The organism is Bradyrhizobium sp. Ken01, from assembly GCF_055807355.1.
The window spans coordinates 57,672-114,889 of sequence record NZ_JBVVPC010000016.1; the positions used below are offsets into that span (position 1 = coordinate 57,672).

Annotated in this window: 49 protein-coding genes, 1 other RNA gene and 4 pseudogenes (2 of these 54 cut by a window edge); 28 read left to right on the plus strand and 26 right to left on the minus strand. The window is 63.5% G+C overall.

Translation table 11 applies throughout. From position 1 onward, the window contains the following. Positions 1-378: the start of an efflux RND transporter permease subunit gene (locus AC0L3S_RS17430; protein ID WP_259217619.1), read on the minus strand. 2,727 nt of this gene lie to the left of the window's left edge; the window shows 378 of its 3,105 coding nt (coding positions 1-378); it begins with the start codon at positions 376-378; its stop codon lies off the left edge, out of view. A gap of 1,476 nt (positions 379-1,854) precedes the next feature. On the opposite strand from AC0L3S_RS17430, the pseudogene AC0L3S_RS17435 reads away from it, so the two are divergent. Together AC0L3S_RS17435 and AC0L3S_RS17440 are read left to right on the plus strand one after the other, a co-directional pair. Next, positions 1,855-2,015 (plus strand): annotated as a pseudogene (locus AC0L3S_RS17435) (IS256 family transposase); the annotation flags it as partial. A gap of 739 nt (positions 2,016-2,754) precedes the next feature. Continuing rightward, positions 2,755-4,458, plus strand: a complete 1,704-nt coding sequence (locus AC0L3S_RS17440; protein WP_259217620.1) for a recombinase family protein — start codon at positions 2,755-2,757, stop codon at positions 4,456-4,458. On the opposite strand, the pseudogene AC0L3S_RS17445 reads toward AC0L3S_RS17440, so the two are convergent. The 6 genes and pseudogenes from AC0L3S_RS17445 to AC0L3S_RS17470 form a co-directional block, all read right to left on the minus strand. Next, a pseudogene (locus AC0L3S_RS17445) lies at positions 4,440-4,520 on the minus strand (acyl-CoA thioester hydrolase); the annotation flags it as partial. The gene AC0L3S_RS17440 and the pseudogene AC0L3S_RS17445 sit on opposite strands and share 19 nt — an antisense overlap. A 69-nt stretch (positions 4,521-4,589) precedes the next feature. Further along, complete coding sequence (locus AC0L3S_RS17450) at positions 4,590-5,507, minus strand: metallophosphoesterase (RefSeq protein WP_473280079.1); 918 nt, start codon at positions 5,505-5,507, stop codon at positions 4,590-4,592. Positions 5,508-5,636: 129 nt separating this feature from the next. Then, positions 5,637-6,671, minus strand: a complete 1,035-nt coding sequence (gene ruvB / locus AC0L3S_RS17455) for a Holliday junction branch migration DNA helicase RuvB (protein WP_247446360.1) — start codon at positions 6,669-6,671, stop codon at positions 5,637-5,639. 155 nt (positions 6,672-6,826) lie between these two features. Then, on the minus strand, positions 6,827-7,444 hold the full coding sequence (gene ruvA / locus AC0L3S_RS17460) for a Holliday junction branch migration protein RuvA (protein WP_027515524.1): 618 nt from the start codon (positions 7,442-7,444) through the stop codon (positions 6,827-6,829). Next, on the minus strand, positions 7,441-7,968 hold the full coding sequence (gene ruvC, locus AC0L3S_RS17465) for a crossover junction endodeoxyribonuclease RuvC (protein ID WP_007599969.1): 528 nt from the start codon (positions 7,966-7,968) through the stop codon (positions 7,441-7,443). Before ruvC ends, ruvA begins: the two co-directional genes overlap by 4 nt. Positions 7,969-8,039: 71 nt before the next feature. Then, entirely contained in the window at positions 8,040-8,786 is a 747-nt protein-coding gene (locus AC0L3S_RS17470) for a YebC/PmpR family DNA-binding transcriptional regulator (protein ID WP_027515523.1), read from the minus strand. Between the two features lie 204 nt (positions 8,787-8,990). On the opposite strand from AC0L3S_RS17470, the gene AC0L3S_RS17475 reads away from it, so the two are divergent. Beyond that, positions 8,991-10,739 (plus strand): methyl-accepting chemotaxis protein, encoded by a 1,749-nt coding sequence (locus tag AC0L3S_RS17475; RefSeq protein WP_473280081.1) that lies wholly within the window; start codon positions 8,991-8,993, stop codon positions 10,737-10,739. 109 nt (positions 10,740-10,848) lie between these two features. Beyond that, positions 10,849-12,273, plus strand: a complete 1,425-nt coding sequence (locus tag AC0L3S_RS17480) for a methyl-accepting chemotaxis protein (RefSeq protein WP_473280083.1) — start codon at positions 10,849-10,851, stop codon at positions 12,271-12,273. A gap of 1,054 nt (positions 12,274-13,327) precedes the next feature. Here AC0L3S_RS17480 and AC0L3S_RS17485 read toward each other — a convergent pair. Continuing rightward, positions 13,328-13,591, minus strand: coding sequence for a hypothetical protein (locus AC0L3S_RS17485; protein WP_456766261.1), 264 nt, complete (start codon positions 13,589-13,591; stop codon positions 13,328-13,330). 178 nt (positions 13,592-13,769) lie between these two features. On the opposite strand from AC0L3S_RS17485, the gene AC0L3S_RS17490 reads away from it, so the two are divergent. From AC0L3S_RS17490 to AC0L3S_RS17510, 5 genes are all read left to right on the plus strand, one after another. Continuing rightward, positions 13,770-14,105, plus strand: a complete 336-nt coding sequence (locus AC0L3S_RS17490) for a hypothetical protein (RefSeq protein WP_473265329.1) — start codon at positions 13,770-13,772, stop codon at positions 14,103-14,105. A 261-nt stretch (positions 14,106-14,366) separates the two neighbouring features. Further along, a complete protein-coding gene (locus tag AC0L3S_RS17495) occupies positions 14,367-16,256 on the plus strand; it encodes a sensor histidine kinase (RefSeq protein WP_473280085.1) in 1,890 nt (629 codons plus the stop codon). Positions 16,257-16,700: 444 nt separating this feature from the next. Continuing rightward, positions 16,701-17,165 carry a (2Fe-2S)-binding protein gene (locus AC0L3S_RS17500; protein ID WP_473280087.1) on the plus strand — a complete coding sequence of 155 codons (465 nt, stop codon included), beginning with the start codon at positions 16,701-16,703 and terminating at the stop codon, positions 17,163-17,165. 8 nt (positions 17,166-17,173) lie between these two features. Beyond that, the gene (locus AC0L3S_RS17505; protein WP_473280089.1) at positions 17,174-19,351 is read left to right on the plus strand and encodes a xanthine dehydrogenase family protein molybdopterin-binding subunit; all 2,178 of its coding nucleotides are present in this window, start codon (positions 17,174-17,176) and stop codon (positions 19,349-19,351) included. After that, positions 19,348-20,691, plus strand: coding sequence for a c-type cytochrome (locus AC0L3S_RS17510; RefSeq protein ID WP_473265337.1), 1,344 nt, complete (start codon positions 19,348-19,350; stop codon positions 20,689-20,691). Before AC0L3S_RS17505 ends, AC0L3S_RS17510 begins: the two co-directional genes overlap by 4 nt. 158 nt (positions 20,692-20,849) lie before the next feature. Here the strand turns inward: AC0L3S_RS17510 and AC0L3S_RS17515 are convergent, their stop codons facing one another. The 5 genes from AC0L3S_RS17515 to AC0L3S_RS17535 all read right to left on the minus strand — a co-directional run bounded on the left by AC0L3S_RS17515 (position 20,850) and on the right by AC0L3S_RS17535 (position 23,258). Further along, positions 20,850-21,674, minus strand: coding sequence for a TIGR00282 family metallophosphoesterase (locus AC0L3S_RS17515; protein WP_473265339.1), 825 nt, complete (start codon positions 21,672-21,674; stop codon positions 20,850-20,852). Beyond that, positions 21,652-22,248 carry a 5-formyltetrahydrofolate cyclo-ligase gene (locus AC0L3S_RS17520; RefSeq protein WP_473265341.1) on the minus strand — a complete coding sequence of 199 codons (597 nt, stop codon included), beginning with the start codon at positions 22,246-22,248 and terminating at the stop codon, positions 21,652-21,654. Before AC0L3S_RS17520 ends, AC0L3S_RS17515 begins: the two co-directional genes overlap by 23 nt. A gap of 99 nt (positions 22,249-22,347) precedes the next feature. Next, positions 22,348-22,509: non-coding RNA, 6S RNA (gene ssrS, locus AC0L3S_RS17525), on the minus strand. Positions 22,510-22,557: 48 nt separating this feature from the next. Continuing rightward, entirely contained in the window at positions 22,558-22,941 is a 384-nt protein-coding gene (locus tag AC0L3S_RS17530) for a cell division protein ZapA (RefSeq protein ID WP_007599950.1), read from the minus strand. Then, positions 22,938-23,258, minus strand: a complete 321-nt coding sequence (locus AC0L3S_RS17535) for a DUF4164 domain-containing protein (protein WP_026232773.1) — start codon at positions 23,256-23,258, stop codon at positions 22,938-22,940. Before AC0L3S_RS17535 ends, AC0L3S_RS17530 begins: the two co-directional genes overlap by 4 nt. On the opposite strand from AC0L3S_RS17535, the gene AC0L3S_RS17540 reads away from it, so the two are divergent. The 10 genes from AC0L3S_RS17540 to AC0L3S_RS17585 all read left to right on the plus strand — a co-directional run bounded on the left by AC0L3S_RS17540 (position 23,227) and on the right by AC0L3S_RS17585 (position 33,151). Beyond that, positions 23,227-23,373 carry a hypothetical protein gene (locus AC0L3S_RS17540; RefSeq protein ID WP_473280157.1) on the plus strand — a complete coding sequence of 49 codons (147 nt, stop codon included), beginning with the start codon at positions 23,227-23,229 and terminating at the stop codon, positions 23,371-23,373. The two genes, AC0L3S_RS17535 and AC0L3S_RS17540, sit on opposite strands and share 32 nt — an antisense overlap. A 184-nt stretch (positions 23,374-23,557) precedes the next feature. Next, complete coding sequence (tkt, locus tag AC0L3S_RS17545) at positions 23,558-25,543, plus strand: transketolase (protein ID WP_473280091.1); 1,986 nt, start codon at positions 23,558-23,560, stop codon at positions 25,541-25,543. 147 nt (positions 25,544-25,690) lie between these two features. After that, on the plus strand, positions 25,691-26,698 hold the full coding sequence (gap, locus tag AC0L3S_RS17550; protein ID WP_027515515.1) for a type I glyceraldehyde-3-phosphate dehydrogenase: 1,008 nt from the start codon (positions 25,691-25,693) through the stop codon (positions 26,696-26,698). A 33-nt stretch (positions 26,699-26,731) separates the two neighbouring features. After that, entirely contained in the window at positions 26,732-26,890 is a 159-nt protein-coding gene (locus tag AC0L3S_RS17555; protein ID WP_247406375.1) for a hypothetical protein, read from the plus strand. Continuing rightward, positions 26,887-28,083, plus strand: a complete 1,197-nt coding sequence (locus AC0L3S_RS17560) for a phosphoglycerate kinase (RefSeq protein ID WP_473280093.1) — start codon at positions 26,887-26,889, stop codon at positions 28,081-28,083. The genes AC0L3S_RS17555 and AC0L3S_RS17560 overlap by 4 nt, the downstream gene beginning before the upstream one ends. 67 nt (positions 28,084-28,150) lie before the next feature. Beyond that, the gene (gene fba, locus AC0L3S_RS17565) at positions 28,151-29,218 is read left to right on the plus strand and encodes a class II fructose-bisphosphate aldolase (protein WP_473265347.1); all 1,068 of its coding nucleotides are present in this window, start codon (positions 28,151-28,153) and stop codon (positions 29,216-29,218) included. A 246-nt stretch (positions 29,219-29,464) separates the two neighbouring features. Further along, positions 29,465-30,490, plus strand: a complete 1,026-nt coding sequence (locus AC0L3S_RS17570) for a class I fructose-bisphosphate aldolase (RefSeq protein WP_473280095.1) — start codon at positions 29,465-29,467, stop codon at positions 30,488-30,490. A 3-nt stretch (positions 30,491-30,493) separates the two neighbouring features. Then, positions 30,494-31,183 (plus strand): thiamine phosphate synthase, encoded by a 690-nt coding sequence (locus AC0L3S_RS17575; protein ID WP_473280097.1) that lies wholly within the window; start codon positions 30,494-30,496, stop codon positions 31,181-31,183. 8 nt (positions 31,184-31,191) lie between these two features. After that, on the plus strand, positions 31,192-32,280 hold the full coding sequence (locus AC0L3S_RS17580; RefSeq protein ID WP_473280099.1) for a tetratricopeptide repeat protein: 1,089 nt from the start codon (positions 31,192-31,194) through the stop codon (positions 32,278-32,280). Positions 32,281-32,365: 85 nt separating this feature from the next. Beyond that, the gene (locus AC0L3S_RS17585; RefSeq protein ID WP_473265353.1) at positions 32,366-33,151 is read left to right on the plus strand and encodes an inositol monophosphatase family protein; all 786 of its coding nucleotides are present in this window, start codon (positions 32,366-32,368) and stop codon (positions 33,149-33,151) included. A 99-nt stretch (positions 33,152-33,250) separates the two neighbouring features. On the opposite strand, the gene AC0L3S_RS17590 is transcribed toward AC0L3S_RS17585, so the two are convergent. Together AC0L3S_RS17590 and AC0L3S_RS17595 are read right to left on the minus strand one after the other, a co-directional pair. Beyond that, positions 33,251-33,526, minus strand: coding sequence for a hypothetical protein (locus AC0L3S_RS17590; protein WP_473265356.1), 276 nt, complete (start codon positions 33,524-33,526; stop codon positions 33,251-33,253). A 14-nt stretch (positions 33,527-33,540) separates the two neighbouring features. Continuing rightward, on the minus strand, positions 33,541-34,605 hold the full coding sequence (locus AC0L3S_RS17595) for a hypothetical protein (RefSeq protein WP_473280101.1): 1,065 nt from the start codon (positions 34,603-34,605) through the stop codon (positions 33,541-33,543). 115 nt (positions 34,606-34,720) lie between these two features. Between AC0L3S_RS17595 and AC0L3S_RS17600 the strand changes: the two are divergent. Then, positions 34,721-34,934 (plus strand): annotated as a pseudogene (locus tag AC0L3S_RS17600) (inositol monophosphatase family protein); the annotation flags it as partial. A gap of 33 nt (positions 34,935-34,967) precedes the next feature. Here AC0L3S_RS17600 and AC0L3S_RS17605 read toward each other — a convergent pair. From AC0L3S_RS17605 to AC0L3S_RS17620, 4 genes are all read right to left on the minus strand, one after another. Beyond that, positions 34,968-36,095, minus strand: a complete 1,128-nt coding sequence (locus AC0L3S_RS17605) for an AAA family ATPase (protein ID WP_473280103.1) — start codon at positions 36,093-36,095, stop codon at positions 34,968-34,970. A 262-nt stretch (positions 36,096-36,357) separates the two neighbouring features. After that, positions 36,358-39,510 carry a multidrug efflux RND transporter permease subunit gene (locus AC0L3S_RS17610; protein ID WP_473280105.1) on the minus strand — a complete coding sequence of 1,051 codons (3,153 nt, stop codon included), beginning with the start codon at positions 39,508-39,510 and terminating at the stop codon, positions 36,358-36,360. A 6-nt stretch (positions 39,511-39,516) separates the two neighbouring features. Then, a complete protein-coding gene (locus tag AC0L3S_RS17615; protein WP_473280107.1) occupies positions 39,517-40,707 on the minus strand; it encodes an efflux RND transporter periplasmic adaptor subunit in 1,191 nt (396 codons plus the stop codon). 212 nt (positions 40,708-40,919) lie between these two features. Continuing rightward, positions 40,920-41,939: an SAM-dependent methyltransferase gene (locus tag AC0L3S_RS17620; protein WP_473280109.1), complete on the minus strand. Its 1,020-nt coding sequence runs from the start codon at positions 41,937-41,939 to the stop codon at positions 40,920-40,922. A 233-nt stretch (positions 41,940-42,172) separates the two neighbouring features. Between AC0L3S_RS17620 and AC0L3S_RS17625 the strand changes: the two genes are divergently transcribed. The 4 genes and pseudogenes from AC0L3S_RS17625 to AC0L3S_RS17640 all read left to right on the plus strand — a co-directional run. Beyond that, a complete protein-coding gene (locus AC0L3S_RS17625) occupies positions 42,173-43,198 on the plus strand; it encodes a flagellar motor protein MotA (RefSeq protein WP_473280111.1) in 1,026 nt (341 codons plus the stop codon). Positions 43,199-43,202: 4 nt separating this feature from the next. Next, complete coding sequence (locus AC0L3S_RS17630) at positions 43,203-44,231, plus strand: peptidoglycan -binding protein (protein WP_007599914.1); 1,029 nt, start codon at positions 43,203-43,205, stop codon at positions 44,229-44,231. Between the two features lie 130 nt (positions 44,232-44,361). Then, positions 44,362-44,808, plus strand: a complete 447-nt coding sequence (locus AC0L3S_RS17635; protein ID WP_473280113.1) for a GNAT family N-acetyltransferase — start codon at positions 44,362-44,364, stop codon at positions 44,806-44,808. Between the two features lie 95 nt (positions 44,809-44,903). Beyond that, positions 44,904-45,122, plus strand: a pseudogene (locus AC0L3S_RS17640) (hypothetical protein); the annotation flags it as partial. 16 nt (positions 45,123-45,138) lie between these two features. On the opposite strand, the gene AC0L3S_RS17645 reads toward AC0L3S_RS17640, so the two are convergent. The 3 genes from AC0L3S_RS17645 to AC0L3S_RS17655 all read right to left on the minus strand — a co-directional run bounded on the left by AC0L3S_RS17645 (position 45,139) and on the right by AC0L3S_RS17655 (position 48,274). Further along, on the minus strand, positions 45,139-45,309 hold the full coding sequence (locus AC0L3S_RS17645; protein ID WP_473265377.1) for a hypothetical protein: 171 nt from the start codon (positions 45,307-45,309) through the stop codon (positions 45,139-45,141). 237 nt (positions 45,310-45,546) lie between these two features. Next, entirely contained in the window at positions 45,547-47,538 is a 1,992-nt protein-coding gene (locus AC0L3S_RS17650) for a hybrid sensor histidine kinase/response regulator (protein ID WP_473265379.1), read from the minus strand. Positions 47,539-47,704: 166 nt separating this feature from the next. Next, complete coding sequence (locus AC0L3S_RS17655) at positions 47,705-48,274, minus strand: bifunctional transcriptional activator/DNA repair enzyme AdaA (protein ID WP_473280115.1); 570 nt, start codon at positions 48,272-48,274, stop codon at positions 47,705-47,707. Positions 48,275-48,403: 129 nt separating this feature from the next. On the opposite strand from AC0L3S_RS17655, the gene AC0L3S_RS17660 reads away from it, so the two are divergent. Further along, the gene (locus AC0L3S_RS17660; RefSeq protein WP_473280117.1) at positions 48,404-48,823 is read left to right on the plus strand and encodes a nuclear transport factor 2 family protein; all 420 of its coding nucleotides are present in this window, start codon (positions 48,404-48,406) and stop codon (positions 48,821-48,823) included. Positions 48,824-49,076: 253 nt separating this feature from the next. Here AC0L3S_RS17660 and AC0L3S_RS17665 read toward each other — a convergent pair whose 3' ends face one another. Further along, positions 49,077-50,903, minus strand: a complete 1,827-nt coding sequence (locus tag AC0L3S_RS17665) for an ABC transporter ATP-binding protein/permease (protein ID WP_473280119.1) — start codon at positions 50,901-50,903, stop codon at positions 49,077-49,079. A gap of 212 nt (positions 50,904-51,115) precedes the next feature. Between AC0L3S_RS17665 and rpmE the strand changes: the two genes are divergently transcribed. Beyond that, positions 51,116-51,343, plus strand: coding sequence for a 50S ribosomal protein L31 (gene rpmE, locus AC0L3S_RS17670; RefSeq protein ID WP_007599895.1), 228 nt, complete (start codon positions 51,116-51,118; stop codon positions 51,341-51,343). A 236-nt stretch (positions 51,344-51,579) separates the two neighbouring features. On the opposite strand, the gene rcdA is transcribed toward rpmE, so the two are convergent. Both rcdA and AC0L3S_RS17680 read right to left on the minus strand, forming a co-directional pair. Next, complete coding sequence (gene rcdA / locus AC0L3S_RS17675; protein ID WP_007605503.1) at positions 51,580-52,089, minus strand: protease adaptor protein RcdA; 510 nt, start codon at positions 52,087-52,089, stop codon at positions 51,580-51,582. Positions 52,090-52,593: 504 nt separating this feature from the next. Further along, on the minus strand, positions 52,594-52,785 hold the full coding sequence (locus AC0L3S_RS17680) for a DUF1192 domain-containing protein (RefSeq protein ID WP_473280121.1): 192 nt from the start codon (positions 52,783-52,785) through the stop codon (positions 52,594-52,596). 111 nt (positions 52,786-52,896) lie between these two features. Between AC0L3S_RS17680 and AC0L3S_RS17685 the strand changes: the two genes are divergently transcribed. After that, on the plus strand, positions 52,897-53,895 hold the full coding sequence (locus tag AC0L3S_RS17685; RefSeq protein ID WP_473280123.1) for an NAD(P)H-quinone oxidoreductase: 999 nt from the start codon (positions 52,897-52,899) through the stop codon (positions 53,893-53,895). Between the two features lie 154 nt (positions 53,896-54,049). Beyond that, positions 54,050-56,926 (plus strand): EAL domain-containing protein, encoded by a 2,877-nt coding sequence (locus tag AC0L3S_RS17690; protein WP_026232774.1) that lies wholly within the window; start codon positions 54,050-54,052, stop codon positions 56,924-56,926. Between the two features lie 164 nt (positions 56,927-57,090). On the opposite strand, the gene AC0L3S_RS17695 is transcribed toward AC0L3S_RS17690, so the two are convergent. After that, positions 57,091-57,218: the end of a DUF7662 domain-containing protein gene (locus AC0L3S_RS17695; RefSeq protein WP_473265390.1), read on the minus strand. 136 nt of this gene lie beyond the right edge of the window; 128 of the gene's 264 nt are visible here — the last part of the coding sequence; its start codon lies off the right edge, out of view; it ends in the stop codon at positions 57,091-57,093.

Here is a 57,218-nt window from a genome sequence, read left to right on the forward strand (position 1 = left end):
CGGATCGTTCGATTCCTTAGGGATTAAATATTTGACCGAGTTGACCTTGGAGAGCACTTCAGTGAGCGCCTCGTTGGGCTCGAAATTGAGCTTGATATAGACCTGGATCGTCGAGGCACCGAGCACCGAGGAGGACGTAATGTAATCAACGCCTTCGGCCGAAGCGAGCGCTTGCTCAAGGGGCGTGGTGATGAACCCCTGGATCATGTCGGCGGAGGCGCCAGGATAAGAGGTTGTGATATTGACGACCGTGTTGGTCAGCTTAGGATACTGCCGGATTGGCAAAACGGTGGCCGCACCAATGCCGGTCAGCAGGATCAGGAGACTGACGACGATAGACAATATCGGACGTTTGATGAAGAGCTCGGTAAATGCCATCGCGATGCTCGCATTCAAGAGACTGACGGAAATTCGCCAGTAAGCCAGGCTACAGCAACAGTCATCAACGCGGCGACTGTGGCTAGGGGACCTTCTCAGGGTAGAGCCCCATGTTTCTCTTAAGCTAGCAACCGCCCCGGGGGATCCGGCTCGAACCAGTAGAGCTGAGCCTCTGGGCAAAGCCGCAGACAATGTAAAGAGTCAGCTCCGTCGTAGCAGCCGATGTCCAAGATCACTGGGTCCTGCTTCTGGAGGGAGCACACAATGTGCTGATGGACCTCCAACGCGGAAGTGGGCTGACGTATTTCCATTTAACCTCGTCCCACGCCTCAATGGCAGCAATGCCTTGCAGCACACTTATCAACTCAGCTTAGGATTTCGCGCCGCCCCACCCTTCGGACGATCCAGCTTCGACGCTGAAACTACAGACAAGCCGACGGGCAGCTCAACTCTACAGAGGTAAGCCGGGGATATAGAACGGGTTGCATAACCTATACCAACGTTTGTCGACGAGCGACGCCCGCATGAGCCGCGCGAGACTTGTGATGTTGCTCGAGAGCACAGGCGTTTCCCTTCGGTCTTGTGCTTCACGATGAACCGGCCATCTTGGGTCCGCCCGCAAAGTAAGTGAACCCCAGGAAGGCGAAGGTCTCGGCCACCGCTCGCTGCGCGGCTGACGCGGGACGGCCGCGAACCGCGCCCAACTCGATCAACCGGGTTTTGTCCGCATGGAGCGCCGGCCAGTCGCGCCTTGAGGGCCAAGAGCATTTCCTGGGCATCTGCCTTGCTCTCGAAGCCGATGACGAAGTCGTGCGCAAAGCGCACGGTCACAACGCGACCGCGTGCATGGCGACCGCTCCAGTGGTCGACCCAGCGATCGAGGAGGTAATGCAGGAAGATGTTGGAAAGGAGCGGACTGATCCTGCCCTTTGCGGCGTGTGTCCTGCTTCTCGCCGCTCTCACGAACGCTAGCTCGCAGCCGCATCTCGATGAGCTGCAGGATACGAGGATCGGCAATCCTGTGCGCCACCATCCGCAGCAGCCACTCGTGGTCGACCGAATCGAAGACACTGGATATGTCATGATAGCCGGATCCAGGGCATCAAGCTCCATCTGAGGATCCCGCCCCGGCCGGAGGCCGTAGGAGAACCCGAGGAATTCGGGCTCATAGGCGGCGCTCAACACCTCGGCCACCGCGCTTTGGACGATCTTGTCCTCTAGCGGCCGGCACACCGAGAGGCCGCCTACCCCCGTCGGCTTGGGGATGTAGACGCGCCGCACCGGCTGTAGCCGGTAGGGACAGTGTGGACCCGTGCGCAGAGATCGCGGATAGGTCCGTGAGCCCCTCTTCGTACTTTGCCTCCCTTATCGCATCGACCTCCGCGCCGGCCTGCGGGCTTTTGTCGTCGAAACGCCCGAAGCAGAGCGTCTTTCTCGATGTGGTGCAGCAAGGCTGTGAACCGGTTTGGACATATGGTCGGCATGTTCCCCAACGAGGAGGCCATGGTTCGCCTCATTGGAGCGGTCCTGCTCGAACAGAACGACAATGGGCCGTCCAGCGCGCCCGTTACATGACGCTAGAAACCATCGCGCCTTTGAGCGATGATTCGAGCGTCAGCCTTCCGGCCGCCAGCTGACCGGCCCGGCCCTCTTGCCGGCGAACCGGTTGCCCGAGCGCCAGTTACAGCATGCTGAGGAACACGAGTATTTCTGACAGTGCTTTTCGCGCCCTACTGCGGAGCTCACGAAGACGCGATTGCTGGCTCTTGGAGCCTCGACGCAAGAGCGATCGAACAAGCGGAATAAGAAAAGACCCAATCATCGAAGGGTCCTTGGGGTCGGACCACCGCGTCTGGGCTGAACGTTACAGTTCGCCGGGGCTCTGCGGCAGCCACTACAATCTGTGGGGAACCGAGGACGGCTCCTACGCACCGGGCACCCGCACCCGCACCCGCACCCGATAACAAACTTACGCCGCCGACAGTATTTTTACTCCGCTTTGCTTAGCATTTCTGCTCTGGACTACGCGCCTCATCGCCAGGAATGCCCTCACGCACGCTGCGGCACTTGACGAATTTCATTTTCATTCGACGCTGCCGAAGCCAGCATGAGGACGCGTTGCGAGTAATCGCTGCGGCTTGGCCGTAGCGCAGCGCGGAAATTTACGCTAGCTTCCGCTCGCGAGTTTGCAAATGCCTGCCCGCATTCGATCTTTCCGAAGACAACGAGCGACCATTCGACCGCTTGCCCCCTCCCATCCTCAGAGCTGGGATAATCCGGACAATGAGGAAATCTGGTTTGAGTTGGCGCGCGCCATCGGACGTCAGATCGCACGGGATGAAAATCATGGCTCGGGGCAGCCGATAGAGGACCGGCATGACGACACCGTCATCGAAGAAAACGGCCGTAATATACGCGCGCTATTCGAGCGACATGCAAAAGGCGAGCTCGATTGACGGTCAGCTGTTACTCTGCCGCAAGGTCGCATTGCGCAACAACCTCGATGTCGTCGGCGAGTTTGTGGATGCCGCAAAATCTGGTCTTACCGAAGGTGCGCGGGACGGCTATCAGCGCTTGCTCAACGGTGTGCGAAGCCGGCAGTTTGACGTAGTCGTCGTTGAGCATTTCGACCGCTTGTCGCGCGATCCCGCAACCATCCAGCGTCTCAAGCAGGTTTTCGAGTTCAACGGCGTTGAGCTGATGGATCAGAAAGGAGTCTACGCGACCGCCACTGACATTAGCATCGCAAGCCTGTACAACACGATTTACAAGCCGCAGCTCGCCGAAAAGGTTCGGCGCGGCCATGACAACGCTGTTGCGAACGGAAGAATTCCGGGCTCATACGCCTATGGTTATCGGCCAAGGCCGGGCGCGCCCGGCGAGCGCGTAATCGATGAGAACGAAGCAAAGATTGTGCTCCGCATCTTCAAAGAATATGCAGCGGGCCGCTCGACCCGAACTATCGCCGCTGACCTCACCCGCGAAGGCGTGCCCTCACCAGGGGCAACTCGTCACAAGAACAAGGCGGGTCGCACCACCTGGAACCATCAGTGCATCACAGGCGGTCGGCATGGTCGCGGCATTATCGGCAACGAACTATACATCGGCGAGATACATTGGAACGTTCGCTCGACAATTCTTAACCCAGAGACGCAGAAGAAACAGAAGCGCCGCAATCCGGCAGAACGCCACATTATCGTCAAAAAGCCAGAGCTGCGGATCGTTCCGCAAGGGCTCTGGGATCTAGCGCAGAAGGTTCGTAGGGTGCGCGCGGTGTCTATGTTCGGACCGACTGGCCAGCCGCGGCGTCGCGCCGTGAGTCCGCGCAACAATGAGCACCCGCTTGCCGGTGTGCTCCGGTGTGGCGTCTGCAATGGCCATATGCGAATCGCTCAATCCTCGCGTAACGGTGCGCCGCGCGCGGCATGCGCGAGCGCGCATCAGCGGGGCACCTGCGAGCACACCCGTAGCTTTGATATGGACGTTCTGCTCGAGGATGCCTCCGAAAAAATCCAGGTGAAATTGCTTTCGCCGAAAGCCATTGAAGAGGCGATGCGTACTTGGAAGGAGGAGCGCAAAAACGATCGGAACAATGGTAGCGAACACAATAAGCTAGAGCGTCGACGCCGCGTATTGACTACCGAGATCGAACGCCTCTCTTATGCCATCGCAAATAGCCGCCGCAAGCCGGACGAATTGCTCAAGCGGATCGATGAGTGCGACCTGGAGCGGGAAAGCGTTGAAGAGCGCTTGCGGCTGCTGGGCGGTGGCGGCGAAAATATAGTTGGCTTCGATCGCCCGAAATTCAGTGACCGATACTCCTCGGAGGTTAGAAGGCTTATCACCGCGCTCAAAACCAATCCGAAGGCGATCGAAACTCGCATTGCCTTCCGCAACTTGATTGAATGCATAGTAGTGCATCCGGTTCGCAAGCGGATGCCCTACGAATATACGCCCTACCTGAACAGCTCCGCGCTTTGCGGAAAGAACCTTTTTCCCGAAAACCGCAGCAAGGAGCGAGAGATCAGCACGTTTGCATACTACGACAATGGCAAGTCAGGGAAGTCCGTGTCCTCGTAGTAGACGCGGACCTGCATGTGGTGGCGGCCGTCGCGGATCTCGCCGTCGAGATGAGCTGTCACGTCACGAGCCTCTTCGCATTTCGGTAGCCAGCCCGTTTTGCGCAAAAACGGCCGGCTGCGCAAGCGTGGCTAGACGACCACCGGCCCCCGACCCAGCGTGACCTCGACGATCTCAGGCGGCACACCGACGCGGAGTGGCATGATGCTGCAACCGAGGCCGCCGGAGATGATGACGTCGCATTTCAGCCGGACATGACCATAGGCGAGCCGGAGGCCGTGCTGCGGCGGAACCGCCGGCGACCAGCCGAGCAGGCGGACCTGGCCGCCATGGGTGTGGCCGGACAGTTGCAGCGCGACGCGGGCGGGCACGCGCGGCGCGATATTAGGCTCATGCGCGAGCAGGATGATCGGTGCGTTGTCGGTGACCTTGGCAAGCGTCGCGTCGAGATCGTCGGCGCCGAAGCGTCCCGTGCTCCGGAAGCGTCGCGCCGGCAGAAAGGCGAGTTGATCGCCGAGGCCGGCGAGCCAGAATGCGCGGCCGTCCTTGGTGAGCCGCACGACCTCGTTCTCGTAGACGGGAATGCCGGCCGTCTCCAGCGCGCGATGCGCGACCGTCGGTCCGTGGCCTGCCTGCTGCACGGCCCGATCCACCCAATAGTCATGATTGCCCATGACGGCGTGAACGCCGAGCGGCGCTTTCAGGCCGGCCAGCACCTTGGCCCATTCGTTCGCCGGAATGATGCGCGTGACCTGGTGCAGGCCGGCGACATAGTCGCCGAGCAGCACGATGATATCGGCGTTCAGCGCGTTGGTGCGATCGACGATGGCTTCGATCCGCTCCAGCGACATCCAGGGGTCGCAGGCATGGATGTCGGCGATTGCGGCGATCTTCAGCGGGAAATCTGCCGGCCATTGCCACGGGATTGGATGATAGCGGGTGACGCCAAGCCGCAGCACCGGCTCGACGCCGACGCCGTAGGCCGCGGTCGAGACGGCGAGAGCGGACAGGCCGCCAAAGGAACGGATGAGGTGACGGCGCGTGATCATGGAAGCCCGATCGTGATGCAGCTTCTTGATGCGACGCTATTGGAGCAGAAATGGGGTGCGTTTGTGCAGACCGTCTGCACGAGATGACCGGAAATTCATGATAGAAGGAGCAGGCTGCACTTGCGCAGATCAGTCATCGCTCTCGTCGGTGCCGAACAGGCCGAACTGTGCCGCCGCATCGCGCGAGGGCTCGCTGATGCCGAGATGGCGGAAGGCGTGCGAGGTGAGCAGGCGACCGCGCGGGGTGCGCTGCAGATAGCCACACTGGATCAGATAGGGCTCGATGATGTCCTCGATCGCGTCGCGCGGCTCCGACAGTGCGGCGGCCATCGTCTCGACGCCGACCGGGCCGCCGCCATAGTTCTGCGCGATGGTGGTGAGGTAGCGGCGGTCCATCGCATCGAGGCCGGCGGCGTCGACCTCGAGCGCGCTCAGCGCGTGGTCGGCAATCTTGCGATCGATCCGGTCGGCATCGGCCGCCGAGGCAAAATCGCGCACGCGGCGCAGCAGCCGGCCGGCGATACGCGGCGTGCCACGGGCGCGGCGCGCGATCTCGTTGGCGCCATCTGCGCTCATGCCGACATTGAGCACGCGGGCGCCACGGGTGACGATGCTCTCAAGCTCTTCGATCGTGTAGAAATTCAACCGGATCGGAATGCCGAAGCGGTCGCGCAAGGGATTGGTGAGCAGGCCGGCGCGCGTGGTGGCGCCGACGAGGGTGAATTTCGACAGCTCGATCTTCACCGAACGCGCCGCCGGGCCTTCGCCGATGATGAGGTCGAGCTGGAAGTCCTCCATGGCGGGATAGAGCACCTCTTCCACCGCAGGGCTGAGGCGATGGATCTCGTCGATGAAGAGCACGTCGCGCTCTTCGAGATTGGTGAGGAGTGCTGCGAGATCGCCGGCCTTGGCGATCACCGGACCCGACGTGGCGCGAAAGCCGACGCCGAGCTCCTTGGCCACGATCTGCGCCAGCGTGGTCTTGCCAAGGCCCGGCGGGCCGACGAACAGCACGTGATCGAGCGCCTCGCCGCGCTTGCGCGCCGCCTCAATGAAGATGGACAGATTCTTGCGCGCCTGCTGCTGGCCGACGAAGTCGGACAACGATTGCGGGCGCAGCGCAGTGTCGCCGACATCATCGCTGCGGCGCTCGGGCGTGACCATGCGGTTGGCTTTGGGATCGCTCACTCAGCGGACTCCCGAAGATCGTAGGGTGGGCAAAGGCGCTCTTCGCGCCGTGCCCACCATGCTGCTGATCGCTCTATAGATGGTGGGCACGCTTCGCTTTGCCCACCCTACGAGATTGACCATTTCCGCACTCACTTCGACAGCTCCTTCAGGCCCAGCCGGATGAGCTGCGCGGTCTCGGCGCTCTCGCCGGCGCTGCGCGATGCCGATGCGATGGCGGCCGCAGCCTGCGGCTGGCCGTAGCCGAGATTGACCAGCGCGGAGATCGCATCGGCGACCGGTCGCGGCGCGCGCTGGTCGTCGACGGCGCCGGCGAGGTGCACGACCGCCGGGTCGACATTGGCAAAGGCCGGCGCCTTGTCCTTCAATTCGGTGACGATGCGCTCGGCGACTTTGGGGCCGACACCGGGCGTGCGCGCCACCGCGGCCTTATCGCGCAACGCGATGGCGTTGGCGAGGTCGGACGGCTGTAGCGTGCCGAGCACGGCAAGCGCGACCTTGGCGCCGACACCCTGCACGGTCTGGAGCAGGCGAAACCATTCGCGCTCCTGGTCGCTGCGGAAGCCGAACAGTTTGATCTGATCCTCGCGAACATAGGTCTCGATCGACAGCACGGCGGCCTCGCCGGGCGAGGGCAGATGCTGCAGCGTGCGCGTCGAACAATGCACCTGATAACCGACACCGCCGACATCGAGGATCACGAAATCCTCGCCGTAAGAATCGATCAGGCCCTTGAGCTTGCCGATCATAAGCCTGCCACCTTCAGCCGCAGCGCGGTGCTCTGGCGATGATGGGCATGGGTGATGGCAATGGCGAGCGCGTCGGCGGCGTCCGCGGACGGCGGATCGGCCTTCGGCAGCAAAATCTTGAGCATCATCGCGATCTGCTGCTTGTCGGCGTGGCCGGCGCCGACCACCGTCTTTTTCACCTGGTTCGGCGCGTATTCGGCAACAGAGATGCCGAACATTGCGGGCGCGAGCATGGCGACGCCGCGGGCCTGGCCGAGCTTCAGCGTCGCGACGCCGTCCTTGTTGACGAAAGTCTGCTCGACCGCGGCTTCCATCGGCTTGTGACCGGACAGGACAGCGGCGAGCCCCTCATGGATCGCGAGCAGCCGGCTCGCCAGCGGCAAATCGTCCGGCGGCTCCACCGAACCACAGGCGACGTAGATCAGGCGGTTGCCCTCGGCCTCGATCACGCCCCAGCCGGTGCGGCGCAGGCCAGGGTCGATGCCGATGATGCGAACGGGGCCACGAATCGGGAGCGTCGTCATGGCCCAGTGATAGCGGCTGGCCGCCGTGGGGGAAACAGAAACGGAACGGAAGTAACAGGGGAAGTGTCCCCTTACCCGCCCATCTTCGCCAGCAGCGCGTCCGACACCTCGAAATTGGCGTAGACGTGCTGGACGTCGTCGTGCTCGTTGAGCAGGTCCATCAGCTTCAACAGCTTCTCGCCGGTCTCGTCGTCGACCGCGACCGTGTTCTGCGGTTTCCAGATCAGCGCGGCCTTGCGCGGCTCGCCGAACTTGGCTTCCAGCGCCTTGGCGACGTCGCGATAGCCTTCGGTCGAGGCGTAGATCTCGTGGCCGCCTTCGCTCGAGATCACGTCATCGGCACCGGCCTCGATCGCCGCATCGAGCACCGCATCGTCGGAGGCGACGCTGCGGTCGTATTCGACGATGCCGGTGCGGTCGAACATGAAGGAGACCGAGCCGGTTTCACCGAGATTGCCGCCGGACTTGGTGAAGAAGGAGCGGATGTCGGAAGCCGCGCGGTTGCGATTGTCGGTCAGCGCCTCGACGATGACGGCAACGCCGCCGGGGCCGTAACCCTCGTAACGGATCTCGTCATAATTCTCGCCGTCATTGCCGAGCGCCTTCTTGACGGCGCGCTCGATATTGTCCTTCGGCATGTTCTCCTGGCGCGCCGCGGTGATGGCCGCACGCAGGCGCGGGTTCATGTTGGGGTCGGGCGTCCCCAGCTTGGCCGCGACGGTGATTTCCCGCGCCAGCTTGCCGAACAGTTTCGACTTCTGGGCATCCTGCCGCCCCTTGCGGTGCATGATGTTCTTGAATTGGGAATGTCCGGCCATGCGTGATCTTCTCTAGGGAACCGTGCGCCAAGGTGAGCGTGGGAAGCGCGGCCTTATAGGCCGCCACCCCACTGGAAAGAAAGAGGCTCTACGACTTTAAGGTAACACCGTATGGGCCCGTGCCTAGATGTCAGGCATCGTTAACCCTGATTTCATTCCAGCCTGCGAAAATTGCCTCGACCGTCCCCCGACAAGAGAGACCTGATGGCGTTCGGACTATTTCGGAAGCGTCTGCCGGACATAGCTGCAACTGCGGCTGCCCCGCAGGCTGCGCAGCCGGCGGCCCATTCCGAGCCCGCCGCGGCCGTCGAAGGTGATTCGGCCAAGGAAATCCTGGAACTGCTGGAACTCGAGCTGGGCGCCATGATTCGCCAGCTCGAGCGCGCCGCCAATTCGGTGGCCGGCGGCGCCGAGGCGACCGCCACGACGCTTGCCGCCATCCGCGACCGCACCGACGCACTGACCGGCCGGACCAATGCCGCGCAATCGAATGCCTCCACCTTCGCCCATGCCGCCGACAAATTCACCCAGTCCGCGCTGGGCATCGGGGCGCAGGTCCGCGAGGCCGGCAAGCTCGCCGACGAGGCCAGCGCCGCGGCGCAGGAAGCCCGCGCCAATGTCGATCGCTTGCGCGAATCCTCGGCCGCCATCGGCAACGTCGTCAATCTGATCGCGCAGATCGCGCGGCAGACGACGCTGCTCGCGCTCAACTCGACCATCGAGGCCGCGCGTGCGGGCGCGGCGGGAAGAGGCTTTGCGGTCGTCGCCACCGAGGTCAAGGCACTCGCGGTGCAGACCCAGGGTGCGACGGAGGAGATCACCAGGAAGATCGACGCGCTGCAGCGCGATGCCGCCGGCTCCGCGGATGCGGTGCACCGCATCTCGCAGGCGATCGAGGCCATCCGCCCGGTATTCGAGACCGTCAACGGCGCGGTCGCTGAACAGAACGCCACCACCAGCGAAGTCTCCGGCAACGCAACCAGCGCGTCGGAGTTCATCATCTCGGTCGGCGAGAGCGCAGCCGAGATCGATGCCGCGACCAAGGCGGCCGAGAGCCACGGCGAGAACGTCGCCAGCGCAGGCAAGGCCGTGACCGCCTTCGCCCAGAAACTGAAATCGCGTTGCGCCGTGCTGCTGCGCCAGAGCGAGCACGACGACCGCCGCAAGACCGAGCGGCTGCCCTGCCATCTGAAGCTCGAAACCGCCCGCGGGGTGCTGCCGGTCTACGAGATATCGATGGACGGCGTGCTGATCGGCGGCGCGGAGGCGGACCGCCTTGCATCGCAAGCCATGGTCGAAGGCAGCCTCGAGGGTGTCGGCGCCTGCCGCCTGCGCGTGGTCGAGCAATCCAAGGCCGGCGCCCGCGCGCAATTCGTCAATCCCGATGCCGCGCTCAACGAGAAGATCGAGGACCGGCTCTGGTCGATCCACGAAGAAAACACCGAGTTCGTCACCCGCGCCATGGAAGCGGGCAACGCGCTGACCGCGATCTTCGAGCAGGCGGTTGCCCGCGGCGAGGTGAAGATCGACGACCTCTTCGACACCGACTACGCCGAAATCGCCGGAACCAATCCGCAGCAGTACCGCACCCGATATCTGGACTGGGCCGACCGCGCGCTGCCGGCGTTCCAGGAAGCCTTTTTGGCAAAGGACCCGCGCTTGGCGTTCTGCGCCATGGTCGATCGCAACGGCTTCCTGCCGGTGCACAACAGGATCTACTCGCATCCGCAGCGGCCGGGCGACGCCGCCTGGAACACGGCCAACAGCCGTAACCGGCGGATGTTCAACGATCCGGCGGGGTTGGCCGCGGCGCGCAACCTGCGCTCGTATCTGGTGCAGAGCTATGCGCGCGACATGGGCAACGGCAATACCGTGATGATGCGCGAGATCGACGTTCCGATCCGCGTGCAGGGCCGGCACTGGGGCGGATTCAGGACGGCCTACAAGCTCTAGTGCGCGCTCAGGCAAGACGCCAAGGCGCGAATCACCTCTTAAGACCGGAATTGGAATGGGAATGCCGCGGAGAGCCGGCGAACGGCTCTGACTGGAGGACTCTCAAGACATGTCCGTCGTACAATTTGCAGTACTGGACACCGGCTCCAACCGAACACTTGCCGAACGGCTGATCGATCAGCTCGCCGATCGCATCGGCGGCCTCGGCGTGGAACTCGCTGACATCGCCGGCAACGTCCAGGAAGTCGCAAGCCGCGTCGCGAACCAGTCGGAGCGGTTCCACCACCTGCAGGAAACCGCCGAGACGATGGTCTCCGCCAATCACGACATTGCCAATGCGTCGCAGGCGGTGCAAACGACCACGTCGGCGGCGGTCGGCGAGATCGCGCAATCGCGCGGCGCGGTCGACGCCGCGGTCAGCCACATCTCCGAGCTTGTCGCGGCGGTGGAGCGGATCGAAGCGCGCTTGAGCGCCGTCGGTTCGGCGCTGGCACAGGTGGCAAAGGTGTCCGGGTCGATCGAGGCGATCGCGAAGCAGACCAACCTGCTCGCGCTCAACGCCACCATCGAGGCGGCACGCGCCGGCAACGCCGGCCGCGGTTTCGCGGTGGTCGCAAGCGAGGTCAAGAACCTCGCGGAAGCCACCCGCCAGGCCACACACCAGATCTCCGACACCATGCGCGATCTCGACGGCCAGATCGAAGGCCTGATCGGCGAGAGCAGCGATGCCTCGCAGCGCGCAAAGACCGCCGGCGAAGGCGCCCAGCGGATCTCCGGCATCATCTCGCGGGTCCAGCAGGGCTTCGCCTCCGTGGAGGCGGAGATCGGCAGCGTCACGCGCGCGGCGACCTCCAATCTCGGACACTGCGACACCGTCATCAGCGAGCTCAACGAGCTCGCCAAGGGCGTCGACCTCTCCTCGCGCGATCTCAAGAACGCCGATCAGCGCGTGACCAAGCTGCTCGATACGTCCGAAGGCCTGATCGCACTGATCGCCGACAGCGGCGTGGAGACATCCGATGCGCCGCTGATCCGCGTAGTCGTCGAGACCGCCAAGCGGATCTCCGACGAGTTCGAAGCCGCCATCGGCCGCGGCGAGATCACGCTCGACCAGTTCATGGACGAGAACTACCGGGAAATCCCCGGCACCGATCCCAAGCAGTACAACACTGACTACGTCGAATTCACCGACCGCGCGCTGCCCGCGATCCAGGATCCGATTCAGAAGTCCGATCCCCGCATCGTGTTCTGCGTCGCCTGGGCCAAGGGCGGCTATCTGCCGACCCACAACCCGAACTACCGCCTGCCGCAGGGCAAGGACCCGGTCTGGAATAACGCCAATTGCCGCAACCGCCGCCTGTTCACCGAACGCGCGGTGCAGAAGGTCGCGGCCAACACCAAGCCGTTCCTGCTGCAGACCTATCGCCGCGACATGGGCGGCGGTCAGTTCGTGCTGATGAAGGACCTGTCCTCACCGATCATGATCCGCGGCAAGCACTGGGGCGCCTTCCGGATGGGCTTTCGGCAGAGCTGAGGACCGCTCCAGCGGCCCTTGGAGTCGAAAACCTGAAAAACAACCCCATGCACAGTAGCCAGGGCGAGCAGAATCAATGGCTTAAGTGCCGGACGAATCCGTGGCTTAGGCGGCTCGTAAAGCGGTTGCGCCGTCGGGCAAAACAGGTGCATACTGCTATTATTCCGAAATCTTCAACCCCTCCTCTTCCCTTCTCCCCTTCCGAGAGAAGCCGATTTCGATAGGCCGCACGCTGTACGGCCTTCCGGGCCTACGCTGAGGTGGCCCGGTAGCTGTGCGTGCCAAATCAACGGACTACTTCTTTTGCTCTGTGGTCGTCGCAGTGGCCGGGGTGCCGTCGCGAGCGTCCCGTCGCTCGTCGCGTCCTGTACGCCGTGCTTGCCGCCGCTCCGTGCGGCCGGCGCGGCGCTCCTGGCGGCGCTCTGTTCGCCCGCTACGTCGCTCCTGGCGGCGTTCTGTGCCCGACTTGGGCGCGTCGGCTGGCGGCGTCGCAGGCGCGGCGGCTGGCGCAGTGGTTTGGGCCACCGCCTCTGAAGCTGCAAAAATTGAGGAGGAGGCCACAAACCCAAACACCGCTGCGCATCCAAGGAAAGTGAGTGCGTTGCGACGACAGACCTGTTTCGGCTCCGAACGTTCATTCATGTTCAGGCTCCCGGTTGCTGCCCCGTCAGAGCATGTCACCAGCGCCGGTCCCCGACTTATTGATCTGGATCAACTTCGCCGGGCGCTTCAAGCCACGTTGGGATTTCGGTCGATGGGATCGACACTCTCGGAAAGTGAGGGATGATAGTCCCTGCAGTGACGATCAGTCCGTCGTTGAATTTGGTTCGCGCAAAATCCTTAGCTGCTGCTTCGCTTTCAAACGTGTTCGTTAGACGCGGGTGTCGCCGTCTTGACAGTGTGCCGTCCGGCGGCACTTCAAAAGTGACGTACCAAGTGTGCTTCATGCCCTAATGCCGCCCCGGCGGTACTAGTGCCTATCCCCGCCAGACCAAGAAAAGCCGCCACCGGGACGAAACGATGACGGCTTCTTGCTGGCTTGCGAAACCGGCCTTTACCGCCCGGCTCCAACGCGATTGACGCCACCATTCGCATTGCCACCGGCGTTGTGGCGGACTGCGGCGCGGGCCACCGGGCGCGGCCTGAGCACGACGCCTGCCCGGGCAACGCAACCCGCCGGATATTCTACGTACTGGCAGTAAATCACCGCCTTGGCTGGGGTTGGACTAAGCGACAGGGTTGCAAGCCCAAGCAGGCCGCTGGCGGCAATGCCCGCGACCGTCACTGACTTGATCGAAAGAAGCTTCCTCGGATGCATGGCGGACCTCCCTCTTCGCACTTGCGTCACCGAAGGGTGACGGAAGCCGCCTCAGGTGCGGCTGAGCATAGCGTAGGCGTCGCAGTGCGCGGGTTCGATTGATCTACATCAACCTCACGCGCAGAGTGAGCCGCAATCTCGCGAGCGGGGCTCAATGAATTCATGGAAGGGTTCCATCATGCTCCGCTATATTCTCGCTCCTCTTGCCGCCTTCGTTTTGCTCATCGTCTGCTTGACCCCCGATGATGCCGAGGCTCGGCGCGGCGGAGGTGCCTATCGGGGTGGCGGCGGTTACCGCGGCGGTGCGGTCGCGGTTCGAGGACCGCGGGGCGGCGGCGCTGTCGCAGTGCGCGGCGCAGGCTACCGTGGCTACGGCTATCGTGGCGGTTATCGCGGCTACGGCTATCGGGGCTACGGTGTGGGAGCGGCAGCGGTAGGCGCGGCTGCCCTTGGCACTGCTGCGTACCGCCGCAGCTGCTACGATGCTTACGGGAACTATATTTGCGCCTATTAATCCGTGGCGACGCGCGATAGCGCGGGTTGCCCTCTGTGCGCGCAAACGCTGACGGTGACCGTCCGATGATGGCGACCTGCGTCATCGGTCTGCAGGTACTCTGGGCGACGCGGCCTATTGCAGGGACCGCGCGACCGCGTCGCTATGAACTCTTGCGGACCTGTTTGTGTCAGAATTGCCCCGCAGTTTCCCTTGTCTCCGCTTGTTGATAATCTGATCGAGCGGATACGGTACTCCACTTGGATCGGGGCTCGGAGTGCGATGCTTTTCTGGCTGTCTCGCTCATGGCGAACCTGTCGCGTGCGGAGCCTCACCGTTGCGTTGACCATCGCATTGTTGATCGCGACGACAAGCCAAAGTGCGGCAGTTGATCCACAGCCAAAGCGAGTACTGATGCTGCATTCATTCGGTCTTAGGTTCAGACCTTGGACTGATTATTCGGAAGCCCTTCGCGCCGAGCTGAGCCGCCGGGCATCCATTGAATTTCAAGACCAATCGCTGCTGAATGCCCGGCGAAGCAGCGACAAGTCAGACGCCCCCTTTGTCGAGTATCTTCGTTCCCTCAATATAGACCAGCCGCCCGACCTGATCGTCGCGATCGGTGCGCCTGCTGCCAATTTCGTGCAGGCTCATCGCAAAGACCTCTTTCCAACTACGCCGATGCTGTACACTCTGGTAGAGCGACGCCGCGTCGACTTCGATAAATTGACCAAGTACGACACCGTCGTGGCAATCACGAACGACGATCGTGTTTTCTTTGAAAATATCCTGCAGGTCCTACCTCAAACAACTACGATTGCCATCGTAGTCGGTGCTTCGCCGAGCGAAACCTGGTGGCGTAACGAGGTCGCCAAGTCCACCGTGCGGTTCGCGGATCGTGTCCATTTTCGATGGTACAACGAGCTCTCGTTCGAAGACATGCTCAAGGATGCCGGCAACCTTCCGCCGCACAGTGCTATTTTCTGGATTGGATTGAATGTCGATGCGGCGGGAGTGGCGCATGAGGGCAACAGTGCGTTTACCCGATTTTACACCGTAGCCAATGCGCCCATCTTTTTTCACGACGAAAGTTTTTTTGGAGAGGGCATCGTCGGTGGACCAATGCAGGTCGTTTCCAGACAAAGCAAGCAGGCGGCGGAAGTCGCGCTTCGCATCCTTAACGGCGAAAATGTCGCCGACATCAAGCCGACTTTTGTCCCGCTGGCCGCGCCTATGTTTGACTGGCGGCAACTGCAGCGGTGGGGGATTTCCCAAAGCAGACTGCCGCCTGACAGCACGGTTTACTTCCGGGAGCCCACGTTGTGGGAGCGATATCGGTGGCAAATCACGTTCACTATCGCGCTTGTCCTCGCGCAAGCGGGACTGATCGCGCTTTTGCTGTTTGAGCATCGTCGGCGTCAATTCGCCGAAGTACAGTCGCGACAGCGCATGGCTGAACTGGCCCACGTCAATCGCTTCGCGACCGCTGGCGAACTGACCGCTTCGATTGCTCACGAGATCAACCAGCCGCTCGGGTCTATTCTGACGAACGCCGAAACCGCAGCCGCGATCCTGCAATCGCAGCGTCCCGATATCGCTGCACTTTCCGATGTTGTTGAACTCAGGGAAATCGTGAACGATATTTTACAGGATGACCGGCGTGCCACCGAGGTCATTCGCAGGATGCGCAGCCTCCTAAAGAAGGCGCCGTTCGAATTGAAGCAACTGGACCTCAATGAGGTTGTGCAAGAGACGATCAGATTTCTTTCGGCGCTAACCGTCAGCCGAAAATTCGAAATGGCCACCGTGATCACGGCGGATGCGCTACCGATCCTCGGCGACCGCATTCAGCTTCAACAGGTTGTTCTGAACCTTGTAATGAACGGCATCGAGGCGATGAAGGATATGCCGCCTGAACATCGCAGCATCAGCATTCGGACTTCGCGCGTTGAGAAGTTTGCGGAGTTATCCGTGTCGGATCGCGGGCCCGGCATTACCGAAGATAAACTAAACGAGGTTTTCGAACCGTTTTACACCAGCAAAGCGGAAGGCATGGGCATGGGCTTGTCCATTGCGCGCACCATTATCGACGCGCACAACGGGTTCATATCAGCGAGAAATCGGGAGCACGGCGGTGCCTCGTTCACGATCAGGCTTCCCTTCGTCGGCTGATCACAACGGCGGCCATACGCGGAGACCGACCCCTCACCCGAGTGAGCCTGCGTCTACCGGCATCGCGGCCCTCTCCCACAAGGGGAGAGGGCACAACAATGAGCCGCTGCAATTGATCCCGTCAGACGTGCTCGCCGTCTGACTTCCACAATCGCACGACTTTCGTCATCGCATGATTTTGCGCATTCGCACGATCATCTGCGGCAATGAACGGCGCATGTGAAGAAAAAGCGTCAGAAAATGACGCTTATCATATCAATTAGCCTAAAATCACCGCAGCGATCGCCGCACAAATTCGTGAACGTCATGGCCTGACGCGTTCGCTTCGCAAATATGCATTGCTGAAAATGTCGACGCTTCATCGTTTCGCATCGATATGATTATTGTGCGCGCGAATTCGATGACTAGATCGCCGCAAGCGATCGAGCGAGCAAGGGGATGCATATGGCAACTGTTCTCACCATCAACGGCGAAACGAAATCGTTCGACGCGCCACCTGACATGCCGCTGCTGTGGGTGCTGCGCGACGTCCTCGGGATGACCGGCACCAAGTTCGGCTGCGGCATCGCGCAGTGCGGCGCCTGCACGGTGCACGTCGATGGCAAGGCAGTCCGCTCCTGCGTCTTGCGGGTCAGCGCGGTCGCGAACCGCGCCATCACCACGATCGAGCATGTCGGCAGCACACCGGCGGGCGCAAAGGTGCAGAAGGCCTGGCTCGATGCCGAAGTGATCCAGTGCGGTTACTGCCAGTCCGGCCAGATCATGGCGGCCGCGGCGCTGCTGGCGGCAACGCCAACCCCCGACGACTCCGACATCGACGCCGCGATGGCGGGCAACATCTGCCGCTGCGGCACCTATGTGCGCATCCGCGAGGCCATCAAGCAGGCGGCCTCCGCCCGTCAGTCGTGAGGTCCGCCATGATCGCCGACAAGACTCTTCCCGAGGTCTCCCGCCGCTCGCTGCTGACTGGCGGTCTCGCAACCGGTTTCCTGCTCGCCTTCCATCTGCCGCTGCGCGCCGCGGTCAACGAGCCTGAGCAGCCGCGCGATACCACCGACGGCAAGTTCGCGCCGAACGCCTTCATCCGGATCGAGGAGACCGGCCGCACCATTCTCCTGATGCCGCAGGTCGAGATGGGCCAGGGCGTCTATACCTCGATCTCGATGATCCTGGCCGAAGAGCTCGATGCCGATTGGGCAAAGGTCGCGGTGCTGCACGCGCCGCCCAACGACCAGCTCTACGCCAATCCCGCCTTTGGCCTGCAGGCGACCGGCGGTTCGACCTCGATCCGTGCTTGGTGGAAACCGTTGCGCTCAGCCGGCGCCAGCGCGCGGGCGATGCTGGTGCAGGCTGCCGCGGCGCAGTGGCAGGTCGAGCCTGCAAGCTGCTCGACATCGAAGGGCGAGGTCGTGCATGCCGCAAGCGGCCGCAGCCTGTCCTACGGTGCGCTGGCGCTCGCCGCGCAAAGCCAGACGCCGCCGAAGGACGTGCCGCTCAAAGATCCCAAGGATTTCGTGATCATCGGCCAGCCGCTGAAGCGGCTCGACACGCCAGACAAGGTCAACGGCAAGGCCGTCTACGGCATCGACGCAATCCTGCCCGGCATGAAGATCGCCGCGATCGCCAATTGCCCGGTCTTTGGCGGTAAGGTCGGCAAGGTCGACGACAGCGCGGCGGTGAAAATCCCGGGCGTGCGCAAAATCGTGGTGCTCGAGGACACGGTCGCAGTGATCGGCGACCACATGTGGGCCGCGAAGAAAGGCCTCGATGCGCTCAAGATCGAGTGGAACGAGGGACCGAACGCGAAGCTCAGCACACAGGATATCTGGCAGGATCTGCGCGCCGCCAGCGCGAAGGACGGCGTGGTCGCGAAATCGGTCGGCGACATCGCCAAGGGGCTCGCGAGCGGCGACCGGTTCGAGGCGAGCTTCGAACTGCCGTTCCTTGCGCACGCCTCGATGGAGCCGATCAACGCCACCGTTCACGTCAGGCCTGATGCCTGCGAGATCTGGACCGGCACGCAGATCATGACGCGGGTGCAGTCGGAGGCGGCGAAGGCCGCGGGCCTCCCCGTCGACAAGGTGATCGTCAACCAGCATCTGCTCGGCGGCGGCTTCGGCCGCAAGCTCGAGCCGGACATGGTGGTGGCGGCCGTGAAGATCGCAAAACAGGTCGACTACCCCGTCAAGGTGATATGGACCCGTGAGGAGGACATCCAGCACGACGTCTATCGCCCGGTCTATCGCGACCAGGTCACGGCATCGCTGGTCGACGGCAAGGTCGCGGCCTGGAAGTACAAGGTCGCCGGCTCGGCGGTGATTGCGCGCTGGCTGCCGCCGGCGTTCCAGAAGGGTATCGACATCGACGCGGTCGATGCCGCCGTGGATGCGCCCTACGATTTCGCCGACTTCCATGTCGAATATGTCCGCGCCGAACCGCCGGCGGTGCCCACCGGCTTCTGGCGCGGCGTCGGTCCGAACAACAACGTGTTCGCGGTCGAATGCGCTATGGACGAGCTGGCGCGCAAGGCCGGCAAGGACCCCGTCGAATTCCGCCGCTCGATGCTGACGAAGAATCCGCGCATGCTCGCGGTGCTCAATCTCGCCGCCGAGAAATCCGGCTGGGGCCAACCGCTGCCACCGCGGGTCGGCCGCGGCATCTGCGTGCAGCCGTCGTTTGCGAGCTTCCTCGCGACCGTGGTCGAGGCGGAGATCGACGATCTCGGCGAGATCGTGCTCCGCCGCATCGTCTCGGTGGTCGACACCGGCATCGCGGTCAACCCCGATACGGTGAAAGCGCAGATCGAAGGCGGCCTGGTGTTCGGCCTCACCGCAGCGCTCTATGGCGAGATCACCATCGAGAAGGGCCGCGTGCAGCAGTCTAACTTCCACGACTACCGCATGATGCGCATCAACGAGACACCGAAGATCGAGGTCTTCGTGGTCAAGAGCGGCGAGGCGCCCGGCGGCATCGGTGAGGCCGGCGTCAATGCCGGACCGCCGGCGCTGCGCAACGCCATTTACGCGGCAACCGGCGTCGCGCTGCGGCGCCTGCCGATCGATCGGAAACTGCTGGCTGCGGGGAAAAAAGCATGAGCGGCAAGATGCGTATCCTCACTGGCATCGTCGTGATCGCCATTGTCGCGGTGGTATCAGGCGTCTGGTTCATCCGCGGGCCCGGTCCGCTCGACTTCGCCGGCGGCACCAAGGTGGCGCTGGCGGATTACCGCGCCGGCAAGCCGGCCGGCGTGCCGGCCAGGCTGGAGAAGGCGAGCCTGGTTGAACGCGGCGAATATCTGGCGAAGGCGGCCGACTGCATGGTTTGCCACAGCAAGCCGGGCGAGAAGGATTATTCCGGCGGGCTCGGCTTCAAGCTGCCGTTCGGCACGCTTTATTCCACCAACATCACGCCGGACAAGGACACCGGCATCGGCAATTACAGCGACCAGGATTTTCTCAACGCCGTCCAGCGCGGCAAGCGCCATGACGGCGCCCGGCTTTATCCGGCGATGCCCTACACGTCCTACACCTACATGACCGACGAGGACGTGCTGGCGGTGAAGGCCTATCTGTTCAGCCTGCCGGCGGTGCGCGCGAAGCCGCCGGAGAACACGCTGTCGTTCCCGTTCAACCAGCGCTGGGCCATGATGGTCTGGTCGGCCGTGTTCAATCCCGACACGCGCTTTGCGCCTGATACGTCGAAGAGCCCGGAGTGGAATCGCGGCGCCTATCTCGTGGAGGCGCTGGCGCATTGCGGCGAATGCCACACGCCGCGCAATCTCGGCTTTGCGCTGGACAACCGCAAGAAATTCGCGGGCGCGATCACGGCCGGCTGGCGCGCCTTCAACATCTCCTCCGACAAGGCCACTGGTCTCGGGAACTGGCGCGACGAGGACCTGATCTCCTATCTGTCGCTCGGCCACGCGCCGGGCCACGGCTCGGCATCGGGGCCGATGGGTGAAGCGGTCGACCACAGTTTCAGCCAGTTCGCGCCTGAGGACATAAGCAGCGTCGTCGCCTACTTGCGCAGCGTGCCGCCGCAGCCCTCGCCCGACCTGCCCGCAACCACAGCGCCGGTCGCGCCCGCCTCGCACAAGGACGGCATCACGGCAGATCTGCGCGGCAAGAAAATGTTCGCCAGCGCCTGCGCCAGCTGCCACGGCTGGAGCGGCGAGAGCCCGGTCTCGCCGATGGCGACGCTGACCGGCACCTGGGCCGTCAACGACCCCGCCGCCATCAACGTCGCGCAGATCGTGATCTCGGGCACCAAGCGCCACACGCCGGATGGGGCGCTGTCGATGCCGGCATTCGGCAGCGCCTACAGTGATGACGAGATCGCGGCGGTGGCGAATTATGTCACGGCGCGGTTCGGTGCGAAGGGATCGAAGCTGACGGCGAAGGATGTGGCTGAGTTGAGGGAGCAGACGGCGGAGTAGGTCCCAATGTCGTCCTGGCGAAAGCCAGGACCCATTACCCCGATTGCCTGTTTGGCACGACACTTTCGACCGCGAGCCTGCCCATTACCACGGCCGGTGGTAATGGGTCCTGGCTTTCGCCAGGACGACACTGAGTGTGTGGCGAGCTGCGCGAGAACTCAGCTCAACCAGAATTTCGGCGTTGCCGGCTCCAGCCGGCCGCCGGCGCGCACCGGGGCAATCCGCAGTGCGAGTCCGGTCGCGTCATCCGTCTCCACGGCCACGCCGCTGAGCGTCGCCGGGCCCGCCGCCGGCTCGAACCGGCCTGACGGGATCCCGGAGGTGAACCTCCGCAGCGGCTCCTCCTTCTGCATGCCGATGATGGAATCGTAGTCGCCGGTCATGCCGGCATCGGTCATGTAGGCGGTGCCGCCCGACAGGATCTGGTGGTCGGCGGTCGGCACATGGGTGTGGGTGCCGACGACGAGGCTGGCGCGGCCGTCGCAGAAGAAGCCGATGCCCTGCTTCTCGCTGCTCGCCTCGCAATGGAAGTCGACGACGATGGCGTCGGCGGCAATGCCGAGCGGGCAGGCACCGAGCTCGCGTTCGAGCGCAGCGAAAGGATCGTCGAACGGGGTCATGAAGACGCGGCCGAGCGCGTTGACGACGAGCGCGTGCTTGCCGTTCTTGGTCTCCACCAGCGCAGCGCCGCGGCCGGGCGTGCCGCGCGGATAATTCGCGGGCCGCACCAAACGCTCGGCGCGCTCGATGAACACCAGAGCTTCGCGCTGGTCCCAGGAGTGATTGCCGAGCGTCACCGCGTCGGCACCGGCGTCGAGAAACTCCTGATAGATAGCTTCCGTGATGCCGAAGCCGCCGGCCGAATTCTCGCCGTTGACGACGACGAAATCGAGCGACCAGTCCTTGACCATGCCGGGCAGATATTCGGCGATGGCGTTGCGCCCGGCACGGCCGACGACATCACCCACGAAGAGAATGCGCAACTTCAGAACTCCGGAAATCGAATACGTCCGATTCCGTTAGCACATAATCCAGCGCCACGTCGTGGGATAGTGCCGGAACCGCCTTGATCTCCTGCGCTGCAAAAGCGAGCCCGATGCCGACGATATTCTTCGCTTTTCGCAAATGCGCGAAAGTGTGGTCGTAGTGCCCCGCGCCGTAGCCGATGCGATGGCCGAGACGATCGAAGGCAGCGAGCGGCGTCAGCATGATGTCGGGAATGACTTCAGCGGCCCCAGGCGACGGCTCGGGAATGCCGAGCGGGCCGAGCATCAGGCGATCGTTCGGATGAAAGACGCGGAAGATCAGCGCCTGGCCGCGCGCGGTGACGCAAGGCAGCGCGAGCCTGGCGCCCTGCTCGGCGAGCTTCTTCAGCAGCGGCATCGGATCGATCTCGCTGCGGATCGGCGAATAGCCGGATACGATGCTGCCGGGCAGGAGCTGGAACGGCAGCCCGCGCTTGGCGAGCCTGGCGGCGGCGGCGGTGCGTTTCTTTTCGCTCAGCGCATCGCGCGCCGCGAGGGCTTTGGCACGGAGTTCGGCTTTGGTGTTGGTCATGCGCTTGCCCCCGAGGCAGAGCTACCCCCGCTGTCATCACCCGCAGCGTGTCGGGGACGCAATTTCGACAGGCACGAACCAGAAGGAAGAAAACAAAAGTGCGAAGCCGCGAACGCCGTTGAAGCACTCGATCCCGGAGTTCCCTACGAAAGTAGGTGGGCACCATATGTCCGAGCCCACGGGCCCGGCCAGGGACAGTTCCCTAAAGGATCGATAAGGCCCCGGGGATATTATGGCTCCTGACGCGCGTCGCAGCCTCGCTTGGCCAATGTAACAACGATGCTGACGAATCGCCAGCCCGGTGAAGGGTCAGCCGATGGCGATCCCGTTGCCGACGGTGCGGTTCAGGACCTGGGTCGACTTCTCGATGCGCTCGGCCGCGGAGTTCAGGGCGTTCACGACCGCGGTCTGAGTCAGCCGGGCGCGCTCGACGGCGGCGTTGCGGAAATCCCGCAATTCGGTCAGCTCCTGCTCCATGGTCCGGATGCGGTTGCCGGCGTCGACCAATTCGTCGCAGACGGTCAGCGCCGCCATCACGGTGAGCCTGGCATCGCCGATCTCGCCGAACTTTCCGCGCAGCGACTGAATCCGCGTCTCCAGGCTTTCGGCGAGCTTGAGCAGCCGCACCTCCTGGCCTTCCTCGCAGGCCATGCGGTATTGCCGGCCGTTGATGGTGACGTTGATATGGCTCATCCGTCCTCTCCGGTATCGAGCACCGAACGTATCGTGACGATCGCGGAATCCAGCCGATCGGAGATCTCGCGGCTGGAGCGCTCGAGCTTGCGCGCCTTCACCAGCGCGCCGTCGAGTTCGTCGGCAAGGCGCGAGCGGTCCGCGCCCAGCGCCTGGATTCGCGCCGCGAGCTCGTTCTCGTCGCGATCGGCGTCGCGCCGCCGCTCCACCGCGCTTTCGAGCGAGTCGAGCGCCGCCATGAGCCTGCGGGTCGCGATCTCGATCTCGACGGCCGAGGACTCGGTCATGGCAGAGCTGTTGGATACGCGATCGTTCATGCAGTCAGCGGCGGAACCTGTGGCCTATCTGGTGGCATTTACCTTGGGGCTTGCCGTCCGGCAAAAGACTCGGTTCGGCAAGCGGTTAGAAGCAGAAATTTACGTGGCAAGCTAGCGGAGCGCAACGCCGCCACGAAACTATGCACTGCTAAGCAACTTTTGCGGCCAAACCGGCGTTTGATTGCCTTGGCCTGCCGGAACCGAGATGCTATCCCAGCCGCGACCCCAGCGGCCGAAAGGCTCCTTCCGGCGCGGCCAAATCCAGCCACAAGCGCCTCTTTTCAGACGGATTTTCAGACATGACGCAGGTCGATCACAACCGTATGGCCAATGCGATCCGCGGCCTTGCCATGGACGGCGTCGAAAAGGCGAAATCGGGTCATCCGGGCCTGCCGATGGGCGCCGCCGACATGGCGACCGTGCTTTTCACGCAATTCCTGAAATTCGATGTCGCCGCGCTGGACTGGCCGGACCGGGACCGCTTCGTGCTCTCGGCCGGGCACGGCTCAATGCTGATCTATGCGCTGCTGTATCTGATCGGCAGCCCCGAGATGACGATCGACCAGCTCAAGGACTTTCGCCAGTTGGGATCGCTGACCCCAGGACATCCCGAGCACGGCCACACCAAGGGCATCGAGACCACCACCGGTCCGCTCGGCCAGGGCATTTCCACCGCCGTCGGCATGGCGCTCGCCGAGAAGATGCTCGCCGCCGAATTCGGCAGGAAGATCGTCGATCACCACACCTATGTGATCGCTTCCGACGGCGATTTGATGGAAGGCGTGTCGCAGGAAGCGATCGCGATGGCCGGGCACTGGAAGCTCAACAAGCTGATCGTGCTGTATGACGACAACGGCATCTCGATCGACGGTCCGACCTCGATCTCCGATTCCGTGGACCAGGTGAAGCGCTTCAAGTCGGCGGGTTGGGCGGCCGAAAAGATCGACGGCCACGACCAGGCGGCGATATCCGCCGCGATCACGCGCGCGCAGAAATCAAACAAGCCCACGCTGATTGCGTGCCGCACCACCATCGGCTTCGGCGCGCCGCACAAGGCCGGCACCAACAAGGTCCACGGCGAAGCGCTCGGCGCCGACGAACTCAAGGCCGCCAAGGAAAATCTCGGCATTTCGCTGGAGCCGTTCTCGGTGCCCGACGACGTGCTGAAAGCCTGGCGCGCGGCCGGCAGCCGCGGCGCGGCGGCACGACAGGAATGGGAAGCAAGGCTCGGTGAACTCGGCAGCCGAAAGCGCGCCGAGTTCGAGCGTCGGCTCCGTCACGAGCGCCCGGCAGCGCTGGCAAAGGCGTTCAAAGGCTACAAGAAGGAGCTCTTGGAAAAGCCGATGAATGCGGCAACCCGCAAATCCTCGGAAGCCGTGATCGAAGTCATTGCCGGCGCGATGCCGATGGAGTTTCTGGCGGGCTCGGCCGACCTCACCGGCTCCAACAACAACAAGGCCAAGTCGGCAACCGCGTTCTCGGCCAAGACGCCGAAGGGCCGCTTCATCCATTACGGCATCCGTGAGCACGGCATGTGCTCGGCGATGAACGGCATCTTCCTGCACGGCGGTTTTGCGCCGAACGGCGCGACCTTCCTGGTGTTCACGGATTATGCGCGGCCGGCGATGCGGCTCGCCGCGTTGATGGGGACCGGGGTCGTTTATGTGATGACCCATGATTCCATCGGCCTCGGCGAAGACGGCCCGACCCACCAGCCGGTCGAACATCTCTCGGCGCTTCGCGCCATTCCCAACATGCGCGTGTTCCGCCCCTGCGATTCCATCGAGGTCGCCGAATGCTGGGAGCTTGCGCTCAACCGCATCGACGGTCCGACGGTGCTGGCGCTGACCCGGCAGAACCTGCCACAGCTGCGCACCACCGCGCCGAACGAGAGCCCCTGCCGGTTCGGTGCCTACGAACTGGTGGCCGCCCAGGGCGAAGCCAAGGCGACGCTGTTTGCTTCCGGCTCCGAGGTGGAGATGGCCGTGGCCGCCCAGAAGCAGCTCGCCGAGCGCGGCATTCCGACCCGGGTGGTTTCGGTTCCATCGCTCGAGCTCCTGTTAGCGCAACCAAAGGAACGCCGCGACGAGATCATCGGCAACGCGCCCATCAAGGTCGCGATCGAGGCCGCCGTGCGCTGGGGCTGGGATGCCGTGATCGGCCAGGATGGCGAATTTATCGGCATGCACTCCTTCGGCGCCAGCGCCCCTCTCAACAAGGTATTCCAGCACTTTGGCATTACCGCCGAGGCCGCGGTTAACGCCGTTCTGAAACGCGTTTCCTGAGAGTTGAGATTGCCGAAAAAAAGGACTACCTAACTCCCATATGATCAAGCCCCGCCCGGCCGAACCGGGCGTCCGCCCTAAAAAAAACCCTCGCAGGCGCGCTAGCGCGTTGTGCGGGATGACAACGGTCATTGAAGGAGACGAAACATGGCAGTCCGCGTCGGAATCAACGGTTTTGGCCGCATCGGCCGCAACATCCTGCGGGCCATCGCTGAGTCCGGCCGCAAGGACATCGAGGTCGTCGGCATCAACGACCTCGGCCCGGTCGAGACCAACGCCCATCTGCTTCGCTTCGACAGCGTCCATGGCCGTTTCCCCGGCACCGTGACCGTCGATGGCGACACGATCAGCCTCGGCGGCAACAAGATCAAGGTGACCGCCGAGCGCGATCCCTCGAAGCTGCCCTGGAAGGATCTGGGCATCGACATCGCGATGGAATGCACCGGCATCTTCACCTCGAAGGACAAGGCCTCCGCGCATCTGACCGCTGGCGCCAAGCGCGTTCTCGTTTCTGCGCCCGCCGACGGCGCCGACGCCACCATCGTCTACGGCGTCAACCACGACACGCTGACCCGGGAACACCTGGTCGTCTCCAACGGCTCCTGCACCACCAACTGTCTTGCGCCGATCGCCAAGGTGCTGAACGACCTCGTCGGCATCGAGACCGGCTTCATGACCACGATCCACGCCTATACCGGCGACCAGCCGACGCTCGACACCATGCACAAGGATCTCTATCGCGGCCGCGCGGCTGCGATGTCGATGATCCCGACCTCGACCGGCGCCGCCAAGGCGATCGGCCTCGTGCTGCCGGAACTGAAGGGCAAGCTCGACGGCGTCGCGATCCGCGTGCCGACCCCGAACGTCTCGGTCGTCGACCTCAAGATCGTGGCGAAGCGCGCGACCGATCCGAAGGAAATCAACGAGGCGATGAAGCGTGCGTCCGAGCAGCAGCTCAAGGGCATCCTCGGCTACACCACCGCGCCGAACGTCTCGATCGACTTCAACCACGACCCGCACTCCTCGACGTTCCACATGGACCAGACCAAGGTGCAGAACGGCACGCTGGTGCGCGTGATGTCCTGGTACGACAACGAGTGGGGCTTCTCCAATCGCATGGCGGACACCGCCGTCGCGATGGCGAAGGTGATCTAAGCAAGACGCGTCACGGCACAGCCGGAGAACGCCATGACCTCGCAACTCGTCGCCCTCGCGCTCCTCTTGGCGTTGATGGGCGGCCTGTTGTTCCTGTTCTTGCGATCGGGCTCGAAGATCAAGCCCGATCCGGATCGGAAGATCGAGGACTGGCCCAACATTACCCAAGGCGGTTCAGGGGATCCCTCGTGACCAACAAATTCCGCACCCTCGACGACGTCGACGTGAAGGGCAAGCGCGTACTGCTGCGCGTCGATCTCAACGTGCCCATGGAGAACGGGCGCGTCAGCGACGCAACCCGGCTCGAGCGCGTCGCGCCGACCATCACCGAAATCTCCGACAAGGGCGGCAAGGTCATCCTGCTCGCGCATTTCGGCCGGCCGAAAGGGCGCGATGGCAAGGACTCGCTCAAGCCCGTTGCCGAGGCGCTCGCCAAGGTCGTGAAGAAGCCCGTCGCCTTCGCCGACGACTGCATCGGCGAGCCCGTGGCCAAGGCCGTGGCGGCGCTGAACGACGGCGACATCCTCTGCCTGGAAAATACCCGCTTCCACAAAGAGGAAGAGAAGAACGATCCCGCCTTTGTCGCGGAGCTCGCAAAACTCGGCGACATCTGGGTCAATGACGCGTTCTCGGCCGCGCACCGCGCCCATGCCTCGACCGAAGGCCTCGGCCACAAGCTGCCCGCCTATGCCGGCCGCACCATGCAGGCCGAGCTGGTCGCGCTGGAGAAGGCGCTGGGCTCACCGACCAAGCCCGTCATCGCCATCATCGGCGGCGCCAAGGTCTCGACCAAGATCGACCTGCTCGAAAACCTCGTGAGCAAGGTCGACGCGCTCGTGATCGGCGGTGGCATGGCCAACACCTTCCTGCACGCCCAAGGCGTCGGCATCGGCAAGTCGCTGGCCGAGAAAGATCTCGCCGCGACCGCGCTGCGCATCATGGAGAAGGCGGAAGCCGCCAATTGTGCCATCATCCTGCCGGTCGACGCCACCGTCGCCTATCATTTCGCGGCCAACGCGCCGTCGCACGCCTACGGCCTCGACGCGATTCCGGCCGACGGCATGATCCTCGACGTCGGTCCGCAATCGATCGCACGTGTCCACGCCGCGATCGACGATGCGGCGACGCTGGTCTGGAACGGACCGCTCGGTGCGTTCGAAATGCAGCCGTTCGACCGCGGCACGATGTCCGCCGCCAAGCATGCCGCCGAGCGCACCAAGGCCAAGAAGCTGATCTCGATCGCGGGCGGCGGCGACACCGTGGCGGCCCTCAACCAGGCCCATGTGGCCGGTCAGTTCACCTATGTCTCGACCGCCGGTGGCGCATTTCTTGAATGGATGGAAGGCAAGCCCCTGCCCGGCGTCGAAGTTCTGCGCACCAAGTAATCGGTCGGCAAGTCGTCAGCCGCCTTCAAGCAGTGGCCTTGCAGGCCCAAACGGGAGAAAAACACAGATGGCTCGGATCACGTTGCGTCAATTGCTCGACCATGCGGCGGAGAACGATTACGGCGTCCCGGCCTTCAACATCAACAACATGGAGCAGGCACTGGCGATCATGGACGCGGCCAACCAGGTCGACGCGCCCGTCATCATCCAGGCCTCGCGCGGTGCGCGCTCCTACGCCAACGACGTCATGCTCAAGCACATGATGGACGCGGTGACCGAGATCTATCCCCACATCCCGGTCTGCGTGCATCTCGACCACGGCAACGAGCCGGCAACCTGCATGACCGCGATCCAGGCCGGCTTCACCTCGGTGATGATGGACGGCTCGCTCAAGGCCGACGGCAAGACCCCCGGCGATTGGAGCTACAATGTCGGCGTCACCAAGACCGTGACCGACATGGCCCATCTCGGCGGCATCTCGGTCGAGGGCGAGCTCGGCGTGCTCGGCTCGCTCGAGACCGGCATGGGCGACAAGGAAGACGGCCACGGCGCCGAGGGCAAGCTCAGCCACGACCAGCTGCTGACCAATCCGGATGAAGCGGTGAAGTTCGTCCAGGAGACCCAGGTCGACGCGCTCGCGATCGCGATGGGGACGTCTCACGGTGCCTACAAGTTCACCCGCAAGCCCGACGGCGACATCCTCGCCATGAACGTGATCGAGGAGATCCACCGCAAGCTGCCGAACATGCATCTCGTCATGCACGGCTCCTCGTCGGTGCCGCAGGACCTCCAGGACATCATCAACGCCTATGGCGGCAAGATGAAGCCGACCTGGGGCGTGCCGGTGGCCGAGATCCAGCGCGGCATCAAGAACGGCGTGCGCAAGATCAACATCGACACCGACAACCGCATGGCGATGACCGGCCAGATCCGGAAAGTGCTCAAGGACAATCCGGAAGAGTTCGACCCGCGCAAATACCTGAAGCCCGCGATGGAAGCGATGACCAAGCTGTGCAAGCAGCGGCTCCAGGAATTCAACACCGCGGGCCAAGCCTCCAAGATCAAGAAGGTGCTGACGACGGCCGAGATGGCCAAGCGCTACGCCAAGGGCGAGCTCGCCCCGAAGGTGGCGTGATCTATCCCTCCCTCTCCCCGTCCTTAAGGGGAGAGGGTTGGGGTGAGGGGCTCTCTCCGCGAGTTGTGCCCCGTCAATAGACCTGTACCCCCTCACCCGGTCGCTTCGCGACCGACCTCTCCCCGCAAGCGGGGCGAGGTAACAGGCCCCCTCCCCCTTACCCTGCGACGAACGTTAACTCGGCATTTGCCCGAGAACGGTCTATTTTCACCGGCAAGGGCAGAATCGTTTTGGGAGGACATCTCGATGAATCTGACTGAGCTCAACAGGATCGCGACCGCTCTGGTCGCGCCGGGCAAGGGCATCCTTGCCGCGGACGAATCCTCCGGCACCATCAAGAAGCGCTTCGACGCGATCGGCGTGGAATCGACCGAGGAGAACCGCCGCGACTATCGCGAGATGCTGTTCCGCTCGAACGAAGCCATGAGCCGCTATATCTCCGGCGTCATCCTCTACGACGAGACGATCTGGCAGAACGCAAAGGACGGCACGCCCCTGGTCAAGCTGATCGAGAGTAGCGGCGCCATTCCCGGCATCAAGGTCGACGAAGGCACGCAACCCCTGCCGATGTGCCCGGGAGAGCTCGTCACCGTCGGGCTCGACAAGCTCGCCGAGCGCTTGAAGAAATATTACGAGCGCGGCGCCCGCTTCGCCAAATGGCGTGCGGTGATCGACATCGGCAGCGGTATTCCCTCGATGACCGCGATCAGCGTCAACGCCCACGCGCTGGCGCGCTATGCAGCGCTATGCCAGGCCGCGCAGATCGTGCCGATCGTCGAGCCCGAAGTGCTGATGGACGGCGATCACGACATCGATCACTGCTATGAGGTGACGAGCCGTGTGCTCAACAAGACCTTTCAGGAATTGCGCCTGCAGCGCGTCGCGCTCGAGGGCATGGTGCTGAAGCCGAACATGGCCATCTCCGGCAAGAAATGCCCGAAGCAGGCTTCCGTCGAGGAGGTCGCGGAGAAGACGATACGGCTGCTCAAAGCTTGCGTGCCCGCGGCGGTGCCCGGCATCGCCTTCCTCTCCGGCGGCCAGTCGGACGAAGAGGCGACCGCGCACCTCAACGCCATGCACAAGCTCGGCCCGCTGCCCTGGGGCCTGACTTTCTCCTATGGTCGCGCCCTCCAGGCCGCGCCGCAGAAGGCATGGTCGGGCAAGGCTGAGAACGTCACAGCCGGACAAAACGCATTCAGTCATCGCGCGCGCATGAATGGCCTCGCCTCCAAAGGCGAATGGCAAAGCAGCCTGGAACAGAAAGCGGCCTAGATCTTGTCGAACAAATCTCCTCCGCCGCGCCCGGCGCCGCGCCTTTATCTCGCGACGCCTGTCGTCGACGATCCCGCTTCGCTTCTGGCCGAGCTGCCCGGCCTGCTCGCCGCCGCCGACGTCGCGGCCGTGCTGCTGCGGCTGAAGGTGACCGATCAGCGCACCATGATCTCGCGAATCAAGGTTTTGACGCCGCCGGTTCAGAAAGCGGGCGCCGCGCTGCTCGTCGAAGGCCATCCTGAGCTCGTCGCACGCGGCGGCGCCGACGGCGCGCACCTGCCCGGCATCGCCGCGCTGAAGGAGGCGCTGCCATCGCTGAAGCCCGATCGCATCGCCGGCGTCGGCGGGCTGACGACGCGGCACCATTCCATGGATGCGGGCGAGATCGGCGCGGATTACGTTCTGTTCGGCGAGCCCGATGCAAAGGGCCAGCGGCCGTCGTCGCAAGCGATTGCCGAGCGGCTGGATTGGTGGGCCGAGCTGTTCGAACCGCCCTGCGTCGGCTTTGCCATCTCGCTGGAGGAGGCCCACGAATTCGCCGCCAGCGGCGCCGATTTCGTGCTGGTCGGCGACTTCATCTGGACCGATCCGCGCGGACCCAAGGCTGCGCTGGTCGAGATCGACGCTGCGATCAAGAAGGCCCATGCGACTGCGCTTGCGGGCCAAAATCCTGCGGGTCAAGAGCACGGCTAGCGCCTGACATGAAGCTCCCGCGCATCACCATCCTGGCCACGCTGCTGCTGCTCACAGTGCCCGCGGCCGCGCAGCTCCAGATCACGCCGCCCGTGGCAACGCCGAGCCCTTCGGCCGAGAAAACCAAGAAGGCCACGCCGCACACCATCACCAAGAAGAAGGAAGCGGCGCCGGCACCCAAACCGTCAGCCTCCCCCAAACCTTCAGCTTCCCCAAAGCCTGCACCGGCGGCGACGGTGATTCCGGCGCCTCCGACCGACAATCCCAACGTCGATCTGGTGTACGGCGCCTATCAGCGCGGCCAGTACAAGACCGCCTTCGAACTCGCCACCGCCCGTGCCGAGGCCGGCGATCCCAAGGCAATGACCATGCTGGGTGAGCTCTATTCCAATGCCATGGGTATCCGGCGCGACTACGCCAAGGCGCTGCAATGGTACAAGCGCGCGTCTGATGCCGGCGACCGCGAGGCGATGTTCGCCCTCGCCATGCTCAGGATGTCTGGCCGTGGCGGCCCGGTGGACAAGAACGAGGCGGTGAAGCTGATGGCGTCCGCCGCCAAGCTTGGCGAGCCCAAGGCGGCCTATAACCTCGCGCTGCTCTATCTCGATGGACAGACCCTGCCGCAGGACGTCAAGCGGTCCGCCGAGCTGCTGCGCCAGGCGGCCGATGCCGGCCTGCCCGAGGCGCAATACGCGCTCGCGACCTTCTACAAGGAAGGCACTGGCGTGCCGAAGGACCTGGAACGGGCGGTGCGTCTGCTCCAGGTCGCCACGCTGACCGACAATGTCGATGCAGAGGTCGAATACGCCATCGCGCTGTTCAACGGCACCGGCACGCCGAAGAACCAGCCGGCCGCCGTAGCCCTGCTGCGCAAGGCCTCCCGCCAGGGCAGCGCGATCGCGCAGAACCGGCTGGCCTGGGTGCTGATCAACGGCATGGGCACGGCCGTGGACAAGATCGAGGGCTTCAAATGGCATCTGGTGGCCAAGACCGCCGGCAAGGGCGATCCGGAGCTGGACAAGCAATTGTCCGATTTGCCGGCCGAGGACCGGGCCAAGGCCGAGGCCGCCGCCAGGAAATGGCTCGGGGCCAAATGACTTGACGTTGAGGCCCCCGCAGGGCACCCCATCCCTCAAACAGGCGCGATTTCGCGCCATTTCCCCCGATCAAGACCGGAAGCTCATGCTGTATTCCGCAACTATCAACGTCATGGTCAAGGCCGCGCGTCGCGCCGGCCGCAGCCTCAAGCGCGATCTCGGCGAGATCGAGCATCTCCAGGTCTCGCTCAAGGGGCCGGCGAATTTCGTCTCGCTGGCCGACAAGCGCGCCGAGGAGATCCTCTACCAGGACCTCGCCAAGGCGCGGCCAGGTTACGGTTTCATCGGCGAGGAAGGCGGCACGCGCGAGGGCTCCGACAAGAGCCACACCTGGATCGTCGATCCGCTCGACGGCACCACCAACTTCCTGCACGGGATCCCGCAATTCGCGATCTCGATCGGGCTTTCGCGCGAGGGCACGATCATTGCCGGCGTGATCTACAACCCCGCCAATGACGAGCTCTACATCGCCGAGCGCGGCAAGGGTGCCTTCCTCAACGACCAGCGCCTGCGCGTGGCCGGCCGCCGCCAGCTCAACGAATGCGTCGTGGCCTGTGGCCTGCCCCATATCGGCCGCGGCGACCACGAGGAATTCCGCCGCGAGATGACCGCGATGCAGGAGCGCGTCGCCGGCCTGCGCCGCTTCGGCGCCGCCTCCCTCGACCTCGCCTTCGTCGCCGCCGGCCGCCTCGACGGCTACTGGGAGCGCAATTTGCAATCCTGGGACATCGCGGCGGGCCTGATCATGCTGCGCGAGGCTGGCGGAACGATCAGCGACATCGATACGCCGGGCGACGCCCTGGTGACGGGCAATGTCGTGTGCGGGAATGAGTTCGTGCACGGGGAACTGGTGAAGATCCTGCGGAAGTAGGGGTCCAGTCTCTCGGCACGACTTTCGCGGGGCACGACTCCGTTCGCCCAGGCATCGACTTCGGATCCCAGGCCGCAACAGTCCGGGGACGCGATCTCCCTAGCAGAAGCAGAACACGTCGTCCGGATCACAATCACAATTCGACAGTGATCGCGCGGACGGATGCGCGGCCAGCTTCTCGTGCTGAACGAGCTCCTTCAGCTTGTCGAAATTCTCCCGCTCGACGTGAACGAACACCGTCCTCCTGGTCTTTCCAACCGCCTTCTTGAAATGCTTCGACAACCCCGCCTTGCGGGCTGCTTTCTCCAGCTTCTCCAGCGTCTTCGCTTGGATATGAACCGGGGTCGCCACCGCTTTCCTTGCTTTCTTCGCCATCGATTCCTCCACTTTCACTGCTGAATGACGATTGTCGGCCTGAATATTTTCTGTAGCAGAAACTGCTCAACGGCCTTTGCCGCACCAAGCTCTGCTCGTCCTCCCGACGCGGTGATCAAATTGCCTGGGACCAAGCCTTCAAATAGCGCAGTGCGAACATTCTTGACTTCGGTCGAACCCAGCTTGTCGAGATAGAGCCCCATAGTGAGCTTGTGCGTGTCCCGGCGAGTCGCCGACACGCCGAGGGTTGCGTCGGACACCTGGAAGGCGGGTCCGAGCGGTGCGAAAACGACTTTCGGTGACGCCGTGCCCCCAATGGTGGTCTGGAATTCCAACTGATCGACCATCGTTGGAGGTCCGCTGATGTTGATGAAATCCTTCGAGCCGTCTCCGGTGAGATTGCCGAAGAAGGCGAGCAACGTGAAGTCGTAGACCATTTTTTGGACACCGACTTTGCCATAAATCGGATAGATGATGTTCGCTTCGACGATGGAATTCTTGCAATAGGATTCCGGAACGTTCTTGATCAATGCATAGAAGGTGTCGGTGATCGTGAACGATCGTTCATTCTGTCGATATCTGTCAAAATTTCCCTTGAGGCCCAGCGACACCGATGTCGAGATGGGTAGCGGTCGAATGAAATTGATCTCGGGATCGATATTGTTCTGCTCATATCCGGTCAGGTCGAAATTATAGGCAATGCCTATACTGAGCATCACTTCGATAACATACCGCGCAAAGCCAGTGAGTTTTGTCGAATCGAATTTGGCGATCGAATCGTGATTGATTTCATAGTCGCGGGCGGCCTGCTGCCCTATCGCAAATGACCTATCATCGACCTTCTGGAAAATTCGACCATTCTGCCGGATTTCATGGTGATTGGTGTCGTCCGTAAGGTAAGTGAGGAGTCGATCGATAACCGCCTGCCGCGTCTCGCAACGGATTTGCCGAACGATATTGTAGGTCGAGATGTGAGCCGTATCGTCCGGCAGCGGATGAATAGCGCACCCGCTGATGATCAAAGCACAAAGCGCAATAGTAGTTGCACGCCGGCAATTCGCGAAAACTCGCGCCAACATAACCGCCCCCTAAAATTTCCCCGGAGCGATTATGCATGGAATCAAATCCACCGAAAGTTGAATCTTTGGCTCACGCCGCCCGCGAGCGATCCAGCACGAAGCCTGACCAACGTTGCTCGATCTCGCCTTCGTCGCCGCCGGCCGCCTCGACGGCTACTGGGAGCGCAATCTGCAATCGTGGGACATCGCGGCGGGTATGATCATGCTGCGCGAGGCGGGCGACACGATCAGCCACATCGACACGCCGGGCGATGCGCTGGTGACCGGCAATGTCGTGTGCGGCAATGAGTTCGTGCACGGGGGAATTGGTGAAGATCTTGCGGAAGTAGGACGCAGTAGCACGACGGCTCGATCTGCCGCGGCTACTCGTCCTCCTCGTCATCTTCATCGTCGCGATATTCACCGCCAATGGTCAGGCCCTCGATGGCTGTGGCGCCTTTCGACTTGATGACCCGGCGAAGCGGGACCGAACTCTCGCTTCGCAGCGCGTCCATCAGCTGTTCCGAATGGGTGACAATCCAGATGTCGGCGCGGCGTGATGCCTTGGCGATGAGCCGGGCCAGCGGCGCCAGCAGCGACGGATGCAGGCTGGTCTCGGGTTCGTTCAGCGCAATGAACGGCGGCAGCCGGTAACCCATGAACACCGCGAGCAGGCAGATGTATTTCAGCGTCCCGTCGGACAGTTCATGAGCCCTGAACGGCCGCGGCATATCCGGCAATTGCAGATCGAATTCACACCTGCCGTTTTGTTCCCATGCGCGGAGTTCGGCGCCCGGGAATGCATCCTGGATTGCGTCCTGCAAATCGTTGGCGTCTTCCCGAATGACATAGAGGGTCGCCAGGGTGGCAGCCAAATCGATGCCATCGGCGCTGAGCGAGGGCGTTGCGATCGCGAGACATGGCTTTCGTATCGGCGACGCCGGATCAGTGCGGAAGTCATGATAGAATCGCCAGCCCAGCATGGCATTTCTGATCAGGTCGATTTCCGGGCATTGCTTGCCATCGGAAAAAGCCGCAAGCGCGGTCTCTGATGGCAGCACCGCGTCCTTGTGCGCGTTCCAGGCGCCGCTCTCGCCGCGGACGCTGATGAGCGAATTGATCCGCTCCATCAGCTTGACGGTTCGTTTGCCGCGCGTCGTTTCGATGCTTTCGGCCTTGATCATCGGCTCGCCGGAAAACGCGGCCTGAAGCGGGCTCGGAAACCCGAGCTCGATGGAATAGCTCATGCTGTCGAATGTGGCGGACAGCCGCAGCCGCCCGTCTTCGCCCCGTTTGCGTAGGCCGGACCAGCAGACCGAATTCAATCCGCCTTCATCGGCGATCGTGCGGGTGATCTGACCGGTCGCCGCGTCGCGCAACAGCGACAAGGACTTGTAGAGATTGGACTTGCCGACTCCATTCTCGCCGACAAACACCGACAGGGGATGGATGGGTATGGAGAGCCGCCGAATGGAGCGATAGTTCGAGATCGCAATGTCAGTCGGACGCATCACATGCTCTCGATCGGCGGGCGCCTGTGCATTCGCGGGCAGAGTGCGAATACGTTGTTTCAATCCAGGGATGCAGTCTGGATTGAGGCCTCCGAGAAATCAAGCCGACCGATCGGGCGTTCAATGGCCGACTCTCACCAGCGCAAATCCGACTGTCATCATCCGCGAAGGCGAATGATCCAGTATTCCAGAGACGCCTGTTGAGTACGGAAAGGCCGCGGCGTACTGGATGCCCCGCCTTCGCGGGGCATGACACCTCACCTTACAGCTTGGCCGGCGCGGGCGGCCCATACATCTCGGCCTCTTTCGCCACCTTCTCCCGATCCCCGCCCAGCACGCGTTGCACCGAGACGAAGAACACCGGCACCATCAGCAGCGCCAGGATCACCACCGCGATCATGCCGCCCATCACGATGCTGCCGAGCGCCTGTTGGCTGGCGCCGCCGGCGCCATGGGCAATGGCCATCGGCAGCACGCCGCAGATGAAGGCGAGGCCGGTCATCAGGATCGGGCGGAAGCGCAGGCGGCAGGCCTCGATGGTGGCGTCCACCAGCGGCTTGCCTTCTTTGCGCAGATCCTTGGCGAACTCGATGATCAGGATCGCGTCCTTGGCGGCGAGACCGATGATGGTGATCAGGCCGACGGTGAAGTAGACGTCGTTGGGCAGGCCGCGCAGCATCGCTGCGACCACGGCGCCGACGATGCCGAGCGGCACGGTGAGCAGCACCGCGAGCGGAATGGTCCAGCTCTCGTACAGCGCGGCCAGACACAGGAACACCACGAACACCGAAAGCCCGAGCAGGAACGGCGCCTGCGAGCCCGAGAGCTTTTCCTGGAGCGACTGCCCGGTCCATTCATAGCCGAAGCCGCGCGGCAGCTTGCCGGCAAGCCGCTCCATCTCCGCGATGGCATCACCCGAGGTGAAGCCGGGTTTTGCTTCGCCGGAGATGCGCACCGCCGGATAATAGTTGAAGCCGGTGATCTGCGTCGGGCCGCGCGCCCATTCCACGGTGGCAAAGGACGAGAACGGCACGAGCTGGCCGCGGCTGTTCTTGACGTTGTAGTTGAGGATGTCCTCGGTCCGCATGCGGTCGCGCGCATCGGCCTGCACCACGACGCGCTGCATGCGGCCGCGGTTCGGGAAGTCGTTGATGTAGTTCGAGCCGAGATTGGTCGAGATCGTGTTGTTGATGTCCTCGAAAGTGACGCCGAAGGCGCCGGCCTTTTCGCGGTCGATCACGAGATTGACCACGCCGGCCTCGGGCAGGCCTTCGACATAGACCTTCTGAAGCACCGCGCTTGCATTGGCCTCCGCGATCAACTGATCGGCGGCGCGCATCAAGGCCGGATAGCCCTTCTGGCCGCGGTCCTGGAGGCGGAACGAGAAGCCCGAGGAGTTGCCGAGATTGTCGATCGGCGGCGGCTGCAGCGCGGAGATTTTTGCGTCGCGGATCGACGACGACAAATCGCGATTGATGTCGGTAACGATCGCCGCGGCCGAATCCTTCGGCCCGCGCTCCGACCAGTCCTTCAGGGTGATGAAGGCCTGCGCGGTGTTCATGCCCTGGCCGGAGAAGCTGAAGCCGGTGAGGAAGGTGACGTTGTCGACGCCCGGGCGCTGCGCCAGGTATTTTTCCACTTTCTCGATCACCGCCTCGGTCCGGCCGTAGGACGAATCCGACGGCGTCTGCACGTCGGTGGTGACGAAGCCCTGGTCGTCGACGGGCAGGAAGCCGCCGGGCAGATTGACGAAGGCCCAGGACAGGCCGGCGAGCAGCGCGACATAGACCAGCATCAAGCGGCCGGTGCGCTTCAGCGAGAAGCCGACGGTGCGCGAATAACCCTCCTTGCCGCCGTCGAGCATGCGGTTGAACCAGCCGAACACGCCCTTCTTGGCGTGACCGTGGCCGGCCGCGACGGGCTTGAGCAAGGTCGCACACAGCGCCGGCGTCAGCGACAGCGCGAGGAAGGCGGAGAAGCCGATCGCGGCGACCATGGTCACGGAGAACTGGCGGTAGATGATGCCGACCGAGCCCGGGAAGAACGCCATCGGCACGAACACCGCCATCAGAACCAGCGTGATGCCAATGATGGCGCCCGATATCTGCGACATCGCCTTGCGCGTCGCCTCCTTCGGCGGCAGCCCCTCCTCGCTCATGATGCGCTCGACGTTCTCGACCACGACGATGGCATCGTCCACGAGGATGCCGACCGCGAGCACCATGCCGAACATCGAGAGCATGTTGATGGAGTAGCCGGCGAGCAGCAGCGTGGTACAGGCGCCCAGCAGCGCCACCGGCACCACGATGGTCGGAATGATGGTGTAGCGGATGTTCTGCAGGAACAGGAACATCACCACGAACACCAGCACCACGGCTTCGACCAGCGTCGACAGCACCTTCTTGATCGAGGCCTCGACCACGGGCGTGATGTTGTAGGGGATCTCGTAGGAGATGTTGGCCGGGAAGAAGCGCGACAGCTCCTTCATTTTCTCTTCGACCGCGCTCGCGGTCGCCAGCGCGTTGCCGGTCGGCGACATCAGCACGGAGAGACCGGCGGTCGGCTTGCCGTCGAGACGGGTGTTGAACTGGTAGCTGAGGCCGCCGACCTCGATGCGCGCGACGTCGCGCAGCCGCACGGTCGAGCCGTCGGCATTGGCGCGCAGGATGATGGTGCCGAATTCGTCCGGGGACGAGAGCTGGCCCTTGACCAGCACCAGCGCGGAGGTGCGCTGGGTCGCGGTCGACGGCTCGGCGCCGATGCTGCCCGAAGCGACCTGTGCGTTCTGCGCGGCAATGGCCTTGTTGACGTCGTCGGCAGTCAGGCCATAGCCGACCAGCTTGGCCGGATCGACCCAGACGCGCAAGCTGCGTTCGGTCGAATACAGCGTGGCGCGGCCGACGCCGGGGATGCGGCGGATCTCGCCGAGCACGTTGCGGATCATGAAATCGCCGAGGCCAACCTCGTCGAGGCTGCCGTCGGTCGAGCTCAGCGTGATGATCTGGAGCACCGCACTGGAGGCTTCCTCGACCAGGATGCCCTGTTGCATCACCGCGCGCGGCAGGCGCGCCTCGACCCGCTTGATGCGATTCTGCACCTCCACCGAGGCGTCGTTGGTGTTTGTGCCCGGCTGGAAATTAGCGATGATCTCGACTTGGCCGAGCGAGTCGCTGGTCGATTCGAAATTGAGGATGCCGGAGGCGCCGTTGAGCTCCTCCTCGATCAGCCGCGTGACGCTGTTGTAGAGGTTCTCGGGCGAGGCGCCGGGATAGCTGGTCGAGATCGAAATCGAGGGCGGCGCGATGATCGGATACTGCGCGATCGGCAACAGCGGAATCGAAATTGCGCCGACCAGACAGATGAACAGCGCGACGACCCAGGCGAAGATCGGCCTGTCGATGAAGAAGCTCGCCATGATGCTTTACTGCATCATCTGTGCGCGTTGACTTTCCACGATGGCTTCGGCCTCGGCCCAGGATTGCGGCTTGACCTTGTCGCCAGCTGCGAACTTTTGGAAGCCTTCCACCACGACCTTGTCACCGGCCTTCAGGCCCTCGGTGACGAACCAGAAGCCATCTTGCGCCGAACCGATGCGCACCGGTTGCACCGCGACGCGGTGATCGTCCTTGACGACGAAGACTTCGCTGCCGCCGCCGCCGTTGCGCTGGATCGCCTGCTGCGGCACCGCGATCGCGTCGCTGTCGATGCCCTGCTCGATTCGTACGCGAACGTACATGCCAGGCAGCAATTCACGTTTTGAATTGGGAAATTCACCGCGCAAGGTCACCTGACCGGTGTTGGCGTCGACCTTGGCATCGGAGAACAGGAGCTTGCCGTTCAGCGGATAGATCGTGTTGTCGTCGAGCACGAGACGCACCTTGACGGCACCGGGCGCAATACGTTCGAGATCGCCACTCTCGAAGGCGCGGCGGAGCTGATTGAGCTCGTTCACCGACTGGGTGAAGTCGGCGTAGATCAGATCGAGTTGCTGAATGGTGGCCAGATTGGTCTCGTTCTGGACCACGAGCGCGCCCTCGCTGACCAGGGCCGCACCGACAACGCCGTCAATCGGCGCCCGCACGGTGGCGTAGTCGAGATTGAGCTTTGCGCGCGCGAGGTCGGCCTTGCGGCCCTCGACCTCGGCATGAGCCTGTCGCTCGGCCGCGATCGCCTTCTCGTTCTCGGCTTCGGGCGCGGCGCGCTGGCTGGTGAGCGTGGCGATGCGGCGCGCCTGTTGCTGGGACTGCATCAGCCCAGCCTCCGCTTTGGCGAGCGCGGCTTCGTTGGCCGATACCTCGACCTCGAACGGGCGCGGATCGATACGGTAGAGCGGATCGCGCGCTTTCACTTCGCTGCCCTGATGGAACAGGCGCTCAACCACGATACCCGAAACCCGGGGCCGAACATCGGAGACTCGCGTCGGCGCGATCCGGCCAGGGAGTTCCCGCACCACCGCGCGCGGCTGCGGTCTTACGGTCACCACGCTGACGTCGGGTTCGGTCGGTTGCGCCTGGACGATCGCAGAGTTTGATTCATCGCAGCCCGCAAGAAGCGGTGCCGCGACCGCGAGCATTATGGCCATGCAGGCGGATCGCGCGTGAAGTGCTGACATAAGGGTAGTCGCCCCGTTCTATCGCTGGTCTTCCGAAGAAGTTCCGGACAGTCTGATTTGAAAAAGAAAATAATCGGTGTTTGCTGCGACGCAATGAGAGCTTGGGCGGCTCATTGTCACACGAGCTATCCCGTTCAAAAAACGAGCGTTTCGGAAAGTCACCGGATCGTGAATCGAGTTCCCTCGCGGCGTGCTGCGACGGAACAGCGCAATTACCCCGCCGCCTTCATCCGATAGTGGCTAACGCCCCACTCGGTTCCATCGGCGTAGCCGAACAGGCCGGAGGTCGCGAGAAAGAACCAGCGCCAGCGCCGCATTCGCTGGCCGGTCTCCTCGCCATGGATGTTGCGCAAGGCCGCCTCGATGGCATCGCGATGCACGTCGAAATTGGCGAGCCAGTCGTTGGCGGTGCGCTGATAATGCGTGCCGCTCCAGCACCATTCCTTCTCGACCGTGAAGATATCGTCGAATTGCCTGACAAGGTGATGGCTCGGCATCAGCCCGCCCGTGGAGACGTGCTGCGCGATCCAGTCGTCGCGATCGGCCCGGTCGAACAGGTGGGAGCCAGAGCGATGGGCGACGATGTGCATGAAGAACCGCCCCTCCGGCGCGAGCCACGCGCGCAGGCGCGTCATCAGCTTGCGCCAGTTCATCACATGCTCGAACATCTCGACCGAAACGATGCGGTCGAATTGCCCGTCGGGCGCGAACACGTTGATGTCCGCCGTGACCACGCGCAGGTTGAGGAGACCGCGCAGCCGCGCCTCTTCTTCGATATAAGTGCGCTGCGCCTGCGAGCTCGACACCGCCGTCACCTTGGCGTGCGGAAACTGCCGCGCCATCCACAGCGACAGCGAGCCCCAGCCACAGCCGAGCTCGAGGATGGTCTGGCCGTCGGCGAGAGCGGCATGCTCGGCGGTCTGGCGCAACGCCTCCTCCTCGGCCTCCTGCAAGGTGGTCGCGTCGGTCTTGTAGAAGCAGCAGGAGTATTTGCGGTTGGGACCGAGCACCTTCGCAAAGAACGAAGCGGGCACCTCGTCATAGCCGACATCCGGGTCCTCGGCGATCGGCCGCAGCATCATCCGCCCGGCGAAGGCGGCATCGTCGGCCCCGCCCAGCGCGGACAGCCGCGTCACCGTGCGCGAGCACAGGCGCTGGATCGCCGCGCGGATCACGACATCAGGCAGCGGCACCCGTTCGGCAGTCCCGATGATTGCGGACACGACGCTCATGCGACGACTCCGTCTTTGGGCGGCAGATCTTGGGCGCCAGATCTTGGGCGGCAGGGGAAAAGTACGACTTGAACCTGTGGAATGCCGAGGATTAGGAAAGTACGTCCGTACCAAAGCCCCGTTTCAGCTCTGGGTTCCCCAGCTCTCCCCGAAATCGGCGCATCCGGCGCTTTTTTTGGGCTGGCGCTGTGCCATAGTGCGCCCCGCAAGCAAGTTAACGGATGATACCGGCCATGCCGCCAGGCGCCTCGCCCCGCTCTTCCCTCGACATCGAATACACCAAGCTTTCCTCGCCCAGCGTCTTTCTGGTGCGGATGCTGGTCTTCCTGGTGCTCTGCGCCCTGGTGGGAGTGGTGCTCTACAAGCAGATCATCCAGGCCTTCTTCGCCAATCCCGGGCTTAATGCCCTGATCGGCGGCGTACTGTTCATCGGCATTATCCTGGCCATCCGCCAGGTGATCCGGCTGTATCCCGAAGTCTCCTGGGTCAACAATTTCCGCATCGCCGATCCTGGCCTTGCGCCCGCCCGTCACCCCAAGCTGCTGGCGCCGATGGCGATGATCCTCGGCGGCGAGCGCACCGGGCGGATGTCGATCACCCAGACCACCATGCGGCACCTGCTCGATTCAATCGCGACCCGCCTCGACGAGGCCCGCGACATCTCCCGCTACATGACCGGGCTTCTGGTCTTCCTCGGCCTGCTCGGCACCTTCTGGGGCCTGATCGAGACGGTCGGCTCGGTCGGCAAGGTGATCGACGGGCTCAAGGTCGGGGGCGATTCCGGCGCCCTGTTCGACACGCTGAAGGAGGGGCTGGCCGCCCCGCTCGGCGGCATGGGCATCTCGTTCTCGAGTTCGCTGTTCGGCCTCGCCGGCTCGCTGATCCTGGGCTTTCTCGACCTGCAATCGAGCCAGGCGCAGAACCGTTTCTACACCGATCTCGAAGACTGGCTTGCCACCACCGTGCGCGAATATGGCAGTGGCGAAGTAGCTGTCGCCGCCAGCGGCAGTGGCGGCGGCATTGCCAGCGGCGAGCTTCAGGCTGTCGTCGAGCGCTTGCGCACGGTGCTCGAGGAAGGCAGCGGCAGCCGCGGCACCACTGCGGCGATGGCGGGCCTTGCCGAAGCCATCCAGGCGCTGGTCTCGCATATGCGCACCGAGCAGCAGATGATCCGTGAATGGGCCGACGGCCAGGGCGAGCAGAACCGCGAGATCCGGCGCCTGCTGGAGCGCATCGCGCGTCAGCCCGAGAAGGGTTAGCGACATGGCACTGGCGCGCGGCCGCCGCGGCGATACCTCCTTCAACTACTGGCCCGGCTTCGTCGACGCGCTGTCGACGCTGGTGCTGTCGATCGTGTTCCTGCTGTCGGTGTTCCTGGTCGTGCAGTTCTTCCTGTCGCAGGAGGTCACCGGCAAGGACAAGGCGCTGGAGCTGCTCAACGCCAAGATCGCGCAGCTCAACGAATTGCTGTCGCTGGAGAAGCTCGGCAAGCTCACGCTCGACGACCAGGTCTCGTCGCTGAAAGCCGGCCTCGCCTCGGCCGAGAGCGAGCGCGACCGCATCAAGGGCCTCTATGAGGGGCTCGCCGCGGCCGGCAACGATGCGCAAGGCAAATCCTCCGAACTCGGTAAGGCGTTGGACTCCGAGAAAGCGGTTTCGGCCCGCGCGCTGGCGCAGATCGAGGTGCTGAACCAGCAGATCAGCGCGCTGCGGCGGCAATTGGCGGCGCTGGAGGAAGCGCTCGACGTCAGCGAGAAGCGCGACAAGGAATCGCAAAATCGCATTGCCGATCTGGGCTCTCGGCTGAATGTCGCCCTGGCGCAGCGGGTGCAGGAATTGTCGCGCTATCGCTCGGAATTCTTCGGCCGACTGCGCGCCATCCTCGGCAACCGCCCCGACATCCGCATCGTCGGCGACCGCTTCGTGTTCCAGTCCGAAGTGTTCTTCGACACCGGACAGGCGGTGCTGCTGCCCGAAGGCCGCGCCGAGCTCGACACGCTCGCGACCGCGCTGATCGACCTCGACAAGAAGATCCCGAACGAGATCCCCTGGGTGCTGCGCGTCGACGGCCACACCGACGTGCGTCCGGTCAACGGGCCGAACTTCAAGTCGAACTGGGACCTCTCGGCCGCCCGCTCGATCTCGGTGGTGCAATATCTGATCTCGCTCGGCGTGCCGGCCCAGCGCCTCGTCGCCGCCGGCTTCGGCGAATTCCAGCCGCTCGACACCGCCAACACCGAGGAAGCCTACAAGCGCAACCGCCGCATCGAGCTGAAGCTGACGGAGCGGTAGTGGTGAGGGTCGCGCGATACTCGCCACACCGTCATGGCCGGGCTTGTCCCGGCCATCCACGGGCCTCGGTCCACGCGGGGAGAAGGGCGTGGATGCCCGGGACAAGCCCGGGCATGACGGCCTACGTAAAATGACCGCCCTCCGCGTCCGCCCTTACCTTCCAGAGGACGAGGCCGCCTCGATCGAGCTCTGGCATCGCACCTGGCAGCAGGCCTATCCGCAGATCGACTTCGCGGCACGGCTGGACTGGTGGCGCGAGCGCTGGCGCAAGGAGCTGGTGCCGAAGGCCTCCATCGTGGTCGCGGAGCAGGACGGCACGCTGACCGGCTTCGTCACCATCGACGGCGACGGCTATCTCGATCAGCTCGTGGTCGATCCCGCGCATTGGGGCTCGGACGCGGCGCGGCTGTTGCTGGATGAGGCCAAGCGCCTGTCGCCTGCGGGCGTGACGCTGCTCGTCAACAAGGACAACAGCCGCGCCATCCGCTTCTACGAGCGCAACGGCTTTGCGCATGCCGGCGACGAGGTGAACCCGACCTCGGGCCGGCCCGTGCTGAAGATGGAATGGCAGCCTTGATTCTGGCGGACGTGACGCCCGTCACGTCGGGATCCCGGGACGTCGGCTAGTCGTTGTGCCCGGAAGTTGCGCCGGCAAGCGGATGGAGATGCCCCATGAAACTGAGCGATCTGGCCAAGGGGTCTTCGGTCCTGCTCGGCGTCATCGTCTCCGGATATGTCTCGACCAGCTATGTCGACCAGCGCCTCGCCACGCCGGTCAAGACCACGAGTGCTCCGACGAATGGCCTTGGGGCATCGGCCTGTGTCGATGAGGACGGGAGCTGGAAGAACTGGCCCTGGCCGAACGTGCCGGCGCTGTCGCCGAAGTGCCGACAAGCGGTGCTGTTCGTCAATTCGCTGCCATGTGCTCTCGGTTCAAGCGGAGTTCGAGATCGAACTGCCAGCTTTCGGCCTGGCGGATCGCGCGGTGGCTGTCTTCGCGAAGCCGGATCGACTCCTCGATCGCTCGCTGCGCCCGCTCTAAAAGCTCGAGGGTTTCCTTGCTGAATGGCTGGGCCATGAGGCGCACTCCCGTTGAGGCGGGAGCACAAATCATCTCTCAGGCACCGACGCCTACGGACGAGCCTTTGGCCGGCGATACCTGATTAGGCGCCACATCTGGTGGAACTGCAAGGTTCATACACGCGGCTCAGGGGCGGGCTGCCCTATCCGAAATTCCGGAAGCCTACGATTGCGCGCGCATCTGTGGCGGAACTAACCTCTTCAAATCGTCAAGACGCTCGATCTGAGGCCTAGTTCATTCGTTCTGGTCGAGAATCTCTCGCACCCTCAGTGCAAGCTTCGCTTGGGAAATCGGCTTCTCCAACAGATTGACGCCTTCATCAAGCCTTCCCTGGTGCACGACGGCATTACGCGAATACCCGGTCATGTACAGGATTTTCAGCTCCGGTCGAATTTGGTGCGCGCGCCTGCCAAGTTCGCGACCATTGATCCCCGGCATGACCACGTCGGTGAGAAGAAGATCCACCTTCGACTCGTCCTGCAGGAGAATGGTCAGGGCCGCTTGGGCGCTGCGGGCCGAGAGGACACGGTAGTTGAGATCACGAAGGACGTCAGAAATATAGACGCGCAGATCTTCATCATCCTCGACCACGAGAATGGTCTCGAATATCTCACCCTCGGCGAGCTCCTCAGGTGCCACTTCCTCATGTCGGACACTGCCGGTGAAGCGCGGGAAATACATCTTGATCGTCGTGCCTTGCCCCACCTCGGTATAGATTTTTGCGTGGCCTCCGGATTGTTTGACGAAGCCATAGACCTGACTTAGCCCAAGCCCGGTGCCGTGGCCCGGCTCCTTCGTGGTGAAGAAGGGCTCAAACGCGTGATTGAGAACGTCCCGCGACATTCCGACGCCTGTGTCAGTCACGCAGATAGCGACGTACTGACCGGGCGCCAATTCCGGATTGAGCCGACAGTAATCCTCGTCGGCGGCGATGTTGGCAGCTTCCAGAGTCAGCTTTCCACCGTCAGGCATGGCGTCGCGAGCGTTGATTGCCAGGTTGACGATGGCCGACTCCAGATGATTGGCATCGGCTTCAATTTGCCACAGACCCGCACTTCCGACCGTTTGGACTTCGATGCTCTCCCCCAGCGTACGCTGGAGGAATTCCTGCAGACCATTGACGTAGTTGTTCACGTTGATCGGCTTGGGATCGAGCGCCTGTCGTCGCGAAAATGCCAACAAGCGACTGGTCAACGCCGCGGCTCTCTGCGCGCCTCGTTTCGCGTTTGCGAGCGCCCGGTTCAGATTGGCTCCGGGCGCCTTGGCGTGCCGCTCAGCTGTTTCGAGATTGCCAAGGACGATCATCAGCAGATTGTTGAAGTCGTGCGCGATTCCGCCGCTGAGTTGCCCCACCGCTTCCAGCTTTTGGGATGCGGCGAGTTGCTCCTGAACGTGTTTGAGTTCGTCCTCGGCGCGCTTCCGGTCCGTAACGTCGCGCGTGACCTTGGCAAACCCGACGATGTTGCCGGCCTCGTCCGTAATGCGATCGATGATGACCGACGCCCAAAAGCGGGAGCCATCTTTTCGCAGGCGCCACCCTTCCGCTTCAAACCGCCCATGCTCCGCCGCCTCTAAAAGCGCACGCTTGGGCACACCGAGTTCGATGTCCTCGGGCGTGTAAAAAGCGCTGAAATGCCGGCCAATGATCTCCGGCGGCGCGTAACCCTTGATTCGCTCCGCACCGGGATTCCAGGTTGTCACGTTGCCGAGCGGATCGAGCTGAAAGATCGCGTAATCGACCACCGCCTCGATCAGCTGACGGTAGCGCCGCTCGCTGTGGAGAAGCTCTTCATGGGCTTGCTGACGCTCGGTTACGTCTCGCGTGACTTTGGCGAAGCCGATCAGCTCACCAGCCTCGTTGCGGACGGCATCGATGATGACCGATGCCCAGAAACGGCTTCCATCCTTGCGGACTCTCCATCCCTCGGCGCTGAAGCGGCCTGCTTGCGCTGCGACGCTCAAGGCGCGCTCCGGGAGCCCTTTGGTGCGATCGTCGGGCGTATAGAAGGACGCGAACGACTTGCCGATGATTTCGTCCGGCGTGTAGCCCTTCAGCCGCTGCGCGCCGGAGTTCCAGCTGCGGACGGTGCCGTCTATGTCGATCATGTAAATGGCGTAATCAACGATCGCATCGATGAGCAGTTGAAGTCGCGCGGTATCGTCGATCCCGTCAAGTTTTGACTGAGGGGTCTGCAAATGGCCGGCTCCGATGAGGGGGGACAACATACAACTGCAAAGTCACTACATCGTTCCGCGCTCTGGCTGCCGCCCTTTGCCATACGACTTTCGCTTTGTGGGACTGGAGTCCGCTAAGGCGGTTGTCAGACTTCAGAAAAAGCTGATGAGCACGTCGGCTAAGGCCGCAAGCTGACCAATGTTGGCGATGCCTATATCACGCGGATACTTTACGGTGCTGGCGAATGCTGGACGGAGAGCGTCCATAGAGCTCGCGAAAGGTGGCGTTGAACCGGCGCACGCTGCCAAAGCCGGCCCGGTAGGCGATCTGGGCGAATTGATCATTCGTCTCGTCCATTAAGCGCTTCGCCCGCTGTACACGCCTGGTCTTTGCTACCTGCTGGGGGCTGGCCCCGACATACCGCTCGAACAGACGCGCAAGATGGCGCGAGCTTACCCCGAGCCGATCGGCGAGTGCAGCAACCGAACCGTCGTCCAACGCGCCACCATCGATCAATTTCAAGGCGCGCGCGACTGTCGAGCGCGTGCCGTTCCAGGCAGCACAGAAGGGCGCGGTCTCCGGACGGCAACGCAAGCAAGGCCGGTATCCCGCAGCTTCGGCAGCCGCCGCAGTTTGATAGTAGGCCACGTTACGGGTCAACGGCTGCTTCACCGGGCAAACGGGACGGCAGTAGATTCGCGTTGTCCTCACTGCCGTGTAGAAACGGCCGTCATAGCGCGGATCGCGCTGCAAGCGCGCGGTGTTGCATACCTCAAAACTGAGCATGACTCATTTTATCGCAGGCTGCGCCAGAAGAACAGTCCTGGGATGATCAGGTCCGATTCCGGCCAGCGATGTCGGCGCGCCCTCCGTATAGAGAGAGCCCAGATCCGCTGAGCACTTGGAGAAACAAAAATGAACAGCACGAATCCTAAAGAGATCGTCATCAATGCCTGGAAGACTTTCAAAACCCGTGATGCCGGCTTGATCGCGGAGCTGTTTACTCCCGATGCCGAATGGATCGCGCCGGCCGGAAACGCCACCGCAGTCGCTCTCAAGCACACCGACCACATGATTGGACCGGATCAAATCGCAGGCTTCATTGCCGCGGAAATGCATCATCTGTTCTCGAACGTCGAGATCTCGTTTCTGGGCCTTCATGCTGATGGTGACACTGTGGTGGTCGAGGAGCGAATGCGGGCCACTCTTCCTGGAGGCAAGCCCTACGAGAATAATTATTGCTTCGTTTTTGCCCTTTCGGGCGACCGCATCAAGCTGGTTCGCGAATACATGGACACCCGAAAGGGCTGGCAGATGATCTTCGAGCCGCTTTGAAAACTGCTTTGGGACACAAACCGATGTCTATCGGCGGAAGCCAATGGAGTCGGAGTCCGTTCGACTGCACGGCGGTAGCGAAGGGAGACGATGTCGCGCGAAGCGCCTACCAAAATCTCCAATGTCGCCGAAAAGACGGGGAATCCAGTACGCCGCAGCCTCTCGATTGATCGCTAACGTCTCGGAGTACTGGATCGCCCGCCTTCGCGGGCGATGACACTGTGAGTGCGGCAGCAGTCCGGACTACTCCGCCTCACGCCCCCTCGAACTGCAACCTCGCCAGCCTTGCGTAAAGTCCATTCGCGGCCACGAGCTCCGCATGCGTGCCCTGCTCGACGATTTTGCCCTGGTCCATCACCAGGATGCGGTCGCACGACAGGACGGTGGCGAGGCGGTGCGCGATGACGAGGGTGGTGCGGTGGCGCATCAGTTCTTCCAGCGCGGTCTGCACCAGCGTCTCGCTTTCGGCATCGAGCGCGGAGGTGGCTTCATCGAGCAGCAGCAGCGGCGCATCGCGCAGGATGGCGCGGGCGATCGCGATGCGCTGGCGCTGGCCGCCTGATAGTGTCACGCCGCGCTCGCCGAGCGGGGTGTCGAAACCTTCTGGCAGGCGGCGGATGAACTCGGCGGCGTGCGCGAGCTCGGCCGCGCGCTCGACCTCGGCGTCGGTGGCATCGGGCCGGCCGAAGCGGATGTTGTCGCGGGCGCTGGCCGCGAACACGTTGGATTCCTGCGGCACCAGCGCGATGCGCGAACGGAAGTCACGCGGATCGGCGGATTTGACCGGCACGCCGTCGAGCGAGATCGCGCCGCTGCGCGGATCGTAGAAGCGCAGCAGCAGATGAAAGATCGTGCTCTTGCCGGCGCCGGAGGGACCGACGATCGCAACCTTCTCGCCGGGGCGCACGGTGAACGAGACGGCATCGAGCACATTGACGTCGCGCCGCGCCGGATAGGCGAAGCTGACGTGGTCGAAGCCGACTTCGCCGCGCGCCGGCACCGGCAGCGCGCGCGGCGAGGTGGGCGCGGTGATGTCGGGCTGCACATGCAGGATCTCGAACAGGCGCTCGGCAGCGCCGGATGCCGCCGAGATCTCGCCCCAGACCTCGCTGAGCTGGCCGAGGCCGGCCGCGGCAAAGGCCGCATAGAGCACGAACTGGCCGAGCCGGCCCGGCGTGATGGTGCCGGTCAGCACGTCGTGCGAACCGATCCAGAGAATCGCGACCACGCTTGCGAACACGATGAAGATGATGATGGCGGTGAGCACGGCACGCGCCTGCGTGGAGGTGCGCGCGGCTTCATAGGCCTGCTCGACCTCGCCGCCGAAGCGCCTCTCGGCGAGGCTCTCGCTGGTATAGGCCTGCACGGTGCGGATCGCGCCGACCAGCTCGCTCGCATAGGCGGAGGCCTCGGCCAGCGTGTCCTGCGCATTGCGCGACAGCCGCCGCACCCAGCGCCCGAACGCGACCAGCGGCAGCACGATCAGGGGGATGGCCAGCAGCACGAAGCCGGATAGCCGCGGGCTGGTGATCACCATCATCGCGGCGGCGCCGAAGAACATCATCAGGTTGCGCAGCGCGATCGAGACCGAGGCGCCGACGGAGGATTTGATCTGGGTGGTGTCGGCGGTGAGGCGCGACACCAGCTCGCCGCTGCGCGCGGAATCGAAGAAAGCCGGCGACAGCGACAGCAGATGAGCAAAGACGTCGCGCCTGAGATCGGCGACGATGCGCTCGCCGATCGTCATCACGAGGTAGTAGCGCGCGGCGCTCGCCAGCGCGAGCACGGCGACGACGGCGATCATCACCGAGAAGTAGCTGTTGATCAGCTCGATGCCCTCGGGCGTCAGGCCGAAATCGATCATCCTGCGCACCGCGACCGGCACCAGCAGGGTGGTCAGCGCCGCGATCGTCAGCGCCACGAAGGCCAGCGACGCCCGGCCGCGATAGCGCGCAACATAGGGCGCGAGCGCCAGCAGCGGCCGCAGCTTCGCGCGGCTTTTCGCCGGCGCCTCGATCAGGTCGGCCTCGATCGACGGGGCTTCCGCGGGCCCGGTTTCAAGCCGTTCAACTGCGCTCATGAGATCCGACCAAAAGACAAAGAGAGGTGCTCCGCTCCAGATAGGCCGGGCGAGCGGGAGTGGCAAATCCGGGATGTCCCTTAGGGGGCCGCCCGGTCCCCACCTAAGGCCCTGCAATGGCTTGTTTTACAGGGCCTCGTGGGGTATAGACCGCGCCAAATCCGTCATTCGATAGCCACTCAAGTGAGGCGCCGGGGCGCCGAGGAATTGCCATGAAAGCCGAAATTCACCCGAACTATCATACGATTAAGGTCGTGATGACCGACGGAACCGAGTACCTGACCCGCTCCACCTGGGGCAAGGAAGGCGACACGCTGAATCTCGACATCGACCCCAAGTCGCACCCGGCCTGGACCGGCGGCAACGCCCAGCTGATGGATCGCGGCGGCCGCGTCTCGCGCTTCCAGAAGAAGTTTTCGGGCTTTCTCAAAAAGGATTGATCCGGCCCCTCGAGGCTGGAGACGAAAACGCCCCCGGAGAGCCGGGGGCGTTTTTTGTTTTGGGGAGCTACCGTCGCATCGCTACCAGACCCGTCATCCTGACGTGCGAGTGGCGCTATGCAAAGCATCGCGCCGAGAGCCTCGAAGGATGGATGGCCGAGATGCAGCCGGGCCGTCGCCCTTCGAGGGCCGCTGAAGAAGCGGCCACCTCAGGGTGACGGTTTTGAGTTGAGCGCTTACCGCTCGAACGCCGCCTTCAGCGCGTTGAGGTGCGGCACCAGCGGATTGCCGATCGAGGAATGATCGACCGGCGGCGTGTGGATGGTGGTGTCCAGGCGGCGCACACGGGTCTGGAGGCTCATCGAGCGATGGATCAGATCCTGGAGCTGCGACGGCAGCTTCTCGATGGTGTCGGTCGAGCCGGGATCGGCGGCGGAGAGCTTGACCTTGGTCTTTTCGCGATTGGCCTGGCCCAGCGTCATCTCGCCTTCCTTCACGGCGCGGTGCAGCAGCAGCCACGAGGCGAGCTGCATCAGGCGGGTGGTCAGGCGCATGCTCTCGGTCGCATAGGTGAGGCTGACGGCACGATCGAGCGCCTTGGCCTCGGTGCGGCCGGCGCCATCGAGATAGGCCGCGGTCTCCTCGACCAGGTCCATGCCCTCGCGGAACAGGACGCCGAAGGCCGCAGAATTGGTGAACCGCTCGCTGAGTTGAACGAGAGCGCCTTCGGCTTGCAAACGTTCCATGGTTAACGCCCCTTACGCAACTGTCTGACTGCCCGGCTTTGGCGCCGGCTTATGATGAACAAATCATTGCGCGGGCGAGACGCCGAGTCCAGTGACAAGCGCGGATATGGTTTCCGCGCGTCTTTGCCCGCAATTCAACCGCGGCGAGACGCAAAAGGGCGGAGCTGGGCGCAAAAAAAGAGCCGCCGGAAAACCGGCGGCTTTGAAAGTTGATAACAGGGAGGCGTCAAACAGAGTGGACAGGAGCCACTCGGTGTCCAAACAAGGACAGTTCCTAGTCATAAACTCGAAAGCTTAATGTCGAGTAAACGAGCGATTATTTTGAGGGTTCGTTAGCCATGTCGGTCAGTGGCCGAGTGGGCGGTGGAACAATCAACCCGTCATGCCCGGGCTTGTCCCGGGCATCCACGTTCTTTCTTTCGGCGAGACATCGAGAACGTGGATGGCCGGGACAGGCCCGGCCAGGACGCGGTGGAAGCAGCGCGCGCTTCCCCTTCCAATGCTCTACGACTTGAAAACGCTGTTCGCCGCGTCGCGCGAGGCGCGCTTCTTTGTTCCGGCTTCTTCCAATCTTGCGATCTCGCCCTTGAGCAGCGCGATGCGCTCGGTCAGTTCCTCCACTGACAAGAGTGAGAGATCCTGTCCGATGTCATGGCTGATCTTCTTGCGCGGGCGGTCGTCGTCTTCCATCGCCATCCTGGTTCCTCCTGCGTTCGCATCACAAGCGGCTGAGGCGGTTGCCAGCCTGCACCGCGCTGGCTAAGCAATGGCCTCGTTCCATCCCGCACCTTTGCTCAAGGACACATCATGGACAAGCTGCCCGCGCAAATGACCGTGGTCGCCATCTCGAAACCCGGCGGACCGGAAGTGCTGGTGCCAGAACAACGGGCGCTGCCGCAGCCCGGGCCCGACGAGATCCTGGTCAAGGTGCAGGCCGCCGGCGTCAACCGGCCGGACGTCGCGCAGCGCTCCGGCGCCTATCCGCCGCCGCCCGGCGCCAGCGACCTGCCCGGCCTCGAGATCGCCGGCGAAGTGGTGGCCGTCGGCAGCAACGCCAAGCGGCACAAGATCGGCGACAAGGTGATGTCGCTGGTCGCCGGTGGCGGCTATGCGCAGTACTGCATTGCCCAGGACGGTCAGGCGATGAGCGTGCCTCCGTCGCTGTCGATCAAGGAAGCCGGCGCACTGCCGGAAACGCTGATGACGGTCTGGCACAACGTGTTCGAGCGCGGCGGCCTGAAGGCCGGCGAGACGCTGCTGATCCACGGCGGCTCTTCCGGCATCGGCACCATGGCGATCCAGCTCGCCAAAGCGTTCGGCGCGAAGGTGATCGTCACCGTGGGATCGCAGGACAAGATCGATGCCTGCCTCAAGCTCGGCGCGGATCGGGCCATCAACTACAAGACGGAAGACTTCGTCGCCGTGGTCAAGGCGGAGACCAACAATGCCGGCGCCAATCTGATCCTCGACATGGTCGCCGGCGACTATGTCGATCGCAACTATGACGCCGCCGCGCTCGACGGCCGCGTCGTGCAGATCGCAACCCTCAACGGGCCCAAGGTCACCGTCAACATCGCCAAGGTGATGGTGAAGCGCCTCACCCATACCGGCTCGACGCTGCGCCCCCGTAGTAATGCGGACAAGGCGGCGATGGTGGCCGCGATCGAGGCGAAAGTGATGCCGCTTTTGCGCGAAGGCCGGGTCAAGCCGCTGATGGACAGCACTTTCCCGCTGGAAAAGGCATCCGACGCGCACCGGCGGATGGAGACCTCGGCACATATTGGCAAAATTGTGTTGGAGGTCTAGGCCAACGGCCCACAGGGCAAGCCGGAAACCCTTTGATTTTCCTTGCTTTCGTGGCATCTATCGCGACGCACCGAACCCCCTTGTTCCGTTCGGAAAACGCCGTGCACCGAAGAGCCTGCACCGAAGAGTTTGCGTCGAACGCGGAGAACTGACCTTGCGTCTGATCAGGTGCCTCGCGCCCATAGCGCTGGGCCTCATGATTCTCGTCTGCGCGTTCCCGGCGCGCGCGCTGGACGCTGTCAGCGTCCGCGGTGACGCGCCCGCGATCGACCTCACCGGCGTGCTCGAGCATCAGCGCAGCGACGCCGACCGTATCCAGGTCTCCACCGCACCCGGCACCGACGGCATCGTCCGCCGCATCGAGGTGCGCGCCCGCGAAGGCGGCCAGAACTGGGTGGTGTTCGCGCTCGCCAACAACACCGACGACCAGCTCGACCGCCTGATCGTCGCCCCGCATTACCGCATCGTCTCTTCGGGGCTGCTCTGGCCCGACCTCGGGCTGTCGCGCATCGCGACCATCACGCCCTCCACCGGCGACCGGCCGGAGCGGCAGGAGAGCCCGACCGCCGACGTCTTCCGCGTCACCCTCGATCCCGGCGCCGTCGTCACCTTCGTCGCCGAGCTGCGCACCGACAAGCTGCCGCAGCTCTATCTGTGGGAGCCGGAATCCTACAAGGACAAGGTCAACTCGTTCACGCTGTACCAGGGCATCGTGATCGGCATCTCCGGCTTGCTGGCGCTGGTGCTGACCATCCTGTTCGTGGTCAAGGGCAGCATCATGTTCCCGGCCGCCGCGGCGCTGGCCTGGGCGGTGCTGGTCTATATCGGCGTCGATTTCGGCTTCTGGGGCAAGGTGCTCGACATGTCGAACAACGCCGAGCGCATCTGGCGCGCGGCGGGCGAGGCGATCCTGGCGGCGACGCTGCTGGTGTTCCTGTTCGCCTATCTCAATCTCAGTCGATGGCACGTGCGCTATTCGCACATCACGGTGGGCTGGCTCGCGTTCCTGGGATCACTGGTGGCGCTGGCCCTGTTCGATCCCGCCGTCGCCTCCGGCATCGCGCGCATCTCGCTGGTGCTGATTGCCTTCGCCGGCTTCGCGCTGATCGTCTATCTCTCCACCCACGGCTTCGACCGCGCGGTGCTGCTGATTCCGACCTGGTTCCTGCTGGTGGTCTGGGTGGTCGCGGCCGGCATGACTGTCGCAGGCTCCGTCACCAACGACATCGTCGGCCCGGCGCTACTCGGCGGCCTCGTGCTGATTGTGATGCTGATCGGCTTCACGGTGATGCAGCATGCCTTCGCCGGCGGCGGCGCCACCACCGGCGTCGTCTCCGACATCGAGCGCCGCGCGCTGGCGCTGGCCGGTTCCGGCGATTTGATCTGGGACTGGGACGTTTCCGCCGACAAGGTCTTCACCAGCCCCGAGACCGAGGCCCTGCTCGGCCTCAAGCGCGGCACGCTGGAAGGCCCGGCCGCCTCCTGGCTGGAAGTGCTGCACCCGCTCGACCAGGACCGTTTCCGCGCCGCGCTCGACAGCGTGCTCGACCAGCGCCGCGGCCGCCTGGTGCAGGATTTCCGCCTGCGCACGCCGGACGGTCATTTCATGTGGTTCGCGCTGAAGGCGCGCCCGGTGGTCGGCTCCGACGGCGAGGTCTCGCGCGTGGTCGGCACCCTCACCGACGTCACCGAGTTGCGCAACGCCGAGGAGCGCCTGCTGCACGATTCCGTGCATGACAATCTCACCGGCCTGCCCAACCGCAAGCTGTTCATGGACCGGCTCGGCGCCGTCGCGCATTTCGCCAAGACCATGCCGACGCTGCGGCCCACGCTGATGGTGATCGACCTCGACCGCTTCAAGCAGGTCAACGATTCCGTCGGCATCGCCGTCGGCGATTCCATCCTGCTGACGCTGGCCCGCCGCCTCACCCGCATCCTGAAGCCGCAGGATACGCTGGCGCGGCTCGCCGGCGACCAGTTCGGCCTGATCCTGCTCTCGGAGCAGGACCCCGCCCGCATCACCGCCTTCGCCGAGACCATCCGCAAGACCATCCGCGCGCCGATCGCCTTCAACGAACGCGAAATCTTTCTCACGGCCTCGATCGGCCTCGCCTTGTCCGATCCGCAAGTTCAGCTCACGGACGAGATCATCAAGGACGCCGAGCTTGCGATGTATCACTCCAAGCGCATCGGCGGCGACCGCATCGACGTCTACAAGTCCGCGATGCGCGCGCGAAAAACCGACCGGCTGACGCTGGAGAGCGAATTGCGCCGCGCCATCGAGCGGCAGGAGCTCACGATCCTGTACCAGCCCATCGTGCGCCTCGAAGACCGTTCGGTGGCCGGCTTCGAGGCGCTGGTGCGCTGGGATCATCCCAAGCTCGGACGCATGGCGCCGTCGGAATTCATCACCATCGCGGAAGAGACCGGCCTGATCATCGACCTCGGCATGTTCGTGCTCGACCAGACCGCCAAGCAGCTCTCGATCTGGCAGCGCGCGATGCGCTCGCGCGAGCCGATCTTCGCATCGGTCAACGTCTCCTCGCGGCAATTGCTGCGCCACGACCTGATCCACGACATCCGCACCGTGCTGTCGCGCTCCTCGGTCGCGCGCGGCACGCTGAAGCTGGAACTGACGGAATCGCTGGTGATGGAGAATCCGGAGCATGCGGCGCAGATGCTGACGCGCATCCGCGAGCTCGGCACCGGGCTGTCGCTCGACGATTTCGGCACTGGCCATTCGTCGCTGGCCTATCTGCAGCGCTTCCCGTTCGACACCATCAAGATCGACCAATCCTTCGTGCGCACCACCAACCGCGGCACCCGCCCGGTGATCCTGAAGTCCATCATCGCGCTCGCGCACGACCTCGGCATGGACGTGGTCGCCGAAGGTGCCGAGACCGATTCCGACGCGGTCGAGCTCTACCAGATGGGCTGCGAATATGCGCAAGGGTTTGCCTTCGGCGAACCCATGGATGCCGACGCCGCGATGCGCCTGCTCACGGAAGTGCGCTTGGAAGCGGCGAGCTAGCTCTTCTTTCCCTCTCCCCTTGAGGGAGAGGGTCCGCTCGCAAAGCGAGCGGGGGTGAGGGGTATCTCTCCCCGAACGCTACTCTCTTAATTGCGGATGCAACCCCTCATCCGGCGCTTCGCGCCACCTTCTCCACAAAGGGAGAAGGGAAGAGAGCGCACGCGCTATCGCCGCCGGTCACTCTTGCGCTTCGTGAACCGCACGCTCGCACCGTCCGGCATCCGCGTCGCCACAAAGCCCGCGGCGAGGCAGGCTTCGCGCTGCGGCATCTGGATGTCCGGGCTGCGCAGGC

Coding starts and splice junctions, on each gene's coding strand:
- AC0L3S_RS17490 (WP_473265329.1), top strand. CDS start 13,770: ATGCTCCGCTATATTCTCGCTCCTCTTGCCGCCTTCGTTTTGCTCATC.
- AC0L3S_RS17660 (WP_473280117.1), top strand. CDS start 48,404: ATGAACAGCACGAATCCTAAAGAGATCGTCATCAATGCCTGGAAGACT.
- AC0L3S_RS17485 (WP_456766261.1), bottom strand. CDS start 13,591: ATGCATCCGAGGAAGCTTCTTTCGATCAAGTCAGTGACGGTCGCGGGC.
- AC0L3S_RS17520 (WP_473265341.1), bottom strand. CDS start 22,248: ATGACCAACACCAAAGCCGAACTCCGTGCCAAAGCCCTCGCGGCGCGC.
- AC0L3S_RS17655 (WP_473280115.1), bottom strand. CDS start 48,274: ATGCTCAGTTTTGAGGTATGCAACACCGCGCGCTTGCAGCGCGATCCG.
- AC0L3S_RS17685 (WP_473280123.1), top strand. CDS start 52,897: ATGGACAAGCTGCCCGCGCAAATGACCGTGGTCGCCATCTCGAAACCC.
- AC0L3S_RS17605 (WP_473280103.1), bottom strand. CDS start 36,095: ATGCGTCCGACTGACATTGCGATCTCGAACTATCGCTCCATTCGGCGG.
- AC0L3S_RS17505 (WP_473280089.1), top strand. CDS start 17,174: ATGATCGCCGACAAGACTCTTCCCGAGGTCTCCCGCCGCTCGCTGCTG.
- AC0L3S_RS17610 (WP_473280105.1), bottom strand. CDS start 39,510: ATGGCGAGCTTCTTCATCGACAGGCCGATCTTCGCCTGGGTCGTCGCG.
- rcdA (WP_007605503.1), bottom strand. CDS start 52,089: ATGGAACGTTTGCAAGCCGAAGGCGCTCTCGTTCAACTCAGCGAGCGG.
- ruvB (WP_247446360.1), bottom strand. CDS start 6,671: ATGGTCACGCCCGAGCGCCGCAGCGATGATGTCGGCGACACTGCGCTG.
- AC0L3S_RS17615 (WP_473280107.1), bottom strand. CDS start 40,707: ATGTCAGCACTTCACGCGCGATCCGCCTGCATGGCCATAATGCTCGCG.
- AC0L3S_RS17470 (WP_027515523.1), bottom strand. CDS start 8,786: ATGGCCGGACATTCCCAATTCAAGAACATCATGCACCGCAAGGGGCGG.
- AC0L3S_RS17620 (WP_473280109.1), bottom strand. CDS start 41,939: ATGAGCGTCGTGTCCGCAATCATCGGGACTGCCGAACGGGTGCCGCTG.
- AC0L3S_RS17625 (WP_473280111.1), top strand. CDS start 42,173: ATGCCGCCAGGCGCCTCGCCCCGCTCTTCCCTCGACATCGAATACACC.
- AC0L3S_RS17635 (WP_473280113.1), top strand. CDS start 44,362: ATGACCGCCCTCCGCGTCCGCCCTTACCTTCCAGAGGACGAGGCCGCC.
- ruvA (WP_027515524.1), bottom strand. CDS start 7,444: ATGATCGGCAAGCTCAAGGGCCTGATCGATTCTTACGGCGAGGATTTC.
- tkt (WP_473280091.1), top strand. CDS start 23,558: ATGACGCAGGTCGATCACAACCGTATGGCCAATGCGATCCGCGGCCTT.
- gap (WP_027515515.1), top strand. CDS start 25,691: ATGGCAGTCCGCGTCGGAATCAACGGTTTTGGCCGCATCGGCCGCAAC.
- AC0L3S_RS17510 (WP_473265337.1), top strand. CDS start 19,348: ATGAGCGGCAAGATGCGTATCCTCACTGGCATCGTCGTGATCGCCATT.
- AC0L3S_RS17590 (WP_473265356.1), bottom strand. CDS start 33,526: ATGGCGAAGAAAGCAAGGAAAGCGGTGGCGACCCCGGTTCATATCCAA.
- AC0L3S_RS17645 (WP_473265377.1), bottom strand. CDS start 45,309: ATGGCCCAGCCATTCAGCAAGGAAACCCTCGAGCTTTTAGAGCGGGCG.
- AC0L3S_RS17570 (WP_473280095.1), top strand. CDS start 29,465: ATGAATCTGACTGAGCTCAACAGGATCGCGACCGCTCTGGTCGCGCCG.
- AC0L3S_RS17585 (WP_473265353.1), top strand. CDS start 32,366: ATGCTGTATTCCGCAACTATCAACGTCATGGTCAAGGCCGCGCGTCGC.
- AC0L3S_RS17580 (WP_473280099.1), top strand. CDS start 31,192: ATGAAGCTCCCGCGCATCACCATCCTGGCCACGCTGCTGCTGCTCACA.
- AC0L3S_RS17475 (WP_473280081.1), top strand. CDS start 8,991: ATGGCGTTCGGACTATTTCGGAAGCGTCTGCCGGACATAGCTGCAACT.
- ruvC (WP_007599969.1), bottom strand. CDS start 7,968: ATGACGACGCTCCCGATTCGTGGCCCCGTTCGCATCATCGGCATCGAC.
- AC0L3S_RS17665 (WP_473280119.1), bottom strand. CDS start 50,903: ATGAGCGCAGTTGAACGGCTTGAAACCGGGCCCGCGGAAGCCCCGTCG.
- AC0L3S_RS17480 (WP_473280083.1), top strand. CDS start 10,849: ATGTCCGTCGTACAATTTGCAGTACTGGACACCGGCTCCAACCGAACA.
- AC0L3S_RS17555 (WP_247406375.1), top strand. CDS start 26,732: ATGACCTCGCAACTCGTCGCCCTCGCGCTCCTCTTGGCGTTGATGGGC.
- AC0L3S_RS17540 (WP_473280157.1), top strand. CDS start 23,227: ATGGCAGAGCTGTTGGATACGCGATCGTTCATGCAGTCAGCGGCGGAA.
- rpmE (WP_007599895.1), top strand. CDS start 51,116: ATGAAAGCCGAAATTCACCCGAACTATCATACGATTAAGGTCGTGATG.
- AC0L3S_RS17500 (WP_473280087.1), top strand. CDS start 16,701: ATGGCAACTGTTCTCACCATCAACGGCGAAACGAAATCGTTCGACGCG.
- AC0L3S_RS17495 (WP_473280085.1), top strand. CDS start 14,367: ATGCTTTTCTGGCTGTCTCGCTCATGGCGAACCTGTCGCGTGCGGAGC.
- AC0L3S_RS17680 (WP_473280121.1), bottom strand. CDS start 52,785: ATGGCGATGGAAGACGACGACCGCCCGCGCAAGAAGATCAGCCATGAC.
- AC0L3S_RS17535 (WP_026232773.1), bottom strand. CDS start 23,258: ATGAACGATCGCGTATCCAACAGCTCTGCCATGACCGAGTCCTCGGCC.
- AC0L3S_RS17530 (WP_007599950.1), bottom strand. CDS start 22,941: ATGAGCCATATCAACGTCACCATCAACGGCCGGCAATACCGCATGGCC.
- AC0L3S_RS17650 (WP_473265379.1), bottom strand. CDS start 47,538: ATGTTGTCCCCCCTCATCGGAGCCGGCCATTTGCAGACCCCTCAGTCA.
- fba (WP_473265347.1), top strand. CDS start 28,151: ATGGCTCGGATCACGTTGCGTCAATTGCTCGACCATGCGGCGGAGAAC.
- AC0L3S_RS17630 (WP_007599914.1), top strand. CDS start 43,203: ATGGCACTGGCGCGCGGCCGCCGCGGCGATACCTCCTTCAACTACTGG.
- AC0L3S_RS17440 (WP_259217620.1), top strand. CDS start 2,755: ATGACGACACCGTCATCGAAGAAAACGGCCGTAATATACGCGCGCTAT.
- AC0L3S_RS17450 (WP_473280079.1), bottom strand. CDS start 5,507: ATGATCACGCGCCGTCACCTCATCCGTTCCTTTGGCGGCCTGTCCGCT.
- AC0L3S_RS17595 (WP_473280101.1), bottom strand. CDS start 34,605: ATGTTGGCGCGAGTTTTCGCGAATTGCCGGCGTGCAACTACTATTGCG.